43 protein-coding genes (1 of these 43 only partly in view) are annotated in these 57,671 nt (G+C 64.6%); 15 read left to right on the top strand and 28 right to left on the bottom strand.

Features of this window, described 5'->3' with window-relative positions:
• The 3 genes from P0D89_RS15420 to nirB all read right to left on the bottom strand — a co-directional run.
• Positions 1-4,022, bottom strand: partial view of a bifunctional nitrate reductase/sulfite reductase flavoprotein subunit alpha gene (locus P0D89_RS15420; protein WP_408358114.1) — the 5' portion only. It extends 157 nt beyond the left edge of the window; the window shows 4,022 of its 4,179 coding nt (coding positions 1-4,022); its start codon is at positions 4,020-4,022; its stop codon lies off the left edge, out of view.
• A gap of 43 nt (positions 4,023-4,065) precedes the next feature.
• Positions 4,066-4,416, bottom strand: coding sequence for a nitrite reductase small subunit NirD (nirD, locus tag P0D89_RS15415; RefSeq protein WP_408358115.1), 351 nt, complete (start codon positions 4,414-4,416; stop codon positions 4,066-4,068).
• Between the two features lie 67 nt (positions 4,417-4,483).
• Entirely contained in the window at positions 4,484-7,024 is a 2,541-nt protein-coding gene (gene nirB, locus P0D89_RS15410) for a nitrite reductase large subunit NirB (protein ID WP_408376893.1), read from the bottom strand.
• A gap of 659 nt (positions 7,025-7,683) precedes the next feature.
• Here nirB and cobA point away from each other — a divergent pair.
• Together cobA and P0D89_RS15400 are read left to right on the top strand one after the other, a co-directional pair.
• A complete protein-coding gene (gene cobA, locus P0D89_RS15405) occupies positions 7,684-8,499 on the top strand; it encodes a uroporphyrinogen-III C-methyltransferase (protein WP_408358117.1) in 816 nt (271 codons plus the stop codon).
• A 432-nt stretch (positions 8,500-8,931) separates the two neighbouring features.
• Positions 8,932-9,312 (top strand): response regulator, encoded by a 381-nt coding sequence (locus P0D89_RS15400; protein ID WP_408358118.1) that lies wholly within the window; start codon positions 8,932-8,934, stop codon positions 9,310-9,312.
• A gap of 96 nt (positions 9,313-9,408) precedes the next feature.
• Here the strand turns inward: P0D89_RS15400 and P0D89_RS15395 are convergent, their stop codons facing one another.
• Together P0D89_RS15395 and glcC are read right to left on the bottom strand one after the other, a co-directional pair.
• Positions 9,409-10,290: an MOSC domain-containing protein gene (locus P0D89_RS15395; protein WP_408358119.1), complete on the bottom strand. Its 882-nt coding sequence runs from the start codon at positions 10,288-10,290 to the stop codon at positions 9,409-9,411.
• A 128-nt stretch (positions 10,291-10,418) separates the two neighbouring features.
• Positions 10,419-11,186: a transcriptional regulator GlcC gene (glcC, locus tag P0D89_RS15390; RefSeq protein ID WP_408358120.1), complete on the bottom strand. Its 768-nt coding sequence runs from the start codon at positions 11,184-11,186 to the stop codon at positions 10,419-10,421.
• 245 nt (positions 11,187-11,431) lie between these two features.
• Between glcC and glcD the strand changes: the two genes are divergently transcribed.
• The 5 genes from glcD (at position 11,432) to P0D89_RS15365 (ending at position 18,027) form a co-directional block, all read left to right on the top strand.
• Positions 11,432-12,931 carry a glycolate oxidase subunit GlcD gene (gene glcD, locus P0D89_RS15385; protein ID WP_408358121.1) on the top strand — a complete coding sequence of 500 codons (1,500 nt, stop codon included), beginning with the start codon at positions 11,432-11,434 and terminating at the stop codon, positions 12,929-12,931.
• The gene (gene glcE / locus P0D89_RS15380) at positions 12,931-14,016 is read left to right on the top strand and encodes a glycolate oxidase subunit GlcE (protein ID WP_408376892.1); all 1,086 of its coding nucleotides are present in this window, start codon (positions 12,931-12,933) and stop codon (positions 14,014-14,016) included. Before glcD ends, glcE begins: the two co-directional genes overlap by 1 nt.
• A gap of 35 nt (positions 14,017-14,051) precedes the next feature.
• Positions 14,052-15,317 carry a glycolate oxidase subunit GlcF gene (gene glcF, locus P0D89_RS15375; RefSeq protein ID WP_408358123.1) on the top strand — a complete coding sequence of 422 codons (1,266 nt, stop codon included), beginning with the start codon at positions 14,052-14,054 and terminating at the stop codon, positions 15,315-15,317.
• A 19-nt stretch (positions 15,318-15,336) separates the two neighbouring features.
• Entirely contained in the window at positions 15,337-15,741 is a 405-nt protein-coding gene (locus P0D89_RS15370) for a heme-binding protein (RefSeq protein ID WP_408358124.1), read from the top strand.
• 108 nt (positions 15,742-15,849) lie between these two features.
• Positions 15,850-18,027, top strand: coding sequence for a malate synthase G (locus P0D89_RS15365; protein ID WP_408358125.1), 2,178 nt, complete (start codon positions 15,850-15,852; stop codon positions 18,025-18,027).
• Between the two features lie 170 nt (positions 18,028-18,197).
• Here the strand turns inward: P0D89_RS15365 and galU are convergent, their stop codons facing one another.
• Positions 18,198-19,103, bottom strand: coding sequence for a UTP--glucose-1-phosphate uridylyltransferase GalU (gene galU, locus P0D89_RS15360; protein ID WP_408358126.1), 906 nt, complete (start codon positions 19,101-19,103; stop codon positions 18,198-18,200).
• A 328-nt stretch (positions 19,104-19,431) separates the two neighbouring features.
• Entirely contained in the window at positions 19,432-19,575 is a 144-nt protein-coding gene (locus P0D89_RS15355; protein WP_408376891.1) for a hypothetical protein, read from the bottom strand.
• A 243-nt stretch (positions 19,576-19,818) separates the two neighbouring features.
• On the opposite strand from P0D89_RS15355, the gene P0D89_RS15350 reads away from it, so the two are divergent.
• On the top strand, positions 19,819-21,039 hold the full coding sequence (locus P0D89_RS15350) for an acyltransferase family protein (RefSeq protein WP_408358128.1): 1,221 nt from the start codon (positions 19,819-19,821) through the stop codon (positions 21,037-21,039).
• 168 nt (positions 21,040-21,207) lie between these two features.
• Here the strand turns inward: P0D89_RS15350 and P0D89_RS15345 are convergent, their stop codons facing one another.
• The 4 genes from P0D89_RS15345 to P0D89_RS15330 all read right to left on the bottom strand — a co-directional run bounded on the left by P0D89_RS15345 (position 21,208) and on the right by P0D89_RS15330 (position 27,801).
• Positions 21,208-23,655, bottom strand: coding sequence for a glycosyltransferase family 4 protein (locus tag P0D89_RS15345; protein WP_408358129.1), 2,448 nt, complete (start codon positions 23,653-23,655; stop codon positions 21,208-21,210).
• Positions 23,652-25,118: a flippase gene (locus tag P0D89_RS15340; protein WP_408358130.1), complete on the bottom strand. Its 1,467-nt coding sequence runs from the start codon at positions 25,116-25,118 to the stop codon at positions 23,652-23,654. The genes P0D89_RS15345 and P0D89_RS15340 overlap by 4 nt, the downstream gene beginning before the upstream one ends.
• Positions 25,119-25,238: 120 nt before the next feature.
• Positions 25,239-27,440, bottom strand: coding sequence for an NHL repeat-containing protein (locus P0D89_RS15335; protein WP_408376890.1), 2,202 nt, complete (start codon positions 27,438-27,440; stop codon positions 25,239-25,241).
• Between the two features lie 172 nt (positions 27,441-27,612).
• Positions 27,613-27,801, bottom strand: coding sequence for a hypothetical protein (locus P0D89_RS15330; RefSeq protein WP_408358132.1), 189 nt, complete (start codon positions 27,799-27,801; stop codon positions 27,613-27,615).
• 339 nt (positions 27,802-28,140) lie between these two features.
• On the opposite strand from P0D89_RS15330, the gene P0D89_RS15325 reads away from it, so the two are divergent.
• From P0D89_RS15325 to gmd, 3 genes are all read left to right on the top strand, one after another.
• On the top strand, positions 28,141-29,262 hold the full coding sequence (locus tag P0D89_RS15325) for an acyltransferase family protein (RefSeq protein WP_408358133.1): 1,122 nt from the start codon (positions 28,141-28,143) through the stop codon (positions 29,260-29,262).
• A 95-nt stretch (positions 29,263-29,357) separates the two neighbouring features.
• Positions 29,358-30,095 carry an SGNH/GDSL hydrolase family protein gene (locus P0D89_RS15320; RefSeq protein ID WP_408358198.1) on the top strand — a complete coding sequence of 246 codons (738 nt, stop codon included), beginning with the start codon at positions 29,358-29,360 and terminating at the stop codon, positions 30,093-30,095.
• Positions 30,096-30,258: 163 nt separating this feature from the next.
• Complete coding sequence (gmd, locus tag P0D89_RS15315) at positions 30,259-31,302, top strand: GDP-mannose 4,6-dehydratase (RefSeq protein WP_149670384.1); 1,044 nt, start codon at positions 30,259-30,261, stop codon at positions 31,300-31,302.
• Between the two features lie 92 nt (positions 31,303-31,394).
• Here gmd and P0D89_RS15310 read toward each other — a convergent pair whose 3' ends face one another.
• The 11 genes from P0D89_RS15310 to P0D89_RS15260 form a co-directional block, all read right to left on the bottom strand.
• Positions 31,395-32,561, bottom strand: coding sequence for a glycosyltransferase family 4 protein (locus P0D89_RS15310; RefSeq protein WP_408358134.1), 1,167 nt, complete (start codon positions 32,559-32,561; stop codon positions 31,395-31,397).
• A gap of 100 nt (positions 32,562-32,661) precedes the next feature.
• Positions 32,662-33,891: a glycosyltransferase family 4 protein gene (locus tag P0D89_RS15305; protein WP_408358135.1), complete on the bottom strand. Its 1,230-nt coding sequence runs from the start codon at positions 33,889-33,891 to the stop codon at positions 32,662-32,664.
• On the bottom strand, positions 33,888-35,369 hold the full coding sequence (locus tag P0D89_RS15300) for a glucose-6-phosphate isomerase (RefSeq protein ID WP_408358136.1): 1,482 nt from the start codon (positions 35,367-35,369) through the stop codon (positions 33,888-33,890). Before P0D89_RS15300 ends, P0D89_RS15305 begins: the two co-directional genes overlap by 4 nt.
• A 3-nt stretch (positions 35,370-35,372) precedes the next feature.
• A complete protein-coding gene (locus tag P0D89_RS15295; protein WP_408358137.1) occupies positions 35,373-36,602 on the bottom strand; it encodes a glycosyltransferase in 1,230 nt (409 codons plus the stop codon).
• A 91-nt stretch (positions 36,603-36,693) separates the two neighbouring features.
• Entirely contained in the window at positions 36,694-37,635 is a 942-nt protein-coding gene (locus P0D89_RS15290; RefSeq protein ID WP_408358138.1) for a glycosyltransferase family 2 protein, read from the bottom strand.
• A 61-nt stretch (positions 37,636-37,696) separates the two neighbouring features.
• On the bottom strand, positions 37,697-39,895 hold the full coding sequence (locus tag P0D89_RS15285; protein WP_408376897.1) for a polysaccharide biosynthesis tyrosine autokinase: 2,199 nt from the start codon (positions 39,893-39,895) through the stop codon (positions 37,697-37,699).
• A 137-nt stretch (positions 39,896-40,032) separates the two neighbouring features.
• The gene (locus P0D89_RS15280) at positions 40,033-41,241 is read right to left on the bottom strand and encodes a polysaccharide biosynthesis/export family protein (protein ID WP_408358139.1); all 1,209 of its coding nucleotides are present in this window, start codon (positions 41,239-41,241) and stop codon (positions 40,033-40,035) included.
• Positions 41,235-41,696, bottom strand: a complete 462-nt coding sequence (locus P0D89_RS15275; RefSeq protein WP_408358140.1) for an arsenate reductase/protein-tyrosine-phosphatase family protein — start codon at positions 41,694-41,696, stop codon at positions 41,235-41,237. The genes P0D89_RS15280 and P0D89_RS15275 overlap by 7 nt, the downstream gene beginning before the upstream one ends.
• A gap of 52 nt (positions 41,697-41,748) precedes the next feature.
• Positions 41,749-43,206 carry a UDP-glucose dehydrogenase family protein gene (locus tag P0D89_RS15270; RefSeq protein WP_408358141.1) on the bottom strand — a complete coding sequence of 486 codons (1,458 nt, stop codon included), beginning with the start codon at positions 43,204-43,206 and terminating at the stop codon, positions 41,749-41,751.
• 84 nt (positions 43,207-43,290) lie between these two features.
• Positions 43,291-44,688: an undecaprenyl-phosphate glucose phosphotransferase gene (locus tag P0D89_RS15265; protein WP_408358142.1), complete on the bottom strand. Its 1,398-nt coding sequence runs from the start codon at positions 44,686-44,688 to the stop codon at positions 43,291-43,293.
• A gap of 456 nt (positions 44,689-45,144) precedes the next feature.
• Complete coding sequence (locus P0D89_RS15260) at positions 45,145-45,312, bottom strand: hypothetical protein (protein ID WP_408358143.1); 168 nt, start codon at positions 45,310-45,312, stop codon at positions 45,145-45,147.
• A gap of 41 nt (positions 45,313-45,353) precedes the next feature.
• Here P0D89_RS15260 and P0D89_RS15255 point away from each other — a divergent pair, with 41 nt between their 5' ends.
• Positions 45,354-46,922 carry a mannose-1-phosphate guanylyltransferase/mannose-6-phosphate isomerase gene (locus tag P0D89_RS15255; RefSeq protein ID WP_408358144.1) on the top strand — a complete coding sequence of 523 codons (1,569 nt, stop codon included), beginning with the start codon at positions 45,354-45,356 and terminating at the stop codon, positions 46,920-46,922.
• A gap of 172 nt (positions 46,923-47,094) precedes the next feature.
• Here P0D89_RS15255 and P0D89_RS15250 read toward each other — a convergent pair whose 3' ends face one another.
• Entirely contained in the window at positions 47,095-48,291 is a 1,197-nt protein-coding gene (locus P0D89_RS15250; protein WP_408358145.1) for a DUF6566 family protein, read from the bottom strand.
• A gap of 584 nt (positions 48,292-48,875) precedes the next feature.
• Complete coding sequence (locus P0D89_RS15245; protein ID WP_408358146.1) at positions 48,876-49,172, bottom strand: YciI-like protein; 297 nt, start codon at positions 49,170-49,172, stop codon at positions 48,876-48,878.
• Positions 49,173-49,623: 451 nt separating this feature from the next.
• Here P0D89_RS15245 and P0D89_RS15240 point away from each other — a divergent pair, with 451 nt between their 5' ends.
• The 3 genes from P0D89_RS15240 to P0D89_RS15230 all read left to right on the top strand — a co-directional run bounded on the left by P0D89_RS15240 (position 49,624) and on the right by P0D89_RS15230 (position 51,675).
• On the top strand, positions 49,624-49,917 hold the full coding sequence (locus tag P0D89_RS15240) for a PsiF family protein (protein WP_408358147.1): 294 nt from the start codon (positions 49,624-49,626) through the stop codon (positions 49,915-49,917).
• A 280-nt stretch (positions 49,918-50,197) separates the two neighbouring features.
• Positions 50,198-50,647 carry a hypothetical protein gene (locus P0D89_RS15235; RefSeq protein ID WP_408358148.1) on the top strand — a complete coding sequence of 150 codons (450 nt, stop codon included), beginning with the start codon at positions 50,198-50,200 and terminating at the stop codon, positions 50,645-50,647.
• A gap of 434 nt (positions 50,648-51,081) precedes the next feature.
• Positions 51,082-51,675, top strand: a complete 594-nt coding sequence (locus P0D89_RS15230) for a BPSL1445 family SYLF domain-containing lipoprotein (protein WP_408358149.1) — start codon at positions 51,082-51,084, stop codon at positions 51,673-51,675.
• A gap of 391 nt (positions 51,676-52,066) precedes the next feature.
• Here P0D89_RS15230 and P0D89_RS15225 read toward each other — a convergent pair whose 3' ends face one another.
• The 4 genes from P0D89_RS15225 to P0D89_RS15210 all read right to left on the bottom strand — a co-directional run bounded on the left by P0D89_RS15225 (position 52,067) and on the right by P0D89_RS15210 (position 57,532).
• Positions 52,067-53,137, bottom strand: a complete 1,071-nt coding sequence (locus P0D89_RS15225) for a glycosyltransferase family 4 protein (protein WP_408358150.1) — start codon at positions 53,135-53,137, stop codon at positions 52,067-52,069.
• A 234-nt stretch (positions 53,138-53,371) separates the two neighbouring features.
• Entirely contained in the window at positions 53,372-54,535 is a 1,164-nt protein-coding gene (locus P0D89_RS15220) for an AAA family ATPase (RefSeq protein ID WP_408358151.1), read from the bottom strand.
• Between the two features lie 49 nt (positions 54,536-54,584).
• Positions 54,585-55,997 carry an alpha,alpha-trehalose-phosphate synthase (UDP-forming) gene (gene otsA, locus P0D89_RS15215; protein ID WP_408358152.1) on the bottom strand — a complete coding sequence of 471 codons (1,413 nt, stop codon included), beginning with the start codon at positions 55,995-55,997 and terminating at the stop codon, positions 54,585-54,587.
• Between the two features lie 311 nt (positions 55,998-56,308).
• Positions 56,309-57,532, bottom strand: a complete 1,224-nt coding sequence (locus tag P0D89_RS15210; protein WP_408376889.1) for a mechanosensitive ion channel family protein — start codon at positions 57,530-57,532, stop codon at positions 56,309-56,311.
• Positions 57,533-57,671 lie beyond the last annotated feature (139 nt).

Below are 57,671 nucleotides of genomic sequence, written 5' to 3'. Positions count from 1 at the left end.
TGCGCACCGTCTTCGAGCCATGACCACAGTTGCGCACCTTGTTCGCGCATGCGGTCCTGCACATAAATCTTGTCGGCCTGGTCACGCGAGAACGCAACGTCGAGCCGGGTCAGGAAGCCGCTGTCGCGCATCGCTTCGAGTTCGTCGCGATAGTAGAAATCGGTGGCCGCATGTTGTTCGCCGAAGAACAGCCAGTTGCGTCCGCGGTCGCCGCGCGCCTGGCGCTCGTGCATGAAGCCGCGAAACGGTGCGATGCCGGTGCCGGGGCCGACCATGATGATCGGCGTGTCGGCATGATGAGGAGGACGAAAGTGTGCGGATTTCTGCACGAACACAGGCACGTCGGCCTCGCTCGCACGGTCGGCGAGAAACGTCGACGACACGCCTTTGCGATGACGCCGGCCATTGCTGTATCGCACCGCCGACACCGTCAGATGCACTTCGCCGGGATGCGCTTTCGGGCTCGACGCGATCGAGTACAGGCGCGGTTGCAGACGCTTGAGCATGCCGGTCAATTCGGCGGCCGTCAGACGCACCGGAAATTCGTGTAGCACGTCGGCGAGCTGCTGGCCCCATAGCCATTGCTTGAGGTCGCCTTTGCGCTCGGGCGTCAGCAGATCGCGCAGCGCGCCGTTGCTGCTGCGCGCGGCGATGAACGCGAGCGCGTCCGGGCCCGGCCGCGCGATCTCGTAGTGTTTGCCGAGGGCATCGGCAAGACGCATGTCGCCCGCGCCCGCCACATGCACCGGCTCGTCCGCGGAGAGGCCGCTCAAACCGATCAGTTCATCGACCAGTTCGGGACAGTTGCTCGGCCACACACCGAGCGCGTCACCCGGTTCATATTCGAGGCCCGAATCGCCGGTGTTCAGCGAGAAGTAACGCGTGTCCTTCGCCGCGCCCCGCCGGTTCAAACGCAGATTGCTGACGAGCCGCGAAGCGGCCGGGCGCGCCTTGGTCGGCACCGTGCCCGGCACCACCGCGTTGATCATGCCGCCCGGCGGCACCGCATGCAGCGCCGCATCTTCTTCGTTGATGCGCAGGATGACGCGTTCGAGCCACGCGTCGGCGCTCTCCTGGTACTCGCCGTCGCAATCGACACGATCCATCAGACGCAGCGCGCCTTGCGCGGCGAGCCGCTCGTCGAGGTGGCGGCCGTGGCCGCAGAACTGATCGTAGTTACGGTCGCCGAGCGCGAGCACCGCGAAGCGCACGCCTTCGAGACGCGGCGCATCGTCGGCGCTCAGTTGCGTCCAGAAGCCTTGCGCGTTGTCGGGCGGATCGCCGTCGCCGAACGTGCTCGTCATCAGCAATACGTATTGCGATTTCGCGAGCGACGAGACCTGATAGTCTTCCATGCACGACGCGCGAATTTCGAAGCGCGACTCCATCAGACGCGTGGCGTAACGCTCGATGAGCGATTCGGTGTTGCCGGTTTGCGAGGCCCACAGCAGCGTCACTTTCGGGCGCACACGCACGATGCGTACGCCGGATGCGGGCGTCGTATCGTCGTGCTCAGACGGAAGTGCCGCGACGACAGCGGGCACGCCCACGACAGTCGTGCTGCGGCTATAAAGCCCGGCGAGCAGACCATCAACGTGAAGGCGGCTCGCCGTATCGAACGGTGCGCTGCGCGGCAGAACCGGCACGCTGTCGATCCCCTGCGCTTCGGCCGAACGCAAGCCACTGACGAACCCGGCCAGGTACGCGCGCTCGGCGTCGGTAAGCGACGGCGCGGGCGCAGGCGGCAATTGCAACAGGCTGGTGAGTGCTTCGATACGGGGCATGTCCTGATCCTTGAAGCTTGGGGTAACGGCAACCTCGTCGGCGGGCACTTCGTCATGACCTTGCAGAACCGGCTCGGCGGCGTCGACCGTCACCGGACTCAGCGCGACCGCGCAGAACTTCAGTTCGGGCTGCTGGGAAACCGGGTCGATCGCGTCGCTCGTCACCGCGTTGATGCACAGGTCGTCGCCGAACACATCGTTCCAGTGCATCGGTGCGAAGCAGTTGCCGGCGCTCACGCGTTCGGTGACGACCGCGGGCAGCACCGCGCGGCCACGGCGCGAACGGATCTCGACCGGGTCCTTCGCCTTGATGCCGAGCGTGGCGGCATCTTCGGGATGAATCTCGACGAAAGGCCCAGGGTTCAGCTTGTTGAGCATCGCGACCTTGCCGGTCTTCGTCATCGTGTGCCATTGATGTTGCAAGCGGCCGGTGTTCAGCACGATCGGGAATTCGCGATCGGGCAACTCGGCCGGGGCTGCATAAGCGCGGGCGAAAAACATCGCCTTGCCGCTCGCGGTGGGAAACACGAGGCGCGGACGGCTGCCGTCGGGCAGCTGCTTCAGCGTCTGGCTCACGCCGTCGTTCAGGTAGCGAACCGGATTGCGGTCGGCTGAATCGGCTCCCGCGAGCGGCCATTGCAGCGGCGTTTCCTTCAGCCGCCGATGGCTCGCGCCGCGCAGGTCATAGCCGGTTTTCGGATTCGACGCGCGAGTGATTTCGGCGAACACTTCTTCCGCGCTCGCATAGCTGAACGCATGAGCGAAGCCCATTTCGCAAGCGACGCGCGCGATGATCTGCCAGTCCGGCAATGCGGCGCCCGGCGGCTCGATGCCCTTTTGCATCAGCGTGAGATTGCGTTCGGAGTTGATCATCACGCCTTCCGCTTCGGCCCACAGCGCGCCGGGCAACAGCACGTCGGCGTAGCGGTTGGTCTCGGTGTCGAGGAACGCGTCCTGCGCGATCACGAGTTCCGCCGCGCGCAATCCGGCAATCGCGTTCTGGCGGTTCGCGACGCTCGCCACCGGGTTCGTGCAGATGATCCAGCACGCCTTGATCTCACCCGCGGCCATGCGCGAGAACATGTCGACCGTGCCGTTGCTGACTTCGGTTTTCAACGTGCCCGGCGCAATGCCCCACAGGTCTTCGATAAACGCACGGTCCGCGTCGACCAGCACCGAGCGCTGACCCGGCAAGCCCGGACCCATGTAGCCCATTTCGCGGCCACCCATCGCATTCGGCTGGCCCGTCAGCGAAAACGGTCCGCTGCCGCGCCGGCAGATCTTGCCGGTCGCCAGATGCAGATTGCAGATCGCGTTGGTGTGCCACGTGCCGTGCGTGCTTTGATTCAGGCCCATGGTCCAGCAGCTGATCCACTCCTTCGCGGTGCCGATCATCTGTGCGGCGCGGCGGATGTCGGCAGCGGCGAGGCCCGTGATTTCGGCAACGCGCTCCGGTGTGTAGTCCGCGAGAAACGCGGGGATCGCATCCCACCCCTCGGTGGCCTCGGCGATAAAGGCGGCATCCGTGTGGCCGTTTTCGAGCAGCAGATGCAGTAGGCCGTTGAGCAGTGCGAGATCGGTGCCCGGCTTGATCTGCATGAACAGGTCGGCCTTTTCCGCGGTCGCATTGCGGCGCGGATCGACGACGATCAGTTTCGCGCCTGCCTTCACGCGGTCCATCATCCGCAGGTACAGAATCGGATGACAGTCGGCCATGTTCGCGCCGATCACGAAGAAGAGGTCGGCGTGGTCGATGTCCTCGTACGACCCCGGCGGGCCGTCCGCGCCGAGCGAGAGCTTGTAGCCGCTGCCCGCGCTCGCCATGCACAGACGCGAATTCGACTCGATGTTGTTGGTGCCGACGAAACCCTTCGCGAGCTTGTTGACGAGGTACTGCGCCTCGATCGACATCTGGCCGGACACGTAGAACGACAACGCGTCCGGTCCATGTTCATCGAGCAGGCCGCGCAGACGCGCGGCGGTGGTGCTGATCGCCTGCGTCATTGGCAGCGGCACCGGGTCTTCGTCGCGTGCATGGCGCACGAACGCGCTTTCCAGGCGACCGGACTTGCGCAACGCGACATGCGCCGACTGCCCTTTCGTGCACAGCCGTCCGAAGTTGGACGGATGTTCCTTGTCGCCGGCGATCTTCACGACCTGGCCGTCCTCGACGTGCAGCACCATTCCGCAGCCAACGCCGCAGTAGGGACACACGGTTTTTACGCTAGTGGAGGACATGAGGGGCGTCGTGGTTTGCAAGAGGTTTCAGGAATTCAACGGCTCACACCGCGACCCACACGTGGCCGTCTTCGACTCGCGTCTCGAACACTCCTACCGAATACGACGGGGTCTCCAGACATTCGCCGGTGCGCAGATCGAAGTGATGCTTGTAGATAGGCGACGCAACCACGACGCGTTCGCCGAGGCTGCCGATCAGCCCGCGCGACAGCACGGCCGCCTGCGAGCCCGGATCGAAGTTTTCGATCGCGTACACGATGTTGGCGCTGCCGTTGTCCACGTGGAAAACCGCCACCTGTTCGCCGTTCACTAGTGCGCAGACGCCCGTGTTCGGCGCGATGTCGTCGAGCGGGCAGATGGCCGTCCAGGGGCGTGGCAGGCGATCGTTGTTCATGGCGGTAGTCCTCGCAAGGTGGGCAATGAATGGGGCAATGGGTGATGCAAGCAGATGACGCAAAAAATCAGACCGTCTCGACGACGACAGGAATCGCCGCGATCCTCGAATGCCGCTCCGCGGGCGTCGCCGGCCGGATCTGCCCGCGTTCCTCGACGAAGCGGACGTTGCTGTCGGGCTCGCCGCTGTTGACGAAATGACGGAAGCGCTTGCGCGTTTCGGGATCGGTGACGGCCTTCTTCCACTCGCACTCGTAGGTGTCGATCACGTGCTGCATTTCCGCTTCGAGTTCGGCGGCCACGTTCAGGTGATCGTTGACCACCACGTCGATCAGGTACTCCAGACCGCCTTCGAGGTTGTCGCGCCACACGCTGGTGCGTTGCAGACGGTCGGCGGTGCGCACGTAAAACATCAGGAAGCGGTCGATGTAGCGGATCAGCGTGTCCTTATCGAGGTCCGAGGCAAGCAGTTCGGCATGGCGCGGCTTCATGCCGCCGTTGCCGCACACGTAGAGATTCCAGCCCTTCTCGGTGGCGATCACGCCGACGTCCTTGCCCTGCGCTTCCGCGCATTCGCGCGTGCAGCCCGACACGCCGAACTTGATCTTGTGCGGCGTGCGCAAGCCCTTGTAACGGTTCTCGAGTTCGACCGCGAGGCCCACCGAATCGCCGACGCCGTAGCGGCACCACGTCGAGCCGACGCACGACTTCACGGTGCGCAGCGACTTGCCGTACGCATGGCCGGATTCGAAGCCGGCTGCGATCAGTTCTTCCCAGATCGACGGCAGTTGCTCGACGCGCGCGCCGAACAGATCGACCCGCTGACCGCCGGTGATCTTCGTATAGAGGCCGTATTTCTTCGCGATCTGGCCGACCGCGATCAGGCCGTCGGGCGTCACTTCGCCGCCCGCCATGCGCGGCACGACCGAATAGGTGCCGTCGCGCTGGATGTTGGCGAGGTAGTAGTCGTTGGTGTCCTGCAATGACGCATGCTCTTTCTTCAGCACGAACTCGTTCCAGCACGACGCGAGAATGCTCGCGACCGCCGGCTTGCAGATTTCGCAGCCGAGTCCGTGGCCGTGCTTCGCAAGCAGTTCGCCGAAGCTGCGCACGCCCTCGACGCGCACGATGTGATACAGCTCCTGGCGCGAATACGAAAAGTGCTCGCAGACATGGTTGTTGACCGCGAGGCCCTGCTTCCTCATCTCGGCCTTCATGACCTGCGTGACGAGCGGCACGCAACCGCCGCACGAAGTGCCTGCACCGGTCGCGCATTTGAGAGCGCCGATGTCGGCGGCGCCCGCGCACACGGCCGCGCACAGATCGCCCTTCGACACGTTGTTGCACGAGCAGATCTGCGCGGCGGCGGGCAGCGCTTCGACGCCGAGCGCAGGCTTCGCGTTGCCGTCCGCTTGCGGCAGGATCAGAAATTCCGGCGCTTCCGGCAATTCGATGCGGTTCAGCATCATCTGCAACAGCGTGCCGTATTCGCTCGCGTCGCCGACCATCACGCCGCCGAGCAGATATTTGCCGCACTCGGACACCACCAGCTTCTTGTAGACCCGCTTGCGTTCGTCGCTGAACTGATACGCGCGGCTGCCTGGCGTGTTGCCGTGCGCGTCGCCGATGCTCGCCACGTCGACGCCCATCAGCTTGAGCTTCGTGCTCATGTCGGCGCCGGCGAATTCGGCGACGTCGCCGAGCAGTTGCCTGGCCACGGCACGCGCCATGTCGTAACCCGGCGCGACGAGCCCGAACAGTTGACCGTTCCACAGCGCACATTCGCCGATCGCGTAGATGTGCGGATCGCTGGTGCGGCACGCGTTGTCGACCACGATGCCGCCGCGCACGCCTAGCGTCAGACCGCATGCGCGCGCGAGATCGTCGCGCGGACGGATGCCGGCCGAGAACACGATCATGTCGGTGTCGAGGTGGCTGCCGTCCGCGAACTGCATGCGGTGCGTGCCCGCTTCGCCGTCGACGATCGCCGTGGTGTTCTTCTGCGTGTGCACCGTCACGCCCAGTTCTTCGATCTTCGTGCGCAGCACGCGGCCACCGCCGTCGTCGACCTGCACGGCCATCAGGCGCGGGGCGAATTCGACCACGTGCGTTTGCAGGCCCAGGTCGCGCAACGCCTTCGCGCATTCGAGACCGAGCAGCCCGCCGCCCACCACCGTGCCCGTCTTCGAGCGCGCGCCGCATTCCTGCATCGCCTGGAGATCGTCGATGGTTCGGTACACGAAGCAATCGGCACGCTCGCGCCCCGGCACCGGCGGCACGAACGGGTAGGAACCGGTCGCGAACACCAGCTTGTCGTAGGGCAACGTTTCGCCGCTCGACACCGTCACGGTGCGCGCGTCGCGGTCGACCGCGACGGCCTTCGTGTTCAGCTTCAGTTGCACATTCCGACTCTCGAAGAAGCCCGGCGCGACGAGCGACAGATCGTCCGCCGTCTTGCCCGCGAAGAATTCGGACAGATGCACGCGATCGTAGGCCGGCCGCGATTCCTCGCACAGCACCGTGATGTCCAGGCCGTGCGCGGCATCAAGCGCCAGGGTCTCGACCAGTTTGTGGCCGACCATCCCGTGACCGATAACGATGATTTTCATGAGCGCGGTGTCCTCAGTGTTCTTGGGCTTCGAGCGTCGCCGCCTGGTGTCTGGCGAAGCGGTTCCGGAAATAAAAACGGCGTCCCGCGAACCCAGTCGATGACTGAATTCGGGGGACGCCATTGTCCTGACCTTGGTACTGCGGCGAGCACTTTGTGTTGCACTCGCGGCGGATCCACGTTGATCCGATGGCAAGGCTTAATGCAAAGCCTGTGCCATGCAGCACGAAATGCCCACTACCAGGCCGTCGCGCGGGGCTTTGCGGGCAATCGCCGAGGTTTGCGGCACGCGCCGCGCGCGATGCGTTTTGATGCGGCGAAGCACATGGATGGTGCGACGCAGCACCTTGCACGTGCGAGACTGGGGCGCGCAGGCGGTGCGCCGGCAGCGTTCATTTCGCGTGGATCGCCAGGTTTGGCGCGGGACCGCGCGCGCATGGCGAACGCCTGGCGCGGTACTTGCGATGACCGGCTCGAAGTCATCGAGGCAACGTCGCTGCGATGACAGGACGACGCACCTGGTCGTGCTTCGTCCCGCTTGAACAGAGTTTGAAAACAGATCGCAGCAAGGACAACGGCGTCCGCTCGTGAGCTTCACGAGCGGACGCTTTTTTATTTGGCGCAATGCAAGCAGCCAGCAACACCGACAAGGACACCGTGATGAACAAGAACCTCGGCAAGGTCACGTTACTCAGCGCCGGCCCGGGCGACCTCGACCTGCTCACGCTCAAAGCCGCCAAAGCGCTCGCGGCCGCGGATGTCGTGCTGCTCGACGACCTTGCGAATCCCGACATCGTGACGCTCGCACCGCAAGCCCGCGCGATCCGCGTCGGCAAGCGCGGCGGTTGCCGCTCGACGCCGCAAGCGTTCATCGAACGTCTGATGCGCCGTTATGCGCTCAAGGGCTTGCACGTGGTGCGTGTGAAAGGCGGCGAGGCGCTGCTGTTCGGCCGCGCCGGCGAAGAACTCGCGGTGTTGCGCGAGGCCGGCATCACGGTGGAGATCGTCAACGGCATCACCTCGGGTTTCGCGGCGGCCGCGGGGCTCGGCATTTCGCTGACGCATCGGCGTCATTGTCATGGGGTGAGCTTCGTCACCGCGCACACCGAGGATCACGGCGAGCCGGACTGGGCCGCGCTCGCCGCGACCCGCACCACGCTGGCGATCTATATGGGAATGCGGCGTATCGCTAGTATTGCCGGCGCGTTGCTCGAAAGCCTGCCGGGCGACACGCCGGCCGCGGTCGTGCAATGGGCGGGCGGAATTAACGAGCGGCGGTTGCTGACACGTCTCGATCGGCTTGCCGACGACGCGACCAACGCGGGCTTCGACAGTCCCGCGGTGATTCTGGTGGGCAGCGCGATCGGCGAGAGTGTCGAGCGCATGTGTGGCGAGCATGACGGCCAGCTTGCTGCGGCCGCTGCCATGAATGCGGACGATGCGCTCGCCCGCGAAACGATTGCTTATGCCGCGTGAAGCGACTCGCGCGCTTCGACGCTGAACAGCATCATGTTTTGCCAGGCAAGCGGCGCGGACAAATACGAGCCCTTCTCCGCGAATGATGCCCCGCGTCGCGCAGAGATTACCGATACGCTAGCCGTCGGGAAAAATGATCGGTACGGGAATAAAGCGGCGCAACGTGTAGATTCGCGCGACGACACGGCTGAGACAGCTCGGGAAATTTGCATGATGACGGATCGCGCGCTTTGCGCACCATCGGTACCCCTGCGGAGCCGCGCTATATCCGCTCAGCTATGACGCGCGGGGCCCACCGCAAGGCCAACGCGTGAAGAAAAAACCGTGCCTGGGCTGCCAGAACACGGCAATCTCGCTGCGCGAACCCGGCAGAAGGTCCAGCGGGACTTCAAATTGCTCAACCAATAGCAAACCCCACCCCGGAGACCCCGGATGCTCACCCGCCCTGCCGCCCGCCTGCTGATCGCCGACGACGACGCGGACCTGCTCGCCGCCTACGCGCTCTACTTCAGCGCGCACGGCTTCGACATCCGCACCGCGCGCGACGGACTCGCCGCGCTCGCCGAGTACTGCGCGTGGCACCCGTCGGCCGCGTTGCTCGATGTGGAGATGCCACGTCTGGACGGCCGCGCGGTCGCCCGGCGCATCCGCTACGTGGCCGACACGCCCGCGCCGACGTTGGTCGCGGTAAGCGGCCTCGAACGCGCGGAAGAGGAAAGCGAGTCGTTGCGCTCGGGCTTCAACCATCATTTCGTCAAGCCGGTGCCGATGCCGGTGATTCTCGCGGCGCTGACCGGACGCGTCCGGCATTAGACGGTGGCCGCGCTCAATGCGCTTGTATCCGCTCGTCCAACGTGAAGCCAACTCGGCGTCCAACTTCCCTGTTGCAAACACCAGGCGCCGGTCGAATCAATCCCCGAAAGCCAGTTCGGCTTCAACCGCCTGCCCCACTCGCAGCCATGCCCCAGCGCCGCTCGCGACCAGCGCATTCGTGCCAAACGCGAGCGCGCCATCGAGTTGCTGCTTGGCCCGATAAACGCTCATCGTGTCGGTCGGTTCATTCGGCCACTCGGGATTGGGCGCGCCCTTCGCCTGATCGATGGTCGGCATCGGACAACGCGCGCATAGCTTGACGAGCCGTAGCTGCACGCGCGGCTGCGCGTGCGCGTCGCCGTCGATGCTGAGCGTTTCCACATAGTCCTCTTCGAAGGCATCGAGGCCGTTCAGCACGACATTGGGACGAAACCGGTCGATCGGAATCGACGGCGCGCCTTTGCTATTCAGGCGCGCGTTCAGATCGTCGAGCGAAGCCTGGCCGGCCACCAGCAGCGGGAAGCCGTCGGCGAACAGCGTGGTGGCGCCGCCGGTGCTGCTGGTGTAATCCGGATCGACGATCCGCTCGTGCTCCGGGTTGAAACGCAGGAGCCGCGCCGGCAGGCCGAGAAACGTCGAGAACCAGGCGGCGGTTTCTTCGCCGGTGTCGATGCCGTAGGCCGCGTCGCGCCACACTGAGGTCTGCACCCTGCGTGCGTCGTCGAGTCGCGCGGCGTCGAGCGGCGTGCGCAACTCGCTCATGCCGGGCGCGCGCAGCACCAGATCTTCCGCGCCAAGCTCGACCTTGATCAACGCCATGCGCGGATACGCGCGTTGCGTGAACATCGCGCCGTCGGGATCGGTGACCATCCAGCTGCGATCGTATTCGAGGCCGGTTGCGAGCAGCCGCGCTTCGCGCAGCGCGATGCCCGCACAGGATTTGACCGGATAGACGAACAGTTCGCTGATGGTAGGCATGGTGTGTGAGCGCGGGAATGTGGGCACGAGGCTCGATTGTAAAGCGGACTAATAACCGCCACTAGTCACGCCCCGCTACTCAAAGCTCCCGTTCAAGCCCGCTGGTCAAGCCCGTTGTTCAAGCCACACTACTCCCACCCTTCCAGCCTCAGCGTGGCGCGCACGAGCCGCTGCTCTTCCTGTTCGATTTCCCGTAGATTCGCGCACACGCTCGCGATGTGATCGGCCGCCGCCTTGCGCGCCTGCTCGGGCAGCTTGCCGGTGACGGCGTTATAGAGCCGCGCATGCTGACGATCGATCACCCGCTTTTGCGGCTCGCGGTGATACAGATTGTTGACCGACGCGAACACGGAACTGAGCAGCAGATCGGTCAGCGAACTCAGCGTATGCACCAGCACGGGGTTATGCGAGGCCTCGCAGATCGCCAGATGAAACGCGTGATCGAGCCGCGCGTGCGTCGACGCGCTCGTCTCCTTGCCGTGCGCCGCGAGCATTTCCTCGTAGCGGCGCGTGATCAGCACGAAGTCGGCGGCCGTGCCGCGCAGCGCAGCGAGCCGCGCGGACTCGGCCTCCAGCAGCGCGCGCACTTCGAACAGGTCGTAGAGCGTGCGCGGCTGCGAACCGAGCAGATGCATCAGCGGCGAGAGCGCGGGTGGCGCGGTGAGGCTCGCCACGAACGAGCCCCTGCCATGCGAAGTCTCGATGATGCCGCGCGCGCGTAACAGTTTCAGTCCTTCACGCAGCGCGGTGCGCGATACGCCGAGCTTGTCGGTGAGGCGCCGCTCGGACGGCAGCGCCTGCCCGGTTTTCAGCACGCCGTCGACGATCAGCCGCTCGATCCGCTCGGCGACCACGTCCGCGACCTGCCGGGGGTTGTCCAGATCCGTTGTCTGCATCGTTCAATCCAACTGGTGTGACCAGTTGAGAATGCTAGCACGCAGCGTCGAGAGATGCGCCGTGTAAGCTCAGCACGACAAGCCGCTGGCCGTAACCCAGCACAAGACCTCCACTCAAAAACTGGTACGACCACTAGTCGCAGCCATCGACAGCCACGGCCGCAGCCGCAACAATCCCGCCGGAGACATATTCGCGCGCGCGTGCCCACGGGCATTGCCGCCCGCGCCACGCCAGGAGACTTCCCATGAGCTATCTCTACGACGAGACCATCGACGGCCCGCTCGCGACGCACGACCAGGCCAATGTCGTCGCGCAGTTGCAGGCATTGATCCCCGGCTTGCAGTTGCTGCACGAGCAGGAAGATCTGCGGCCGTTCGAATGCGACGGCCTCGCCGCCTATCGCGCGACGCCGCTGCTGGTCGCGCTGCCCGATACCGTCGACCAGGTCGAGTCGCTGCTGAAATACGCGAACGCGCAAAAGATTCCGGTGGTCGCGCGTGGCGCGGGCACCGGTTTGTCGGGCGGCGCGCTGCCGCTCGACAAAGGCATCCTGCTGGTGATGGCGCGCTTCAACCGGATTCTCGACGTCGACCCCGAAGCCTGCACCGCGCGCGTGCAACCCGGCGTGCGCAACCTCGCGATCTCGCAGGCCGCCGCGCCGCACGGACTGTACTACGCGCCGGACCCGTCGTCGCAGATCGCCTGTTCGATCGGCGGCAACGTCGCGGAGAACGCGGGCGGCGTGCATTGCCTGAAGTACGGGCTGACCGTCAACAACATTCTCAAGCTCGAGATCCTCACCATCGATGGCGAGCGCATCACGCTCGGCTCGGAAGCGCTCGACGCCCCCGGCTTCGACTATCTCGCGCTCTTCACCGGCTCCGAAGGTATGCTCGGCATCGTCACCGAAGTCACCGTGAAGCTGCTCACGCGCCCGCCGAGCGCGAAGGTGCTGCTCGCCAGTTTCGACGACATCGAGCAGGCCGGCGCGGCGGTTGCGCGGATCATCGGCGCGGGCGTGATTCCGGGCGGCCTCGAAATGATGGACAACCTCGCGATCCGCGCGGCGGAAGACTTCATCCACGCGGGCTATCCGGTCGATGCCGCGGCGATCCTGCTGTGCGAAGTCGACGGCGTGGAGAGCGACGTGCAGGAAGATCTCGCGTGTGTCGAAGCGCTGCTGCGCGCGGCGGGCGCGACCGACATCCGCGTCGCGAAGGACGAAGCCGAACGCCTGCGCTTGTGGGCCGGCCGCAAGAACGCGTTCCCGGCGGTGGGCCGCATCTCGCCCGACTACTACTGCATGGACGGCACGATTCCGCGCCGCGAATTGCCGCGCGTGCTCAAGGGCATCGAAGCGCTGTCGAACGAATACGGGCTGAAGGTCGCCAACGTGTTTCATGCCGGCGACGGCAACATGCATCCGCTGATCCTGTTCGATGCGAACGCGCCCGGCGAAACGGGGCGCGCCGAAGCGCTCGGCGCGCGCATCCTCGAACTGTGCGTGGCGGTGGGCGGCAGCATCACCGGCGAGCACGGCGTGGGCCGCGAAAAGATCAACCAGATGTGCGCGCAATTCAACAGCGACGAACTGACGTTCTTCCACGCGCTGAAAGCCGCGTTCGACCCCAACGGGCTTCTCAATCCCGGCAAGAACGTGCCGACCTTGCACCGTTGCGCCGAATTCGGCTCGATGCACGTTCACCACGGCGCGTTGCCCTTTCCCGAACTGGAGCGTTTCTGATGCGCATCGAACCTGTCTCGATGGACGACAGCGAGCGCCTCGTCGCCGAAGTCTCTCAAGCGCTCGCGAGCGGCACGCCGCTGGCGATTCGCGGTGGTAACAGCAAGGCGTTTCTAGGCCGCGCGGTACAAGGCGTGGTGCTCGACACGCGCTCGCATCGCGGCGTGGTCAGCTACGATCCGACCGAACTCGTGATTACCGCGCGCGCCGGCACGCCGCTCGCCGAACTGAACGCCACGCTCGACGCCGCCGGGCAAATGCTGCCGTGCGAGCCGCCGGCCTTTGGCGGCGCTGCTACCGTCGGCGGCATGGTGGCGGCTGGGCTCGCCGGACCCCGCCGGCCGTGGTCCGGCTCGGTGCGCGACTTCGTGCTCGGCTGCCGCGTGATCACGGGCCACGCGAAGCATCTGCGCTTCGGCGGCGAGGTGATGAAGAACGTGGCCGGCTATGACGTGTCGCGTCTGCTCGCGGGCAGCTTCGGCTGCCTCGGGGTGATCACGGAAGTGTCGCTGAAGGTGCTGCCCAAACCGCGCGCGACCACCTGCCTGTCGCTCGAACTCGACGCGGGCGAGGCGCTGCGCGAACTGTCGGCATGGCGTCGCGCGGTGCTGCCGGTGAGCGCCGCGTGTCACGTCGACGGCCGTCTGCATGTGCGGCTCGAAGGCGGCGCGGGATCAGTGGCGTCGGCGCTGGACCGGATCGGCGGCAAACAGTTGGAGGCGGGGTTCTGGGACGATTTGCGCGAACACCGTCTGGGGTTTTTCGACGACCCGCGTCCGCTGTGGCGTCTATCGCTGCCGAACGCGTCGCCGCTGCTCGACCTGCCGGGCGACACGCTGCTCGACTGGGGTGGCGCGCAACGCTGGCTGAAAAGCGATGCGCCAGCCGCGACGCTGCGCCGGATCGCGCACGCGGCGGGCGGCCACGCGACCTGCTTCACACCGAACGCGGATGGGGACGTGGACGCGGACGCCGAACCGTTCACGCCGCTGGCGCCCGCATTGCTGCGCTTTCACCGGCAATTGAAACAGAAGCTCGATCCGCGCGGCCTCTTCAATCCCGGCCGCCTGTATGCCGGGCTATGAAAACCTGTAGGCGATCCACCGAAGGGAACACCAGCATGCAAACCAATCTCAGCGCTGTCGCCAAAACCCTGTCGCGCGCGGACGAAGCGGAACAGATCCTGCGCTCATGCGTGCACTGCGGCTTCTGCAACGCAACCTGCCCGACCTATCAACTGCTCGGCAATGAACTCGACGGGCCGCGCGGGCGCATCTATCTGATCAAGCAGATGCTCGAAGGCGAGCCAGTCACGCAGAAAACCCAACTGCACCTCGACCGCTGCCTCACCTGCCGCAACTGCGAAACCACCTGCCCGTCCGGCGTCACCTATCACGCGCTGCTCGACATCGGCCGCGCGGAACTGGAGCGGCGGGTTCAACGCCCCGCCGCCGAACGCCTGCTGCGCGAGGCTTTGCGCCGCACGATCCCGCATCCCGCGGTGTTCGACGCGCTGCTGAAAACCGGCCGCGCGCTGCGACCGTTTCTTCCGGCCGCGCTTGGACGTAAAATCCCCAAGCGTGGCGCCCGCCCGAAAGCGCGGCCGGTGTCGCGGCATCCGCGCACCATGCTGATGCTGGAAGGTTGCGTGCAACCCGCGCTGTCGCCGAACACCAACGCGGCCGCTGCGCGCGTGCTCGACCGGCTCGGCATCAGCATCGTGAATGCCGCGCAGGCCGGCTGCTGCGGAGCGACCGATTATCATCTGAACGCGCAGGAGGCAGGCCTCGCGCGCGCGCGGCGCAATATCGACGCGTGGTGGCCCGCAATCGAGGCCGGCGCCGAAGCGATCGTGCAAACGGCGAGCGGCTGTGGCGCGTTTGTCAAGGAATACGGGCATCTGTTGCGCGACGACCCGCGCTATGCGGCGAAAGCGCAGCGGGTCAGCGAACTGGCGCGGGACCTCGTCGAGGTGCTGGCTCGCGAGCCGCTCGACGGTTTGCTTACGAATTCAAAACTGGATTCACAAGCGGCGTTGCCGGCAGAACCGCCAACGCAGAAGCAGCGGCGAATCGCGTTTCACTGCCCATGCACGTTGCAACATGCGCAGAAGCTGGGCGGCGCGGTCGAGTCGGTCCTGCAACGGCTCGGCTTCGATCTGACTACGGTGCCCGATGCCCATCTGTGCTGCGGATCGGCGGGCACGTATTCGATCACCCAGCCCGAGCTTGCGCAGAGGTTGCGCAACAACCGGCTCGATGCACTGGAGAGCGGCAACCCGGAGTTGATCGTCACGGCCAACATCGGCTGCCAGACGCATCTGGACAGCGCCGGCCGCACGCCGGTGCGCCACTGGATAGAACTTGTAGAAGCATCCTTACCATAACCGAGACAGGACATTCATCATGCTGAGCAAACCCGTGTTGACCATTGCCGAAACGACCCGCATCCTCGAAGCCGCCCGCGCGGAAGCCGGCAAGCATCAGTGGGCCGTTGCGATCGTCGTGGCCGACGACGGCGGCCACCCACTCGGCATGCTGCGCCTCGACGGCAGCGCGCCGGCCAGCGCGTACATCGCGACCGAAAAGGCGCGCACCGCGGCGATCGGCCGCCGCGAGACCAAAGTCTACGAAGATATGATCAACAACGGCCGCACCGCATTCCTGAGCGCGCCGCTGCAAGGCACGCTGGAAGGCGGCGTGCCGGTGATCGTCGACGGCCAGGTGGTCGGCGCGGTCGGCGTGTCGGGGGTCAAGTCGGATCAGGACGCGCAGATCGCCAAGGCCGGTATCGCGGCGCTGGCCGCGTAAGACCGGCCGCCGTTCGCAACGACGCTCCCGCACCAATTCAAGTAACCTGTTGCAACCCCACGGACCGATGCCCCCTCATCGGTCCCATTCAGACAGATGGAGCAGTCGATGACTCAGATGAACCCGCGCGGCGGACTTAAGGTTGCCGCCAATCTCGACCAGTTCGTCGAAACCGAAGCCTTGCCCGGCACCGGAATCGACAGCGCCGCATTCTGGTCGGGTTTCGACGCCCTCGTGCACGAGCTGGCGCCCAAAAATCGCGCGCTGCTCGCCGAGCGCGACCGGCTGCAAACCGAACTGGACAACTGGCATCGCGCCAATCCAGGGCCGGTGCGCGACCTGCGCGCGTACCGTGCGTTTCTCGAAGGCATCGGCTATATCGTGCCGGTGCCGGCCCGCGTCAAAGCCACGACCGACCAGGTGGACACCGAAATCGCCGAACAGGCCGGCCCGCAACTGGTGGTGCCGCTGTCGAATCAGCGCTATGCGCTGAACGCGGCGAACGCGCGCTGGGGCAGCCTGTACGACGCGCTGTACGGCACCGACGCGATTCCCGAAACTAACGGCGCGGAAAAGCAGAAGGCGTTCAACCCGGTGCGCGGCGCGGCGGTGATCGCTTACGCACGCAAATTTCTCGATCAGGCCGCGCCGCTCGCGAACGGCTCGCACGCCGATGCGACGCGCTACAGCGTCGAAGGCAGAAAGCTGGTCGTCGCACTGAAGAACGGCACGAGCGCGCTGCAAACGCCCGCGCAATTCATCGGCTATCAGGGTGAAGAGAGCGCGCCGTCCGCGGTGCTGTTCAAGCACAACGGCCTGCACTTCGAAATCCAGATCGACGCGAACGATCCGATCGGCAAGACCGATGCGGCGCACGTGAAGGACGTGGTGGTCGAAGCGGCCGTGAGCACGATCATCGATTGCGAGGACTCGGTCGCGGCCGTGGATGCCGACGACAAGGTGCAGCTCTATCGCAACTGGCTCGGCCTGATGAACGGCGATCTGACCGAAGAGGTCACGAAGAACGGCAAGACCTTCACGCGCCGGCTGAACGAGGACCGCGTGTACGTCGCCGCGAACGGCACGGCGCCCGTCGTGCTGCATGGCCGCTCGCTGCTGTTCATCCGTAACGTTGGCCACCTGATGACGAATCCGGCGGTGCAGACCAAAGACGGCCACGAGATTCCGGAAGGCATTCTCGACGCGGTGATCACCACACTGTGCGCACTGCACGACCGCAAGAACCAGTTGAATTCGCGCACCGGCTCGATCTACATCGTCAAGCCGAAGATGCATGGGCCAGCCGAAGTCGCGTTCGCGAGCGAGCTGTTCGCGCGCGTCGAAGACCTGCTGAAGCTGCCGCGCAACACGATCAAGATGGGCATCATGGACGAGGAGCGCCGCACCAGCGTGAACCTGCTCGCCTGTATCGCCGAAGCGTCGGAGCGGGTGGCGTTCATCAACACGGGCTTCCTCGACCGCACCGGCGACGAGATGCACTCGACGATGGAAGCCGGCCCGATGATGCGCAAGGGCGACATGAAGTCGAGCACATGGATTGCCGCGTACGAGCGCAGCAACGTGCTGGTCGGATTGAGCGCGGGTTTGCGCGGCCGCTCGCAGATCGGCAAGGGTATGTGGGCGATGCCCGACCTGATGCACGCGATGCTCGAACAGAAGATCGCGCATCCGAAGGCCGGTGCGAACACCGCATGGGTGCCCTCGCCGACCGCCGCGGCGCTGCACGCGCTGCACTATCATCAGATCGACGTGCAGGCGGTCCAGCAGGAACTGGAGCGCACCGACTATGCGAAGGTGCGCGACGAACTGCTCGACGGCCTGCTGACGATTCCGGTGGTCGAATCGGCGAAGTGGAGCGACGACGAGATCCGCAGCGAAGTCGACAACAACGCGCAAGGCATTCTCGGCTACGTGGTGCGCTGGATCGACCAGGGCGTAGGCTGCTCGAAGGTGCCGGACATTCACAACGTCGGCCTGATGGAAGACCGCGCGACGCTGCGTATTTCGAGCCAGCACATCGCCAACTGGCTGCATCACGGCGTGGTGACGCGCGAACTCGTCGAAGAGACGTTCAAGCGGATGGCGAAGGTGGTCGACGAACAGAACGCGGGCGACCCGAACTACACGCCGATGGCGCCGGGGTTCGACACGATTGCGTTCAAGGCCGCGCATGCGCTGGTGTTCGAAGGACGCCAGCAGCCCAGCGGTTATACGGAACCGTTGCTGCACAAGTTCCGCCTTGAAGTGAAAAAGCAGCAGGGTTGACGGTGTTTTCGCTGGGCCGCTTCGCGTGTGATGACGCGTGAAGTGGTTTGAAATAAAAAACGGGCGCCGCGTGATGCGGCGCCCGTTTTTACTTATGCGAGCCTTTCGAGCCTTTCGAGCCTTTCGTGCGGTGATTCTTCCAGGCGTGGCTGAGCGCTGCGCTCAAACCCTTACGCCGCTTCCGCCGTGTACTGAGCCTGCGCGTTGCTCTGCATGTACGCGTGCAGATACGCTTCGAAATCCGCCTTCACTTCCGGATGGCGCAGCGCGAATTCCACCGTCGCCTTCAGATAGCCGAGCTTGCTGCCGCAATCGAAACGTGTGCCGAAGTAGCGATACGCGAGCACCTGCTCTTCGGTCAGCAGCGATTGCACCGCGTCGGTCAGTTGCAGTTCGCCGCCCGCGCCCGGCTTCAATGCGCGGATGTGCTTGAAGATGGTCGGCATCAGCACGTAGCGGCCCACCACGCCGAGGTTCGACGGCGCATTGTCCGGCGCCGGCTTCTCGACGATGCCCGACAGCTTGATCACGTTGTCTTCCCACTCGCGGCCGTCGACCACGCCGTACGAACGGCTGTCCTCGCGTGCGATGGTCTCGACGCCGATCACCGAGCTGTGATAGTGGTTGAAGGTATCGACGAGCTGGCTCATCACCGGCTTCGAACTGTGCAGCAGGTCGTCGGCGAGAATCACGGCGAACGGGCTGTCGCCCACCAGTTTCTCGGCGCACAGCACCGCATGGCCGAGACCCAGCGCTTCGGCCTGGCGCACATAGAAGCAGTCCACGTTGGCCGGCTTGATGCTGCGCACCAGATCGAGCAGCTTCTGCTTGTTGCGCGCTTCGAGTTCGGCTTCGATCTCATAGGACTTGTCGAAATGATCTTCGATCGCGCGCTTGCTGCGGCCCGTCACGAAGATCATCTCGGTGATGCCGGCGGCGATCGCTTCTTCGACCGCGTACTGGATCAGCGGCTTGTCGACGATCGGCAGCATTTCCTTGGGACTTGCTTTGGTAGCCGGCAGGAATCGTGTCCCGAGGCCCGCTACGGGAAACACGGCTTTGGTGACTTTCAGCATGGTAGGCATTCCCACATCGGTTAGAAATTAGTGTGTCCGCGGACCTGGCGGCCAATTGGTGACCATTAGATATCGCTGCAAAGACTAGCAAAAAAACCAGTCCGTTTCACGCGCGAATTTTTCTCGGTCGAATTAAAAAAATGATTCGATTTGTCCATGCCAGATAGTGGAAACCAACAGGCAAAAATGACATATTCCAATCGAATTATTTTTCAGCAATTCCGAAAATTTTACGGACCCGGCTGCCGGTCCGCGGGGGGCGAGCGACGCCGCAATTATAAATTGCCAGCGCGAATCGCGGCTCAGCACGGGCAACGCCGCGCGCGTGTCAGTCGTTTTCGTCGACGGGCGGCAGCTTGCCCGGATTCATCCGGTAACGGCGGATAGGCTCGTTGCGCAGCGCCTCCCGGTACGCGGAGGCGGCGGCAAGGATCAGCAGCACGGCAACGCCGGCGAGTATATGCAGGTTCATGACTTCACCTCTGGTCAGGAAAATCCGTGCTTTAAAATTAGCACGACAAAAGCGGCAAATAATTCAATGCCGCATCTGCTTATGCTAAATTACAATTCGTCACAAAATCATTATTCAATTCAAATGCGGCGGGCATTTTTTTAGCGTTTTTTTACGGCCTTCGTGCTCTAGCATGTGATGCAGCGCGGGCGCGCACGGCGCCCGGCAATCCGCTTCTTTCCGTTCAGAATATAAGGACCGCGCATGAGCGACTCAGCATTGGATGCCGCCGGCTCATCCCTGCCCCTCTCCCCGCCACGAACTGCCGCAACGTCACGCGCGCCGGGCGAAGCGCGCGTCGACAGCGCCGGCAAGGAGCACGTGATCGACGCGATGCGCGGCTTTGCCGCGCTGCTGGTCGCGTATTTTCATTGCCGCCAGGTCGCCTGGGTCGGCATGCAGGCATTTCACCAGAGCGTCGGCCATGCGTTCAGTCTGAGCGCGATCGCGGCTTATCTGACGTTCCCGATTGCGTGGGGCTCGGCGGGCGTGCCGATTTTCTTCGTCATCAGCGGCTATTGCATTCATCGCGGCGGCGCGTTGCGCCTCGCCAGCAATCCCGCTTACCGGCTCGACACCTTGAATTTCTGGGTGCGCCGCTTCGCGCGCATTTATCCGGTGCTGCTCGCGGCGCTGCTGCTGACTTTCGCGCTCGACTGGTACAGCCTGCAATTGCCGCCGGTCAGCCACAAGATCCGCGAGATCGGTTTGCACGCGTTCCTCGTCAACCTGTTGTCGCTGCAAGGGGTGGCCGGCAAGACGTATGGCTCGAACGGCGCGCTGTGGACGCTTTCGCTCGAAGTGCAGTTCTACGCGATCTATCCGCTGCTGTTCGCGCTGCGCCGGCGCATTGGCATGACGTCCGTGCTCGCGATCGTCGCGGTGGTCAACGTGGTGTCCGCTTATGTACTCGAACGCCACGACATCCAGTTCTTCACGTCGTACTGGTTTTCGTGGACGCTCGGCGCGTGGATCGCGGACGCGCGAGCCAGCAGCACTAGTGGCCCTTCGCAAACGCGCTCGTCACTGTGGCTGTATGTGCTGGCCGCGGGCTTCATCGTGCTCGGCTGCGTGGCGTTTCATTTCGGCCAGTACGGCGCGTTCCAGTTGTGGGCGCTCGGCTTCGCGTTCTATCTGTACAAGGCGTTGGAGCGTCCCAACGGCGCGCGGCGCGCAACGTTCGGGATGCGCTTGCTGTCCCGTTTCGGCGACTTCAGCTTCTCGCTGTACCTGATCCATCTGCCGATCTTCGTGCTGCTGTCGTCGCTGCTGTTCCGCTCGTCGTTGCAGATGTCGATCTGGCCGTCGTTCGGCTACATGCTGGTGGCCGTGCCGGTTGCCTATGTGTTCTACCGGCTGGTCGAACTGCCCGCGATGAAGTGGTCGGCCAGCTTCAAACCGAAGACCGCGCGGGTTTCGAAATAAAAAGCTCGCGATAAAAAGACGGAGCGGAGGTCCGTGGACCTTCGCTCCGCTGCGCCAACGACAAGGACGGCCGAGTCCTTGCCTAACCCCGCGTCAAACCTGTACCTATCCAACCGCGCCGGCCTGAGCCCAAGGAGACTCATATCTCCCCAGGCTCTCCGGCGCTTTTTAACGCCCCGCCACGCGCTTCAGAATCCGCGCGACACCGTCCACGTAGGTCGCCGTGCCGAACCGGCTCAGCGCCGTCCGATAGCCGTTGCTGACCAGCTTGTTGCGCAGGTCGTCGTTCGAACGCAATTCCGCGAGCGTGTCGGCCAGACCGTGCGCATCGCCCGGCGTGCACAGCACGCCGTTTTCGTGGTCGTCGATGATCTCCAGCACGCCACCCGCGCGCGCGGCCACCACCGGCCGCTGCGCCAGCATCCCTTCGACGATCACGCGGCCGAACGGCTCCGGCGTGATCGACGTATGGACGACCGCGTCGACCGCGCACATGCAGGCCGGAATGTCATGCTGGAAGCCGAGGAAATGCACCCGGTCGGCCAGATCGTGCGCGGCGACGAACGCGTGCAACTCGCTCTCGTACTGATCCTCGCCGAACAGCGGCGCACCCACCAGCACCGCGTGCATCTGCGGATTGAGTACCATCGCTTCGAGCAGCACGTGCTGCCCTTTCCAGCGCGCGAGGCGGCTGAACGAGCCGACCAGGAACGCGTCGCGCGGCAGGTTCAGGCGCTCGCGCAGCGTCGCTTGGGGCACCGTGCGCAACGCGTCGAACGGCTCGGCGGAAATGCCGTTGAACACCACGTCGACGCGCTTGTCGTCGAACTTCGTGAGTTCGGTGAACGCGCGCGCCGACGCGGCCGAATTGGCGATCACGTGCGTGAGGCCAAGGCGCGCGCACCACTTGATGATTGCGAGTTGCTTGCCGCCGAAATGCTCGCGGCTCACGATGTCGCGCAGATGCCAGACCACCGGGCGCCGCGCCAGCTTGCCGGCGAGCGCGCCGATCACCATCGCGCGCTGGGTGTTCGCGTAGATCACGTCGGCTGCGCGTGCGCGTTTCGCAGTGGCGCGCACGAGCGACAGTAGTCCTTTCAACGCCTGGCCCTTCGGCAGCGATCCGCCTTGCTTGCGCACATGGCGCAACGCGCCGGCATCCAGCACGTCGACAGTGACGCCTGCTTCGGCGAGCGCGGTGCGGAACGGGCCGTCGTCGAACAGCACGACTTCGATGCGCGAGCGCAGCGCCTTGACGATTTCCAGCAGCGACAACTCGGCGCCGCCCAGCACGCCGCTTTGATCGACGGCGAGAATGCGCGGCGCGCTGGCTGCCGCCTCGGCTTTGTACGGCACGTACGGCGCCAGCTTCGCCCCGCGCAACGCCGGCACCGCCGCACGCACATGCGAGAAGAAGCGCTCGCGGAAATGCGCGGCGGAAAACTGCTCGGCGTTGGCCCGGCAATCCGTCGGCGACACGCGCGCGATGTGCTCGTCGAAACGGCGCACCGCCGAGATGATCGATTCGGCATCCTGCTCGTCGAAGAACATCCCGGTGGGCCGCGACTCCGACAGATCGCGCACCGTTTCGAGCGCCCCGCCCTTGCCGTACGCGATCACCGGCGTGCCGCAAGCCTGCGCCTCGACCACTGAGATGCCGAAGTCTTCCTCGGCGGCGAACACGAAGGCCTTCGCGCGGCTCATCCGGTCCTTGAGCACCTTGAACGGCTGGTAGCCCATGATCTCCACGTTCGGCCCCGCCTTCGCGCGGATCTTCTCCATGTCGGGGCCGTCGCCGATCACGACCAGCTTGCGCTCGGGCATGCGCGCGAAGGCTTCGACGATCAGATCGATCTTCTTGTACGGCACCATCCGCGACGCGGTCAGATAGAAGTCGTCCTTTTCCGTGCACAGCGAAAACGCTTCGACATCGACCGGCGGAAAGATCACCTTCGCGTCGCGCTGATAGACCTTCTTGATGCGCCGCGCGATGAAGTCCGAGTTCGCGACGAAGCCGTCCACCGAGTTCGACGTGCGGATATCCCAGTTGCGGATGTAATGCAGAATCAGCCGCGCGAGCGCCGACTTCGGGCCGTTGGTCAGCTTCGACTGCTGCAGGTACTGGTGTTGCAGATCCCACGCGTAGCGGATCGGCGAATGCACGTAGCTGATATGCACCTGGTCGGGGCCGGTCAGAATGCCCTTGGCGACCGCGTGGCTGCTGGAGATCACCACGTCGTACGCGGACACGTCGAGCTGCTCGATCGCGAGCGGCATCAGCGGCAGATACGAGCGGTACTTGCTGCGCGCGAGCGGCAGCTTCTGGATGAACGACGTCGTCACGGACTTGCCGCGCAGGAAGCTGCGGTCGTCGAGAAAGTCGACGAGACTGAACAGGTCCGCGTCCGGAAAACACGCGACGATCTGCTCGAGCACTTTCTCCGCGCCCGCATAGGTGACGAGCCAGTCATGCACGATCGCGATGCGCACGGTCTTGCCGGCGCGAAACGCGGTGCGGCGTGGCGTGGCTGGCACGCCGGGCACGCTCGTGAGTTCGGCGAGAGCGCTGCGCGTCGCGGGTCGCAGCGCGGCTTCTTCAAGGACTTCCTGGTTCATGCGCTTTTCCTCGGATTCAGTCGCAACAGCAGTGAGCGCGCAAGATTGCGCAAGGCGGGAGTCATCGTGATCGACCAGGCGATGTTCGCGCCGACCATCAGCACGCCGGCGGCGATCGCCAGCGCGAGACTTGGCACCAGGCCCGCAAGCCACAGGCTTGCAAGCAGAAAGGCGAGATGGGCGAGCATGTCGAGCGCGATCTGGCGCGCGCGGATCGCCGAGAAGTGCAGCAGCACCGCGTAGTCGAACAGCGCGCGGCCGGCGACGGCCACCGCCGCGCCGGTCAAACCGAAGTGCGTGATGCCGAGCCACAATGCCCCTGCAAACAGCGGCAATTCGACGAGACCGACGCGCGCGGCAGTGGCCGGATTGACCTGCGACTGGATCAGAATCCGCGTGACGTTCGCCTGACCGACCAGCCATACGGCGATGATCATGATGCGGCCCACGGGTGCGGCCACCGTGGCGATCTCATTGCCGACCCACAAATGCAGGAACGGTTCGAGCACCAGCATCGCGACCAGCGCGACCGGCGTGAACACGCCGTTCAGAAATTCGAGCGACTGCTGCGTGATGGTGTCGGCGTCCGCGCGGCCAACCGCGGACAAGCGCGGAAACAGCGTGCGCACCAGCGCGGTCGGCACGATGTTCAAACGCGTGACGAGGTTTTGCGGCACCGTGTAGTACGTGACGAAACGCGCGCCGAGACTCGTGCCGAGCATCACGCGGTCGAGCGAGTCGGCGACCATCGTGGTGACGCTGGCAATCAGCATCCAGCCGCCGAAGTTGAAGAGCCCCTTCGCGACACCGAACTGCGGCGGCAACACGCGGCGAATGTCCAGCACCTTCAACGCGGAGCGGCCGAGCAGCAGCGCGGCCAGAATCCGCGCGAACACCGCCGCGGCGAGCACGTTCTGCAACGTCGCGCCGAGCCACAACGCAGCACCCAGCGGCAGCAACTGAAACAGAAACGTGCCGAGCGTCTGATTGGTGTTGTAGACGCCGAAGCGTTCCGCGCCGTTGATCGCGCCGGCGAACACCCACGACACGTTGGCGATCGGAATCGCCACCGCGAGCCACGGCAGCGCCATATACACCTCGTGCTGAAGCTCGGGCGACACCTTGGTGAAGTACGCGGTGTACAGAAACGCGCCGAAGTAGATGATCAGGCCGCCGATCACGCCGGTCGCGAGGTTGAGCCACGTCGCGCTCCAGAACACGCGCGCGCTTTCGTCCTTGTCGCCGGATGCGCGCGCCTTCGAGATGTGGTTCTGCGCGGCCATGCTCATGCCGAGATCGAGAATCCCGAAGTAGCCGATCAAAGTCCACACGAGACTGATCACGCCGTAGCGCTCGACGCCGAGCAGCTTGATATACGACGGCACGGTCACGAGCGAGACGAAGGTCGGCAGCACCAGCCCGAAGAAATTGATCGCTACGTTCCTGAGAATGCCTTTGTCCATCGGATGCCTTGGGTTTGACTGCGATTGCGTTTGCGGTTGCTCATGCTTTTGCGTTGGGGTCGCGCGGGCCTGGCTTCGGGCGGCGATGATGCAAAGGAAGCCTTCACACCACCCGCTTTATCAAGGTGTCCAGCGATACATCAGCACCTTGCCGCGCGCGTCTTCCTCGACGAACACCAGGTACTCGCCGTTCGCGCGCTTCGCCGCGCTGATGCCGTTGGGCACATCGACCCAGCCCGACGCGCGCCCCACTTCCGGGCCCGGACGGATCACGCCCAGTTCCTTGCCGCTGTCCTTGTCCCACACGTGCACCGCGCCGACCGGTTCGACGCCGAAGATGTATTGCCCTTCGACGGTCAGGCCGATGATCGTCGCGATGGGTTTGCTCTGCGTCTGCCACGGCAGCGTGATCGCGTAGCGCTGAACCGGATTGCCGCTCGACCATTTGTCGTAGCGCACCAGCACGCGTCCCACTTCTTTCCAGAAGCCGCGATCGACTGGCGTGTCGGGCGTATAGCCGCTCACGTACAGCGAATCGGTGGCGGGGTCGTAGATCGCGCGATGCAGTTCCGTGAACGGTTGCGGCACCGGGTACTGCGTCAGGTCCGAGTACGAATAGACCGGATTGCCCTTCGCATCCAGCCCGCCGAAACGGAAGCGATAGATGCCCTTGGTGTCGCGCGTGCGCCAGATGTCGCCGTTGGTATCGACCCACCAGCCCCAGCCGCCCGCGAGCTTCGTGCCGCTCGTGTTGAGCGTGAATTCGGTGCTGTCGAAGCGGCCGTCGCCGTTCGTATCGCGCCAGATCCAGTCGCCGCCCGGCGGCGCATTCGGCACCTTCGCGACCCCGCGCTCGCGGCCCGCGATGAAGCCCGACGGAATCGCCGTTTCGCCGTCATGCTGCGGATCGAAGCGATAGATCTTCAGATGGTCCGCATACATGTCCGTCAGGTACAGGAACGTGCGGCCCTTCAGCTTGCGGGCGATCGGCAGGCCCGGATACTGGTCGGTGTGAAAGACCGGATCGTCCGGATATCTGAAGCGATTCGACAGGAATCCTGCGTATTTCCAGTCCTGTCCGGCGGGCTTCGACAGATCGAGTTCGAAGCGCTTGTTGCCGGTATAGACGCTGTCCGGCCGCGACGGATCGATCCACGCGCCGTCGACGAACAGCAGCCCCTGCACCTGCCAGTTCTGTCTGCCGTCGGGCGCATAGCTCTCCAGCGTCGCGCCGAGTCCCGCGCCGATTGGCTCGTAGCGCGGACCGATACCGTTGGTCGATACATAGACGTTGCCGCGCCCATCCACGCCGACGCTGGTCAGTCCGTTAAAGCGCCGCGGTCCCGGCTTGCCCGCGATGCCGCTGAAGATGCCGCCTTTCTCGCCAAGCGTGCCGGACTCCGTATAGCGGCCATCGTTCTTCGTGAAGAACAGCACCTGCTGGCGCGGACCGTTGTCGGCGATCAGGATGCGGCCTTGCGCGTCGACGGTGAGATCGACCGCCACCGTGTCGGCCGGCAGCGCGAAGTTTTCTTCGATGCGCTGGCCGGTTGCGGTGTAGTGCTCGACGTGCGGCGCGCGGTCGTTGCGCGTGCCGCTCAGCACCCACAGCGTGCCGTCGGGCGCGAGCGCGATGCGGCCTGGCTCGTGCACGGTCCATGCGGCCTTCTTCTGCATCGACTCGGCGTCGTACACCTCGATGCGATCGCGCGCAGTGTTCGACGCGAACAGCGTGGTCTCGTTGGCCGCCAGGCCGCCGATTTCCGCGCTCGTGCCGGTTGGCACTTCGTTCATCATCAGGAAGCCCGCCGCGAGTTGCGCATGCGGGTCCGCGCTTTTCGCGGCGGGCTGGAACGGCGCGGCACGTTTCGGATCGGCGATCTGGCGGCGCGAAATACCGAACCATTGCTTGCCCTTCTCCGGCCACACGCCCTGCTCGACCAGCCGCCCCTTTTCGTTGCCGACCGCGATCGCCACGAACGCATACTTGCGATTGACCGCGATCGCACTGCCGCCGCTATTGCCCCAGCCATGCGTGCCGCCCGCGAAGCCGAGCATCTTGCCCTTCTGATAGACGCTGGCCTCCGCGCCGCTCTCGTCCCAGGGCGCGTTGGTGTAGACCTTGCCGTCGGGCGCCACCGCGATCGCGGTGATGTTGATCTGCGCCCATGTGCCGTCACCGAAACCGAAGCTGTTGCCGATCCATGAGGTCTTCGCGTTCAACGCTGTTTCCGCGCAAGCCGTGAAACTGACCGATCCCGCAGCCAGTCCGGCGGCGCACGCCAATACGGCGAGCCAGCTTTTGAACGTGAAACGGAGCAAGGTAGATCCTCCAGTCAGCGCCGCGCTCGGGCACGAGCCCGCGCGGATAAAAAATCAATTGATGTGGCGGGCCACGCAGCCGGAAGCCACGCAAGAAAACCGTGCGGCCGATTCGTGCAGGAAGGACGGATGCGCTGCCGCACGGCGAGGCGATGTTCGTGGCCGGCGGCCGTCATGTCATGACCGCCACCACCCATCCGGATGCCTGACGACGCGTGCCGTGTGCGGCCCGCGCGCGGTCCCGGACATGCCAATCCGCACGGCTCACATTACGCGGAAAAAACGCCGCGACGAAAATCGAAAATAATTCAAAAATATTCGATGCTTTAAGCGTGACGAAAGAAAGTGATTTAAAAATCAATTAAATTGAAATGCGTTACGGCGCGTAATGTACCGGACCTGCAATGAACCCGCGCTGTGCGCTTTATCCCCATCTTTACCGATGCGCCGGCCCACTCCTGGCAGTTATTACGCATCACGCGAAGGTCTGCGCGCAAGCATATAAATCCATTTCTAATGGATAACGAAACACCCTGTTGCAATCTGATTCACTTCTCTTATTCATTACCGTTTTTTCGCGATTTTCTTTTCCCTAGAATCGACTGCACTTCCGTTGCGACGCGAAGCGAGTACGCGTGTTCCGTGTGGAATCACGTGTGACGCTTCGCCCGGCCCATCCGCTTCACACCATGGACGGTTCATGACAGCCAGCGCATTGCCCCTCGCGCCTACCCACTCCCGCATCGTGCAGCTCGACGGCCTGCGCGCCATCGCCGTGCTCGCGGTCTTCGCGCAGCACGCGCTGAAGGCGCCGCTGTGGATGGGTGTCGATCTGTTTTTTGTTTTGAGCGGCTTTCTGATCAGCGGCATCCTGCTCGATCGCAAGGAACGCCAGTTGCCGTATTTCCGCTACTTTTACGCGCGCCGCGCGCGGCGCATCCTGCCGCCGTACGTGCTGCTGATGGTGGTGTCGTCGTTGCTGTTCGGCCTCGCGTGGGCGCAGCACTGGTACTGGTACGCGTTCTTCGCGACCAATATCGGCGACGCGCTCAATCAGAGCGGTCACGACAGCCTGAATGTGCTGTGGTCGCTCGCGGTCGAGGAGCAGTTCTATATTTTCTGGCCGTTCGTGATCCTGCTGGTGCCCGAGCGTCTGCTCGGCTATGTGGCGGCCGCGCTGGTCGTGCTGGTGCCGGTGCTGCGCGCAGTCGCCACGCCGTGGTTCGATTCGTTCTGGCCGATCTATTACCTGACGCCGTTCCGCATGGACCTGCTCGCGGCCGGCGCGCTGCTGGCGGTCGCGGTGCGGCGCGATCGCGACGCGCTGGAGCCGTTCAAGGGTCTCGCGGTGCTCGGCTTCTTCGCCGCGCTCGCCGTGCTCGCGTGGCTGCATCTGCACTTCCCGCGTTTTCGCGCGGCCAATACGCCGCTCTCGAATGCGGGGCTCTATAGCATTTCGTTGGTGCTTTGTACTTCGGTCGTGGTCATCGCTCTGCAAAGCAAGGGCATCGTCAAACGGCTGCTGTGCAATCCGGTGCTGGTCTATATCGGCACCATCAGCTACACAATTTACCTGATTCATCTGAGCGTGCTGTACGTGCTGTGGCCGCTGCATCTGAACCGCTATGTGACCGCCGCGCTCGCACTCGCGATCACGCTCGTCTATTCGAGCATCACCTGGTTCGCGTTCGAGAAGCGGTTGATCTTCTGCGCGCGTGGCAAGGCGCATTCGCAAATGCAGGCGCAGACCCACGCGCATGCGCCGGGCGGCGGGGTCGCCGGGGCTCGCGCTGCGCGGCAAGCACCGCAAAGCCGCGCATGAGCCGCCGTGAATGGGTTCGCGCGAGCGTGAGCGCTGGGGCGTCGGCGTCAGGTTCGCTTGTGCGGGCGCGTGTGAATCCGCTCGTGGGTGCATTGATGAGCGCGCTTGTGTTCGCACTCGCACTAGCACCTGCGGCCTTCTCCGTCCGTGCCAACGCGGCGCAAAAGCCGCAAGCACCGCAGCCGCAGGCACAAACGCAAATCCGGATCGACGCATACGGCGATTCGACCACGCTCGGCATCACCTGCAGCGAAGGCCACTGCGGGCCGCAGCCGCAAAACGCCGTGTCTTATCTGCAACAGGACTTGCACACGCATTACGGCGATCGCGTGCGCGTCGAGAACTTCGGCGTAGGCGGCACGATGGCCACGCAACTGCGCGACGGCACCGGCAACCGGCGCGCCGGCCCGAGCGCCGGTCTGCCTTGGCAAGAACGCCTCGCGGCGTCGCCTGCGCAGATCGTGTTGATCAACTACGGCATCAACGAAGTGATGCAGAACCAGACGCCCGAGCAGTTCTACGCAGCCGAAACAGCGCTCGTGAAAACCGCTCGCGCGCTCGGCAAGCAGCCGGTTCTGCAGACCTCGAATCCGATGCCCGACAACCAGCTCAACGCGCGGCTCGCCGCGATGGTCGCGATGACGCGCCGCGTGGCCGCCGAACAGCAAGTGCCGCTCGTCGACCAGTTCGCCTACGTCAGCCGTCTGCCGGACTGGCAGACGCTGATGTCCGACGGCGCGCATCCGAAGCCGGACCTGTACCGGCTCAAGGCCGAACAGGATTATCAGGTCGTCGAACCTCTGGTGCGGCGACTGCTGGACGCCGCGCTCTGAAGCTCTTTTTCAAGCGCGCTTCGCGAGGCCCCGCTGGTGACTCCCACTGGCGACGTTCGCGGATCGTGCTTCTGAAATGCGCTTCCGAGTGTGCCGATGAAATGCGCCCTGACCGGCGCGAATGCTTCTTCCTTTTTTCTTTTAACAATCTCGAAGGCAAGCTATGAGCCAACCACGCAAAGCGATCATCACCGGCGTATCCGGACAGGACGGCGCCTATCTGACCAAACTGCTGCTCGAAAAGGGCTATCACGTGACCGGCACTTACCGGCGCACCAGCTCGGTCAATTTCTGGCGCATGCGTGAGCTCGGCGTGCTCGACCATCCGAATCTGCGGCTGGTCGAACACGACCTGACCGACCTCGGCTCCACGCTGCGCCTGCTCGAAGGCGCACAGGCCGACGAGCTGTACAACCTCGCCGCGCAGAGCTTCGTCGGCGTCTCGTTCGACCAGCCCGTGACCACTGCGGAAGTGACCGGCGTCGGCGCGCTGAATCTGCTGGAAGGCCTGCGCATTCTGAGCCCGAAGACGCGCTTCTACCAGGCGTCGACGTCGGAGATGTTCGGCCTCGTGCAGGCGGTTCCGCAACGCGAGAGCACGCCCTTCTATCCGCGCAGCCCGTACGGCGTCGCCAAGCTGTTCGCGCACTGGTCGACCATCAACTATCGCGAGTCGTACAACCTGTTCGCGAGCAGCGGGATTCTGTTCAACCACGAATCGCCGCTGCGTGGCCGCGAATTCGTCACCCGCAAGATCACCGACACGGTCGCGAAGATCAAGCTCGGCAAGCAGGACGTGCTGGAGTTGGGCAACCTGAGCGCGCAGCGCGACTGGGGCTTCGCGCTCGAATACGTCGAAGGGATGTGGCGCATGCTGCAAGCCGACACGCCCGACACCTTCGTGCTCGCCACCGGCCGCACCGAGACGGTTCGTGATTTCGTGCGCATGGCGTTCGCCGCCGCGGGTTATCAGATCGAATGGTCGGGCAAGGACGAGCGCGAAACCGGCATCGACGTCGCGACCGGCAAGACGTTGGTGCGCGTGAATCCGAAGTTCTATCGACCGGCCGAAGTGGACCTGCTGATCGGCTGCGCGGACAAGGCCCGCGACACGCTCGGCTGGCAGCCGCAAACCACGCTCGAACAGCTGTGCCACATGATGGTTCACGCGGACATCGGCCGCAACGAGCATCACGAGACGTTCTGATTTCGAACCTCTGTGAAAAAAAAAGCGCGGCCGGTTGGCCGCGTTTTTTTGCGCCGTGGGTTGCCGCCACACGCTGACGGCAACCGGCAAACTCAGTGCACCCCACCCGCCGCGATCGCCTCGCTATACACCGACGCTACCCGCTTCGCGATCACCGCGTTATCGAAGTTCTCACGCGCGTAACGGCGGCACGCATCCGCATCCGGCAGCTTCAGCGAGCCGTTCAGCGCCCCCGCCAGCCCGTCCGCGATCGCCTTCGCGCCCGTTTCCGGCAACACCAGATTCGGCGACAAGCCTGCCACCGCTTCCGGCAACCCGCCCACCGGCGTCACCAGCACGGGCGTACCCGACGCGAGCGATTCGACCGTGATGAGCCCAAAGCCTTCGAGCGCGACCGTCGGCACCACGCTGATATTCGCCGCGCGATACAGCGCCGCCAGATGCTGATCGGGCACGAAGCCCAGCAGCTTCACGTTGTCTTCCAGCCCCGCTGCGCTGATGCGCGCCTGCAACTCGCCTTCGAGCCGCCCCTTGCCCGCGATCAGCAACAGTACGTCGGGCGCGCTGCGCTTGAGCAGCTTCACCGCGTCGATCAGATCTTCGAGACCCATGCGGCGAACGAGACGCCGCACCGCCAGCACGATCGGCCGGTCTTGCGGCAATTGCAGCTTCAGACGGGCCTCGGCGGGCGTGATCGGCAGATTGAACTGCTCGACATCGACACAACCGGGCACCACGCGCACGCGCTCCGGCGCGATCCGGTAGCGCGACGTCAAAATCTTGCCGAACGCGTCCGACAGCACGATCAGCCGCGACGAGCGCGCATACACCGACTGCTCCAGATAGCGCTTGGCGCGCTGGCCGAGCGAATCCGCGCCTTCGACGTGGCTCTCGTCGGCCCACGGCCCCTGAAAATGCGAGACCTGCGGAATGCCGCGCGTCACGTCCAGTCCCGGAAACGTGTACAGCGCGAAGTGCGACGAAATCACATCCGGCCGCGACATGCTGATTTCCTGGCGCAGCGCGCGGCGTGCCGCCATCAGCCGCAACGGCAGCGATTGCGCGGCCGAACCGAAGCCATTGATGGCGCCGCCGGTGTCCGCGGCCACTTTCGGCGAGCCGGCCACCACGCCGCGCACCGCGACGCCCGCGCCCGGCAGCGCGCCGACCAGCGAGTAGTACATGCGGTCGAGGCCGCCCGCGCGTTCGGGAAACCAGTGCATCCCGATCTGCAGCGATTTGATTGAGCTCGTCGTCATGGTTTTGCCCCTGTGCGTTCTGAGAGTTGTGTTGATGAAGCGCCGAGTGAATGCGCGGCACAGCACGTCGCAGCGAGCTGGCGCACCGATACGCGTTGCGTCATTCCGCGCTCTTCTGTCCGGCCAGCGTGTTGAGCGTCAACGCGTCGGTCTTGGCGGCCGCCGACGCTTCCGCCTCGCTGCGCCGGCGGTTTTCCTGTTGCCCGGCCAACTGCCGGTACAGCGCGATGTACTGCGCGGCCATGCGCGCCCAGCCGAAGCCGGTGGCGAGCTGATTGGCGGCGATGCCCATCGCGCGGCGCGCGTCGTCGTCGCCCGCGAGGCGCGCGACCGCGCCGGCCAATGCCTTAGGGTCGTCCGGATCGTCGAGCACGATGCCGCACTCCGGCGTGATGATCTCGGCGCCGCCCGCGGTGCGCGCGGTGACCACCGGCAAGCCGGCCGCCATCGCTTCGAGCAGGGACAGGCTCATCGCCTCATAGCGCGACGGGAACACGAACGCGTCGACCGAATGCATCAGCACCGGCATCTCCTTGACCAGCCCGAGAAAATGCACACGATGCGCGATGCCGAGCGCCTTCGCTTCGTCCGGATACGGGCTGCCCGGCAGGAAGCCCGCCACCGCGATCTGCACGTGCTCCGGCAGATGCTTGAGCGCGGCCAGCACAGTGCCGAGATTCTTGCGCGGCGTGCGCAGGTCGCCGACGAACAGCAGCAGGAACGCGTCCTTCGGCAGGCCGAATTTCTCGCGGTTGCCGGTGGCCGCCGCGAAGCCCTGCGTGTCGACGCCGTTGTAGATCACGTCCACGCGGTTGTGGGGCGTCAGCCCGATCGCGCGGATTTCGTCGGCGACCTTCTGCGACACCGCCGTGATGACTTTCGAGCGCCGGTAGGCCCAGCGTTCGAGCAACGCGTTGCAGCGCGTATACACCGACTGATACGCGGACCACACGCCCTTGGTCAGCCCGAACGGGTAGTACTTGCTGCCGAACCAGCCGCTGTGCACGAAGTGCGACGTGTTGACGTCGGCGGGCATCCACGTGATGAAGCCGTTCACGTGCAGCACGTCGAATTCGAGGCGATGCGCGCGCAGCCACAGCGCGCTCTTGAACGCGAACACCTGCTGGCGCAGCAGATTGGTGGGCCACCAGCGGCCGATTTTCACCGGCGCCCAGCGGACGTTCGGATGCGCGAGCAACTCAGGCGCGACGTGCGACGCGACCAGCGTGACGCCGATGTTCTCGTCGAGGGCGGCGCGCGCGATCTCGTGGTTGACGCGCCCCTGGCCGTCGTTATGGCGCACTACGTGCGTGACAATGGCGACTCTCAATCAGTGCCTCCGTGGAGAAATGGCGTGCGGCGGCGATTCATCTTGTCGTGATGGACCGCGGAAAGAATCGAAAAAACACTCATGAAAAGCAGAAGTCCGCCGGTGCCGACCAGCGAGTTGGTGAACACCAGCATCGCGAAGGTCGCGAGACTCAGGCTCAGGCACGCTGACACGAATTTGTCGTCGCGCAATTTGAACGACGCGAGCACCGCGCGCGTGAGCAGCCAGACGATGCCCGACATGTACAGCAGCGTGCCGGGCCAGCCGAGCACGAACGGGATGTTCATCACGCCGCTGTCGAAGTTGCCGTACTGGCCGAGCTGGCCGCCGTCGTTCGACAGCTTGGTCGAGGTGCCGGTCGCGCCCATGCCCTCGCCGGCCACGTCGGTGAACGCGGTCTTCGCGAAGGTCGCGTAGAACTCGTTGCGGGCGGCGTAGCTCTGGTCGTCGTTCAGGTTGACGATGGTGTCAAGGCGCGCCTGCATCCGCTCGGCCACCGGGCCGACCGCCAGCAGCGGCACGCACAGGCCTGCGAGCAGCACCGCACTGCCGACGATGCGCACGCGCACCTTGTTGTTCGCCTTCACGAGCTGGATCAAGAGCGCGATGACCCAGCCGCCCCACGTCGAGCGCACGAGGCTCAGCGCGAACGCGAAGAAGCCGAGCGCCGCGGCGACCCAGCGCACGCGGTGGGTCGCCGCCATCACGAAGACCATCGCGCCCATCATCGCGAACGCGAACGGTCCCGACGAATTCATCGTGCTGAACACGCGCACGCCCATCGGCACAGGGTCGCCTTGCGAGTTCATCTGCGAGCCGAGCATCCACAGCACGTCCCACTGCGGCATGATGAAGAACTGGATCAGCCCGTAGCCGCCCATCGCCAGCATGCCCCAGATGAACGTGTTGACGATGGTGTCGCGGTACTGCGGATACTGGCGCGTGTGCGCCATGATGTGAAAGCCGATCAGGATCGGATAGAGCCAGTTGGCTAGGTCGTAGGTGGCCGCGAGCGGGCCGCTCGACATCACGCCGACCATGAACGCGTAGACGAGGCCGAGCAGGATCAGCAGCACCGGCAGGCCGCGCCGCTGCGCGAGCAGTTTGTAGTAGCGCAGCAGCGACAGCGCGCTGATCATCGTGACCGCGAGCGGCGCGACCTGGATCAGGCTGGTCGGCGTGAACGAGCCTTTGGACCAGTCGGCCAGACGCCGCACTTCGGGGCTCAGAAACCACAGCCACCACATGAAGCCGATGTAGCGCGCCGGGCTTTTGAAGTAGAGCCACAGGCCCGTGAGGATCGCGAGCACCGGAAACGCGAGCGTGAGCACCGTGCCCTGATGCGCGACGATCAACACCGCCGTGACCAGCCACAGCAACAGCGCCGGCAGCCAGTCGCGCCGGCTGCCGGACAGCAGCCGCGCGGGGCCGCTTGCTGCCGAAGCGTCGGGAACGCCGGCTCGCGGAATCGTCGACATCGTTCAGAGGCCTCCGCGTGATTCGCGCGCGGGCGCGCGTGGGGTTTGCGCGGGCTTCGGTGCGTGGGTCTGGGCGGCGGTCGGGGTACGCCCTTGCGCGTGCGTGCGTGCCTGTGTTTGCGTTTGTGTCTGCGTGTTCGCCTCGCCCTGCGCACGCGCGCGCAGCATCTCCCGCGTAATCCGCACGTGCTGCATCGCGTAGTGCTGCGTGGTCAGATCGCGCGACAGCAAACCGGCAGCCGCCGCCTGCGCCTGGCGCAACGCGTCGGCTGGCGATGCGGCGAGTTTGTCGGCCGCGTCGCGCAACGCCTGCGGATCGAACGGCGGAATATAGGCCACCTCGTCCGCCGGAAAATAATCCTGCAACGCGCCGACGTTCGTCACCACCATCGGCTTGCCGACCGCCGCCGCTTCGAGCATCACGGTGATGCCCGAAGCGTGCGAATTCGGCCGCAACGGCACGACGATCACATCGGCCCAGTCGTACAGTTCGTGCTGCTTCTTGATGCCCGAGAATAGCGCGATCTCCACGTTCGGCGCGCGCAGCGACGCGGGTATGCGCCGCCGCGTCGCGAGCTTCACCGTGTAGCGCGGATCGTTGCCGAATGCCTTGATGAGCGTCTCCCAGTCGCGGTCGCGGTCGTTGCCGATCGCGGCGATGCGCAGCGGCGTATGCGGCGTCCATTGCGCCGGCGCGTTGACGGGGAAGTCGCGTGTGTTCAGGCCGTACAGCAGCGGCTGCGCGTCACGGCCGAAATAGCGCTGGCACAGCCCGGCGTTTTCGCTGGCGAGCGTGGTCAGCTGATCGGCGCGGCGCATCAGCTTGCGATACAGCCAGCTGCGCAAAATCCCATACGTAGGCCACTTATCGAGCAGCCAGACGCTTTGCGCGAGCAGCAGCGGCGACGCGCCCGCGCCCGCCTTGCGGCCGCTCAAAAGCAGCATCAGCGCGGCGGACAGCCATTCCTGTTCGGTGTGCGTCCAGATCACGTCCGAGCGCAGCATCTCGGCGCGGTTGCGCCACGTGTGGATGAAGTCGAACCCCAGCGCCGCCTTCAGCGCGCGGCGCAGCAGCCGCACCGGTTTGCCTTCGCGCGCGTCCTGCGAATAGGTCAGCTTGAACTCATCGGACTCGGCGTGGTGATAGCCGTACAGACAGCCGATGTTGTCGCCCGGCCGGTAAAAACGCGGGTCGGCGCCGTAAAACAGATGAACGTGAACTTTCGTACTCATGCAGACACTCCGCTCTGCCGGTGGAAAGAGGCATCGGCGGCCCTGGCGGGGGCCCCAGGCCGATGCGCGAACGTGGGGGTTGCGGCGTGGCTCACGCGGCTCGGGTCACTCGCGACAGCGCGCGGCGCGCCTCGTGCGCGCCGTTGCGCACCGCGCGCCAGCGCGACAGCTTCAGCCCCGCCTGCTTCGAAACCAGCGCGAGCGCCGCATGCGTGAGCCCCGGATAGAGCCGCGTGCCAACCAGCGTCCACCACCACCACGCGGTTTCGCGGCGCAGCGGCGGCAACTGGTCGCGCAGGATCAGATGGAAGTTGAACGCGGCATTGCGCAATGCCGTCATGGTTTGCGCGTCGCGGCGGTCGTCGTCGAAACGCTCGGCCGGGAAGTGATCGACCGCCACGCGCGGGTCGTACATCAGCTTCCAGCCGGCGTTCTTCACCGCGAGGCTGAACGCCATGTCGTTGTGGACCTGCGCGCCCGCGCCGCGCAGGCGTGCGTCGAAGCGGATCGTGCGTACCGCGTCGCGCCGGTAGCTCATGTTGGCGCCCTTCAGGATGTCGACTTCGCGCGCGCTGCCCACCCCGAGATGATGATTGCCGATGATCTTGCCGTGCGCGGTCACCTTGCCCACCAGCGGCCGCTCGCCGTCCAGCACGCGGCCCTTCTCGTGCACCCAGTCACGCCCGCCGAGCGCGCCCAGACGCGCGTCGCTCGCGAACGCGGCGGCGATCCGCTCGACCCAGTCGGCGTGCGGCGCGGCGTCGTCGTCGGTGATCGCGATCACGTCGCCGCTCGCGGCATCGAGCCCGCGATTGAGCGCGGCGACCTGGCCGGGCACGCCGACCGGCGCGATCACGAGCGGCAGCTTGCCCGGCACGGCCGGGTCGCGCAGACACGCATGCGTCGCGTCGTCGTCGGCGCGCGCCACCACCACCACTTCGTCCGGCACGCGCGACTGTCGTTGCAGCGCCGCGAGGCAGCGCACCAGATCGGCCGGGCGGCGGTAGGTCGGAATCAGTACCGTCACTTTCATCGTGATGTCCTTTTTTATCGTCGTTGCGCTGGAGTCAGAGCGTTCGGAGCGCGCGCGGCGCTCAGGTGCTCAGGTATTCCTGAACCGCCGCATAGCCGCGGTCGTAGCCGCCGCGCGAGCGCGCCGGCATGCCGTTGAAGATGCCGCCCTGCACGTGCACGCCCGCCGCGCGCAGACGCTTGAGCGCGCCGGCGATCTCGCCTTCGGAGTGCATTCCCGAGCGCATCACGAAGAAGGTCGAGCCGGCATACGCGCCGAGGATCGACGCATCGGTCACGGCCAGCACCGGCGGCGTGTCGATCAGGATCACGTCGTAGCGTTTGGCGAGCCCGTCGAGGTATTGCGGCAGACGCGGCGACATCAGCAGCTCCGACGGATTGGGCGGACGGCGGCCACACGAGATGAAGCTGAGGCCTTCGATGTTCGAGATGCGAATCGCCTCTTCCAGCGAGATCTGGCCGCTCAGCAGTTCGGACAGGCCGTTGTCCTGCGGGCCGCCGAGGTAGCGTTCGAGCACGCCGCGCCGCATGTCGCCGTCGATCAGCAGCACGCGCTTGCCCGAATTGGCGAGCAGCACCGCGAGATTGGCCGTCAGGAAGCTCTTGCCGACGCCGGCCATCGGGCCGGTCAGCATGACGATGCAGTTGCGCGCATCCATCATCGTGAACTGCATCGAGGTGCGCAGGCTGCGCAGGCTTTCGATCGTCACGTCCTTCGGACGCGCGTTCGCCAGCACCGAGCGCAGCCGTTCGCCGCCGCGCTGGAACGCGCTTTCGAGTTGCGCCTGCTCGGCGCTTTGCGGCACGAGGCCGAACACCGGCAGATGGAACGCGCGCTCGATGTGATCGGGGTCGTCGATGCCCTTGAACATATTGCGGCGCATGAACACGAAACCCGTGCCCGCGATCAGCCCGAGAATCACCGCCGCCGACAGGATCAGCATCTTTTTCGGCTTGACCGGCGCGCCGGGACGCAGCGCGGCGTCGACGATATGCACGTTGCCGCCCGTGCCCGCCTTCTGCACCGACAGCTCCTGCACGCGGTTGAGCAGCAGTACGTAGATGTCTTCGGCGACCTTCGCGTCGCGCTGCAACTGCACCGCCTTCACTTCGGTGGCGGGCAGATCGCGGAAGCGGTCCGCGTATTTGGCGCGCTGCGCCTGCAACTCGGTCATCTGTTCACGCGCGGCCTTGAGCAGCGGGTGGTCGTCGCCGTAACGCTCGGTCAGTTGCGCCATCTGCAGGCGCAGGCCGGCGATCTGCTGCTCGTACTGCACGCTGCCTTCAAGGTACACCTTCGCTTCGTCGCTCGCGTTGATCGAGCCGGACTGGCGCTGATACGCGGTCAACGCGGCTTCGGCGCGTTCGAGATCGGACTTCAGGCGCGGCTCTTCGCTCTTCAGGAAGTCGAGCATCCTGATCGCGTCTTCCTGCTTGTTCGACACGTGCTGGCGCACATACGACTGCGCGAGCGCATTGGCGACCAGCGCCGCGTGCTCGGCGCTCTTGTCCTCCAGCGAGATCTGGATCACGCCGGTCTGCTTGCCCTGCTCCTGTACGCTGATGGCCGACTGGAACGCGGTGATCGCGTCGAGGTCGTTGGAGCGCACCACCGTGAATTCCTGGCCAGCACGCGCGACCAGCGTTTTGACGAGCATCGTCACGCCGCCGCCTTGCGCCTGCTGGCCGACCTGGCCGCGCAGCAACAGCGCGCCGTTGGGCGCATACAACAGGTAGTGCTGGTCGTCGATCACGCGCAGCGTCAGCTTCTGGCCTTCGAGCGCGGGCGTCACGTCGATCGAATCGACTTCGACGTTCTCTCCGCCCCATGCATACGAGCTCAGTCCCAGCCACGCACGCGCCGGCTGGCCAGGCGTCGCCATGCGCGCAGCGATGCTGCCGAGCAGCGGAATCGTCTTCGGCGTGACGCTGAAGTTCAGCTTCAACTGCTGCACCACCGGGCCGACCACGCCGCGGCTCTTGATGATTTCGATTTCGGCGTCGGTCGGCAGCGAGCTGGAGCCGGTGGTGATCGCGGCGCCGGTCTGCGTCTGCGTGAGCGCTTGCGACGTGTTGTCGGACTGCTCGACCCGCACGTGCGCGTCGGCCGAATAGATCGGCTTGGCGAGGTAGCAGTACGCGGCGGCCATCGCGATGATCACGCCGGCGATCGCGAGCAGCCACCAGATGTCGTCGAGGATCACCTGCACCAGTTGTCCGAGGACGACGTCCTCTTCTTCGGTCTTGATCGGACCAGCCATGTGTGGAGAGATTTGATTGCTCACAATTCGATCCCGTATCGGTTGCTTCGGCGTTTGCTCTTGCATTGCTTCTGCGTTTTGCTTCGGTCCCGCGCCGCGCCCACTTAGGGGCGGCGCGGGCCTGTCTACTCAGAGGTTCAACGCGTCAGCTGCTTCAGGTAGAACAGCGTCTGCACGCTCGGCAGGACCTGCTGCAACACACGGTTGAAGGTGGTCGAAGCAGCGGTGCCGACATACACGACATCAAGCGGCTGCAACTGGAACTGCGAGGACAGCATGATCGAGTCCGGTTGCGTCATGTCGAGGCGGAATACTTCCGGCGTGGTCGGATGGTCGCGCATGCCGCGCATCACGAAGATCTGACGCGGATTGGCGTCGGTGTCGAGGATGCCGCCACCCTGCGTCAGCGCGTCGGCGATCGTCATCCGGCCTCGGATAATCGGCAGCTGGATCGGCGTCTTCACTTCACCCATCACGAAGATGCGGGCGTCGGTACGGTCCGGCACATTGATCATGTCGCCGTTTTGCAGCATCACGTTCTGCGTGGTGTCGCCGCGATCGAGCATGCGGTCGGCGTCGAGCACGTAGAGCTTGTTGTTGCGCGTGAGGCGCACGCGCTGGATATCGGCGTCCGGGTTCGTACCGCCCGAGCGCGTGATCGCGTCGACCAGCGTGAGCGGCACGTCGCTGATAGCAAGCGGTCCCGGGGTCTTCACTTCGCCGGTCACCTGGACTTTCTGGCCGCGATACGAGAGCACGCGTACGTCGACCTGCGGATTGCGGATATAGCGCACCAGCCCGGTTGCGAGCTGATCGCGCAGCTCGCTCGTGGTTTTGCCGGCAGCCTTGATGCGGCCGACAAACGGGAAAAAGATCGTGCCGTCGGCGGCGATGGTCTGGCCGTACGGATCGGCCTGGCCAGGGAGCGCCGCCGTATACGGCTGCTGCAACGCACCGCCGATCGACTGCGTGGTGTTGCCGCCCGCCGACAGCGTGCTGCCTTGCGGGGTGGTCAGTTCAGGGTGATCCCACACGGTGATGCCGAGAATGTCCTGCGGCGAAAGCCGGTACACGTACTGCGACGGGTCGGTCAGATTCGAGGTCGGCAGCACCTGGGTCTTCGCGGCGGCGGCTTGCGCCTGCGAGACGATCAGGCTGGCGTCGATCAGATGGACCGGATACGTTTCGGTGGGCGCGCTCTGACCGTCTTCCTTCAGGCGCGACGTGTCGAGAAAGTTGCCCGGTGCGGTGGCGCAGGCCGACAGAAAGGACGTCAGCAAAAGCGAGGCGGCGAATTTCGCGCGGAAACTCGCGAGTGAGTTTGCAGTGAGTTTTTTCATCAGCATATTTTTTTCAGCCATCCCATGACCAGATGTTCGATGAGCACGAGACTCTCCCTGTATGCAGTTTCGGCGCCGCCGTGCGGATCGGCGACGTCGGAATCGTCTTCCCACTTGCCGAGCGCATAGACCTTGCCGCGCGAGGCCGGATCGAGCGCTTCGACGCCGCTCACCTGCGCGCGCTCGGTGACGAGCACCAGATCAGCGGCGCGCACGAGCTGGCGGTCAAGACGCCGCGAGTAATGAATGCCGGACGCGACGCCGCGCTCTGCAAGCAGGCGCTGCATCACCGGGTCCATGCCGTGGCCGTTCATCGCCCGCAGGCCCGCCGAATGAAACGCGATCGGCGCCGCCGCGCGCCCCGCCTGGACCGCCGCGCTCTGCTTTGCCTTGAACAGCATTTCCGCGGCGGGTGAACGGCACACGTTGGCATGACAGACAATCAGAACGTTGGCGAACATGGCGGGCTCCTGGGAGGCGTGCGGTGACCGGGTGGCTCGGTGGCCTCGCGGCCTAGTGATTCGCGGCGGCGGTTGCATTCACCGCATCCGCGTCGGCTTCGCCGTGCGGCAGCGCGTGCGCGCCGACTCTCGCCGGCGCATTGCGCAACGCATGCTGCCGGCCAATCGCGTGATACTCGATGCCGAGTTCGAGCAGCGCATCCGGCTCGTACAGATTGCGGCCGTCGAAAATCAGCGGCTTCTTCAGCATCTTCTTGAGCGAATCGAAGTCCGGGCTCTTGAAGACTTTCCATTCGGTGAGGATCACCAGCGCATCGACGCCCTCGGCCGCTTCCATCTCTTCCTTCACGAACGACAGCCGCGCGTGCTGCTGCGGCACGTCCTGCAGATCGAGCGCGAACACGCGCTTCGATTCGTCGATCGCGACCGGGTCGTAGGCCTTCACGCGCGCGCCACGGCGCAGCAGTTCGGCGATCAGCGCACGGCTCGGCGCTTCGCGCATGTCGTCGGTGTTCGGCTTGAACGCAAGGCCCCACACGCCGAACGTGCGGTCCGACAGGTCCTCGCCCAGACGCGCGACGATCTTCTGCGCGAGGATGCGCTTCTGCGTCTCATTGACCGCTTCCACCGCTTCGAGAATGCGCAGGTTCGCTTTGTGGTCCGCGGCGGTGCGGATCAGCGCCTGCACGTCCTTCGGGAAGCACGAGCCGCCGTAGCCGCAGCCGGCATACAGGAAGTCGTAGCCGATACGCGGATCGGAGCCGATGCCGCGACGCACCGCTTCGATGTCCGCGCCGACGCGGTCAGCCAGATTGGCCAGCTCGTTCATGTACGAGATGCGCGTGGCGAGCATCGCGTTGGCCGCGTACTTGGTGAATTCGGCCGAGCGCACGTCCATGTACAGCGTGCGTTCGCGATTGCGGTTGAACGGCGCGTAAAGGCGCTTCATCAGTTCGCGCGCCTTTTCGCCCGGCACGTCCTCGTCGCAGCCGAGCACGATGCGATCGGGCCGCGTGAAGTCATCGACCGCCGCGCCCTCTTTCAGAAACTCCGGATTCGACACCACCGAGAACATGTGATCGAGGTTGCGCGCGGCCAGCTCGGCGGCAACCACCTCGCGCACGCGCGAGGCCGTGCCGACCGGCACCGTCGACTTGTCGACGATCACCTTGAAGCCCGTCATATGCCGGCCAATATTTCGCGCGGCGGCCAGCACGTATTGCAGGTCGGCGGAACCGTCCTCGTCGGACGGAGTGCCGACCGCGATGAACTGGATGTCGCCGTGCGCGACCGCGGCCTCGATGTCGGTCGAGAACTTCAGGCGCCCTGCGCGGCGATTGCGCGCGATGATTTCCTGCAGACCCGGTTCATGGATCGGCACGCCGCCGTTGTTGAGCATGTCGATCTTGCGCTGATCGACGTCGAGACAGAACACGTCGTGGCCGATGTCGGCCAGACATGCGCCCGTCACGAGGCCTACGTAGCCACTACCGATGATCGTCAGGTTCATGTATTACACCTCGGAAAATGGAGTTGATTCAGGAGTGGGTCACGCGGCGTGGCGCGTCGCATGACCGGGGCTCAGTAGCCGGACTCAGTAAGCATTGCTGCCCGCGAAGCCCTTCCACAGCGTCAGCACGACGATCTTGATGTCGAGCCAGAAGGTCCAGTGCTGCATGTAGTACAGATCGAGCTTGACGCGGCCCATCATCTTTTCGATGCGGTCGGTTTCGCCGCGATAGCCGTTGATCTGCGCCCATCCGGTGATGCCCGGCTTGATCCGGTAGCGGTGCATGTAGCCCTTCACCAGATCCTTGTAGATGTCGTCGTGTTCGAGCGCATGCGGACGCGGGCCGACCACCGACATCTCGCCGCGCAGCACGTTGATGAATTGCGGCAGCTCGTCGAGGCTGGTGCGCCGCAGGAACGCGCCGACCGCGGTGATGCGCGGGTCGCGCCGCGTGGCCTGGGTGATCTTGCCGGTCTCTTCCTTGTGCAGCTTCATCGAGCGGAACTTGTAGATCTCGAACTGGTTGCCGTCGATGCCCTTGCGCTTCTGGCGGAAGAACACCGGACCCGGCGAACTCAACTTCACCATCGCGGCGATCGCCAGCATCAGCGGCGCCAGCGCGGTCAATGCGGCCAGCGCGAACAGGCGGTCGAACACGCGCTTGGGCAGCACGCGCAGATCGGTGATCGGCGACGCGGCCAGGTTGATCGCCGGCACGCCTAGCAATTCGACCATCGGTTGATTGAACAGCGTCAGGCTGCGCACGTCCGGTATGAAGCGGATGTTCACGAAGTCGTTGCGCAGGTCAATCACGAAGCGATGGATCGCCTTCTCCTTCGAGATCGGCAGCGCCAGCCACAACTCGCGGATCGCGCGCTGGCGCACGAGCTGGATCATCCGCTGATAGTCGCGCTCGACCGGCACGCCTTCGATCGCGTCGGCCGCGTCGGGGTCTTCGTAGGGGTTGATCGTGCCGTCCTCGTCGAACACTACGACGGGGCTAAAGCCCGCTTCCGGACGGCTGCGCATCTGCTCGATCAGAAAGCGCCCATACGGCGCACCGCCGACGATCGCCACCGCGCGCTGATTGAAACCTTCGCGGCGCAGCCCGCGCAGGATCGAATACACGATCACCTTGGTGATGATCAGCAGCACGATGGTCGCCACCGCCCAATACACGAGCCACAGCCGCGACAGGTTGTCCGAGCGGTGCAGGCTGAAGCTGATCAGCACGCCGGTGATTTCCACCATCACCCAGCCGCCCGCTACGCGCGACAGCAGATCGTAGAGCGGCTTGCCGCGCCATGACTGATAGATGCCCAGCGCCGGAAAGAACACCACCACCAGCAGGCAGCCGAACGCGAGCGAGACGCTTTGCATATCGTCCAGCCACACCACTTTCCCGCTGCGCACGGCCGCCGCGATGGCGGCGCCGAGCGCGACCATGGCGATGTCGATGATTCTCGATAGAACGCTCAGCATGAGCTGCCCCTCAGTTCGTCAGTCAAGTGCCATCCGTTGGTTGATCAGGTCCGTCGCATTCCGCTGTAACCGGCAGGCACGCCACGCCGGTAACCGCGTCCGCCAAACCCCGCGCGACGCGAAACTGATTGAAGCGGTGCGATTGCCCTTCTATTTCCCGATCCGTGATTCGGCTAAATCGCGCCCGAATCCCGCCTGAATGGCCGGATTGAAAAATCTGTGTCGGAATGAGTGAATACCCTTGTACAGGTATAGATAAGGCGGTATTAAAATTCGTACTGCAAGACCGCAAAATATCTCAAATTGTATCGGTCAATTTTCGGCATTTTTTCTGGATTTTATTCGGTAATTGTTACCGAGTTGGGGTGCGCTTCAGGCGCTGCACTGGCCTATCTGTAAGGCAGTTCTGGTCTCGTTCCGCTGTGATCGGCGAAGCTTGCGTCTCACCTTTCGGCACTATTCTCGCGCAGAACCGGCGATAAAAAAATTGCCGCCGATTTTTTTCGGGTAATTTTTCTTTTTGATAAATCGACCGGACATTTTTCCTTCATCAAATGGATTATTTTTATTCGGCCGGTTTATACCGTTTGCATTTAACGCGCTTTTATTGATTCCCGACTTCATGATAAAACTCCACGCATTCACCCAGCCTCGAGGAGTTCACCATGACAGCTCCGGTCACGGCCACGCCCGCCGACACCCGGTCCACGCAAGCTACGCCCCTGAACGTCAAGCTCAAGGTTCATCCTGTGATTCTCGCGGGGGGCTCCGGTACAAGGCTGTGGCCGATGTCGCGCGAGCAGCATCCGAAACAGCTGATCGGCCTGCTCGGCGAAGACTCGCTGCTGCAATCCACCACGCGCCGTCTCGACGGACTCGAATCCGGTTATCCACTCACCGAACAACTCGTCGTGGTGGCCAATGAAGAACAGCGCTTCACCACCGCCGAGCAATTGCGCACGAGCGGCAAGCCGACCCGGCTGATTCTCGAACCGACCGGCCGCGACACGGCGCCGGCATTGACGGCCGCCGCGCTGTCGATCGCCGCGCAGGACGAGGACGGCATCATGGTCGTGATGCCCGCCGACCACGCGGTCACCGACAGCGACGGTTTTCATGCGGCAGTGGCCGCCGGCGTGCAGCAAGCGGCGGCCGGCCGCATCGTCACGATGGGCATCGTGCCGACCCGTGCAGAAACCGGCTACGGCTACATTCGCATCGGAGCGGCGCTGGGTTCGTCGGCGGCTCATGCGGCCGATCATACGGATGCTACGGATAACGAAGCATCAAGCAAGATCGTCGCTCGCCAGCTCGACCGCTTCGTCGAAAAGCCGCATCTCGAACTGGCGCAGCGCTACGTTCAATCGCAGGAGTACTGGTGGAATAGCGGCATCTTCATCATGCGCGCGTCGACCTGGCTGAGAGCCATCCGCCACTTCCAGCCGGCCATTTACGAAGCGTGCGCCGCGGCTTTCGCGGGCGGCAAGGCGGACGGCGACTTCTTCCGTCTGCAACGCGACGCGTTCAGCGCGTCGCCGTCCAACTCGATCGACTACGCGGTGATGGAGAAGCTCGGCGCGGATCAAAGCGTCGCGTCCGGCGTGGTCGTGCCGTTGCACGCGGGCTGGTCGGACGTGGGTTCGTGGGACGCGATCTGGGACATCTCGGAGAAGGACGCCGATCACAACGTGAGCCGCGGCCGCGTGATGTTCGAAGGCGCATCGTCGACCTTCGCGCATTCGGAAGGACGCCTGATCGCCTGCGTGGGCACACAGGATCTCGTGGTGGTCGAAACGGCCGACGCGATTCTCGTCGCCGACAAGTCGCGCGTGCAGGACGTCAAGAAGATCGTCGGACGGATTCGCGCCGAGGGCGGTGTCGAAGCGGCCAACCATCGCAAGGTGCATCGTCCTTGGGGCAACTACGATTCCGTCGACACCGGCGAGCGCTTCCAGGTCAAACGCATCGTCGTCAAACCCGGTGCGCGGCTCTCGCTGCAAATGCATCATCACCGCGCTGAACATTGGATCGTCGTGCGCGGCACGGCGCTCGTCACGCGAGGCGAAGAGCGCTTTATCGTCTCCGAAAACGAGTCGGCTTATATTCCGCTCGGCGTCACGCACCGCCTGGAGAATCCGGGCAAGATGCCGCTCGAAATGATCGAGGTCCAGTCCGGCTCGTATCTCGGCGAAGACGATATCGTGCGCTTCGACGACACGTATGGACGCCAGTGACCGGGCAAACCAGGTGACACAGCTGAACCACAACGAATGAAGCGGGAACCTGCGGCGGTTGCTCCTACCAGCCGCGGGGAACTGCTGTGCCGACGACGATGTTTTCAGTGTTTTCGGTCGTGCCGACAGTCATGCTGACAGCTTGTGCTTGCAGCCGCGCTTACAGCCGTGCTCATCCCGCGTGGGAGATCAGTTCTGTGTACGACGATGGAAAACGATCCGCTGCGCTGTTGCTGTCGGGCGAGGCTGTTGCGGCGGCCGCGTCACCGGGATATCGGCGCAGCGGTCCACGAAATGCATTGAGCGGACCATGCAACGGCGCACCATGATTCACCGCGACGGGCTCCGGCAGGTGACGCAACGCGGGCAACGGACGAGCCGGCTGCCTCGGCGCATACGCCGACGGCGCATGCGTGCTGTCGACGCACTCGCCGGCGGCCTGCGTCAGGCGTTCACGGTCGATCCACTGCCGCGCCCATTCGAGCGCGTATTGCTCAGCCGCGTGCGCGTCCGCGAAGCGTGGGCCGACGAGGCCGGAACGCTCGACGCGTTTGCCGTCCTTCATGATTTCCGTCCACCCGCGATACATCGCGTTGGGCACCTGCTCCGCCACGACGTAGATCAGATAGCCGTACGGGCCGGCGATCTGCGTGCCGCGCGGCGCGAGACTCATCGACAGCGGCTTGCGTCGATCGTCCGGAGCTTCCGAGTGGCGTGCCGATGCGATCGCCGCATCGAGACGCTCCATCGCAGCGCCGACCGCGAGCGCTTCGCTGCTGCTGTTGTCGGCGGGCACGGCGGCGCGCATCACGGGCCATGTGCTGGATGCAGCGGATGTTGCCGGCGTGCGCGTGACCGGAGCCGCATCCGCGACACCGGACAACTGCCGCGTGATGTCGGCGATCGGATCGGCCGAACGCCAGTGGCTCAGCGTGCTCGACACGCCTGGCGTCTGCCACGACTCGGGACTTTTCCACGACACGCCACGCAGACCTTCGTCGCGCATGCTGGGTGCTTCCGCCGCAACCGGAGCGGGTTTGGCCGCCGGCTTGGCCCCGACCGGAGGCGCCGGCTGAGGAATATAGGCGAACGTGCGCCGCCCCGTTTGCGACAACAGCCGGACCATCTCCAGCAGCGTGCCGTTCAGTTGCCATTCTTCAAACCGACGCCGGCACGTGGGGCCGGACGGATAGCGGCCCGGCAGCTTCGACCAGGGTTCGCCGGTGGTCAGAATCCACAGCACGGCATTGGCCACGATACGCGGTTCCGCGCGGGGCCGGCCGCGTCGGTTCAGACGGACGGCCGGCTCATCGGAGACAAGCGCTGCCAGCAGCGCCCATTCGTCATTGCTTAGCTCATCGAAAAACATTGGGTTTTCTCCACGCGGCTCGGCCTGGCCGCGGCTTTGGACCTGCCACGGATTCAGCTTTCACGATCCGTGTGCGGTCCTCGGTTGCACAAATATGTTTTGTACGTTCTGTCGGCTGGTCAATACCGCCCCGGTATAGTGCGGTTTGTCCCTATAGCGAAGCACAGAACGTGGTCTCACTCGTGCATGGGAGAAATTGTGCACGAAGCATACCATCCCAGGGTTTGCATGAATACCATTGAGACAAGTGTTACGGATAGAAACAATCTTGTCCTTTTCGCTGCGTCATTTCACGCATTGCCGTCACAGAAGTCGTGTGCGGTGCGCGCGGTACGGCGCGTGATTGTTCGGCACTACGATACACGATCGCGACGAATTGGATTTACGAATAGCTCACCTGATCGAAACGGTATTTCAATGCATTTTGATAGTTTGAAGGTCGTTCAGACAGCACCCGAAGCGACGCAAGAATGGCACGTTGAGATGATCGGAACCGTGCGCCGATAGAGCCGGATACAGTGCCGGCGCATGCGCGCTCCCGGCCACTTCATGCGCTTCTCGACGCAGCTGCGTTGGTCCCGCTGTTAGCGCACCGGTTTCGCCGCGCGCTCGCCTACCACCGTCATCCATTCACGCACGCGCCAACCCGCCACGAGTCCGGAAAGTACATATGGATCCGCTCTGGCAAAGGCTTCGGCGGCAGCGGGAGAATCGCCCTCGAACAGCAATACGGCGCCGTCGGTCGGCTCGGTCAATGCGCCGGCGAGCAGCAATTCGCCGCGTTCCGCCGCCGCCCACGCGAGTTTCAGATGCGCGTCGCGATACTCGGCGCGGCGTTCCAGATAGTCGGACACAAGGTCATACATCAACAGATAGTGCATGGCGAGCCTCCTATGGCTTGCGTCAGAGACGGGGCGAAGAGAGACGAAGATTCGCCCGCGTTGAAGTCAATATTACCACTTTGAACCACCGCGGAATTTTGTGCCGATTATTTATTGATTTTTATTCTAATCAATGCATATGGCATTTCAATTTTTATTCGGCCAACCAAATAACGATTAATTCAATTCACATGAAGCAGTCCGATTAATTGATCCGGATTGCATAACATTTTTCGACATCACGGTCATTCGCCTGTTTCAAGCGGGCGCCCGCGGCCCTCGCCCCTTCACCAGGGGAAAACGAGCGGGGGTGTCTGTCAACCGATTTGTGTTTGTGTCCGTTCTGGCATACAGCATTTGCCATAATGATCGTGCAAAGGGGCCCCTGGATGGCGTTGACGCCCGCGCGCATGAACGACCAAAAACGTTTTCACCACCGATGGAGTGTCACATGAAAATCCAATCCGCAATCGCTACGCTGGTGCTCGGCGCTGTTCTCGTTTCGCCGGTGTTCGCCGCGAATAGCCAGCAGACAAAAATGGCCGACTGCAACAAGCAGGCAGGTGACAAGAAAGGCGATGACCGCAAGGCGTTCATGCAAACCTGCCTGTCCGCGAAGCCGGCCGCCGCGCCGATGACCCAGCAGGAGAAGATGAAGGTGTGCAACACGCAAGCCGCCGACAAGAAGGGCGACGATCGCAAGGCGTTCATGAAGACCTGCCTGTCGTCCGCGCCCGCTAACTGAACACCGGCCCTGCTCTGCTCACGCGACGTGCCGCGGACACGGCACCTGAGCGCTCATCGCTCGATCAGGGCCGCGCGGTTTTCCGGCGTGGCCCTTCACCCTCTGCTTCCCCATCCGCCGCATCTTCCGCTTCACCTTCCTCGTCTCGCCCTTCGTAGTCCGCCCGACGGCGCGCGCCGTTTTCTTCTATGATGGCTGCGGAGACGGCCCACCCCATATACAACATTAGACGGGCCGCCATCTTGTCGTTGGTGCTGCTGAGCATCGATTGGAGGCAAGGATGGTATCGAAGCATAAAAACCGCTGGTTGAGGCGGTGGCTGGTCGTCATCATATTCTGGGCCGTGCCCGTGGCGATCGTTGCGGTCAACGAGATCCGCGAGGAAATGGCGTACAACGCCGTCGACCTCGACCGCGCGTTGACCACCTGGAATTTCACCGATGCACAACGCGCCGCCGGCGCGCCTGCGCGCTGCCACGGCAAGCCCGACGAGGCGCAAGCCGCCGGCTGTCCGGCCGACGTGCTGGCCGCCAATGCGCCGCGCCAGCAGGACGCGCGCAATGAATACAGCGTGCGCCGCTCCATCTTGATGGCTTATCTGTGGCACGCGTTCGTCGGCTATTGGGTCGTACCGGCGGTCGTGCTGTTTCTGATCGGCGTGCTGATCGGCATGGTGCGCCGCGCGCTGCGGCGCCCGCCGCCCGTGAAGAGCCCGGCGAATCACGGATGAGGCGGCACCTGGCTGTCACGAAGCGCGGCGGCGTAATCGAATCAATACAGCTCGCCTCGATACACAGTCGACAACACGCCGGACTGCGGCATCCGGGCAACACTTTCAGCTAGATTTCAACGCTGAGTAGAGACCCGAAAAATCGGTAAAAACGCGCCTTTCGCACGGCCCGAGGACCGCGAGCGCAAGGCAGCTTCGCTCGAGGTAAAGATCTGCAGAACCGCCATCGAACACGCGGCGCGCGCTGCTCCCGCCGTCCCGCCGAGCCGGTCAAATTTACAGCGCGACTTCTTACGATTAGCCGCAAAGCCCCGCCGCACAAGGCTTTTCGCGAAACGGCGAAGCACGCCTTTTATGCTTGCGTGTGATATAACTCAAAGGCACCGCGGCGATATCGCCCCAGGTTGCGCCTCGGAACCATACGGAGAAAAACGATGCAACGACGAAACTTCATGTTGAAGACGACCACTGCGCTCGCTTTCGGAGGCCTTGCACTCGCTGGCTGCACAACGACGTCCCGCAGCAGCAACAACGCTACGCCTACCACCGATGCATCCAAGCGCCAGTCGATTGACGCCGCGGTCGACGGCACGCTGTCGCGGCTTTTCACGACGGTGAACGGTTCGCGTGAACTGGTCTCGAAGGCGCGCGGTGTGCTCGTGTTCCCCTCGGTTCTGCAAGCGGGCTTTGTCGTCGGCGGCCAGTACGGTGAAGGCGCGCTGCGCGTGGCCGGCACCTCGGTCGGCTATTACAGCACGGTTTCCGGCTCTTTCGGCCTGCAGGCGGGCGCGCAGTCCAAGGCCATCATCTTCCTGTTCATGACGCAGGACTCGCTGGACAAATTCCGCAACGCGGACGGCTGGTCGGTCGGCGGCGATGCCTCCGTCGCGCTGGTGAAGGTTGGCGCGAACGGCACAATCGATACGACCACCGCCACCGCACCGGTCCAGGTGTTCGTGCTGACCAACGCCGGCCTGATGGGTGACCTATCGCTGCAAGGCACCAAGGTCTCGCGGCTGAAGATCTGAGCGGCTTATCTGCTTGCTGGTCTGCGGGGTGTGCGTCTGATCCGCCCGGTTTCGTGAGCCGCCGTTGCCGGGTCAGACGCAAGCCTGCGCAGGCTGCGGTTGTTTCGTCGGATTTGCATCCGTTTGGATCGTGGCGGACGCCGCGGCGAAAGGCCTGTTGAACTGCCGGTCGCGCCGCGCCGCAAGCCACCCTTCGCTGCCTTTACCGCCCTTCACCACCCTCTATAGCTTCGCCGCCGCAATCCGACGGCAGCACAATCCACCCAATGTGAAGCGACGATAAAAAACGGCGGTGCGCATCGCACACCGCCGTTCTTTTTCACCATGCCACGCTTTGCAAAACGCTGCCTGCTTCAGCGCATGAACGGGCAACGCACCCTCAAGCGCACCCTCAGCTCCCCGCCGACGTATCAATCACCTTGAAGCGCGACCGCTTCTGCGCCCGAATCACCGACTGATACACGTCCACGTACTGCTGCGCCATCCGGTGCGACGTGAAGCGCTCCTCGAAGCGCTGCCGCACGCCCGCACGCGGCATCTTGTGCAGACGGTTGACCGCCGCCACCGCGCCGATCTCGTCCTCGACGATAAACCCTGTCACGCCGTCTTCCAGCACCTCCGGCACCGAGCCGCGGTTGAATGCGATCACCGGCGTGCCGCACGCCATCGCTTCGATCATCACCAGACCGAACGGCTCCGGCCAGTCGATCGGGAACAGCAATGCGTGCGCGCCCGACAGGAATTCGGCTTTCTGGTTATCGGCGATCTCGCCGATGAACTCGACGTGCGGCAAGTCCAGCAACGGCCGGATGTCGCGGTCGAAATACTCGCGATCGGCGGCGTCCACTTTCGCGGCGATGCGAATCTGCATGCCGCAGCGGCCGGCGATCCGGATCGCCGTATCGACGCGCTTTTCCGGCGAGATGCGGCCGAGAAACGCGAGGTACTTCTGCTCGACCGGTTGCGGCGTGTAGAGCTGCTCGGGCAAGCCGTGGTAGACGGTGGCGAGCCAGCGCGCCTGTGGCAGCGGATGACGCTGCGCGTTCGAGATCGAGATCACCGGCGCGGTGTTGAAGGTGTCGAATACCGGCTGCTGCTCGGGCAAATCGAGACGGCCGTGCATCGTCGTGACGAACGGCGTCTCCTGGCGTTTGAAGACCGAGAACGAGTAGTAGTCGAGGTGAAAATGCAGCACGTCGAACTCTTCGGCCTGGCGGCGCACCAATTCCATCAGCAGCATATGCGGCGCAATGCGGTCGCGAATACCCGGGTCCAGGCGCAGCGCGCGTGGCCACACCGGTTCGAGCTTCGCGCTGGTGACGGAGTCGCCGCTTGCGAATAGCGTCACGTCGTGGCCAAGCTCGACCAGCGCCTCGGTGATGTAGGACACGACGCGTTCCGTGCCGCCATACAGCTTGGGCGGCACCGATTCGGTCAGGGGGGCGATCTGCGCAATTTTCATATTGTGTGTCTCCATGTACTGATGGCTTGCGCCTCGTGGCGGTGCGCATCAGCGACGCCGAGTATGACAGCGCCGTTACCTCCGATCAATGCGGGCGGTACCGCACGCTCGCGTGCACCACTGGCATCGGAGCATTATTCCCTGGTGTCCGGCAAAAAGCCCCCTGGTCTTGCATTTGCTCTGCGTTGTTACAATCGGCTTACATCCAGCCATGCGCGCCGGCTCGCGCCGTAGCTAACGCGATGGCCACTTCCACGCGGGCAGTTCGCGCTCGTCGGCAGCGGCGATACGCGTGGCGCCGAAATGCTTCTCCAGCACGATCGACTGGCTCGCCTCCTCCCGTTCGAGCGCCGCAATCAGCCGCGCCGCGTGCGACACCACCAGTACCTGTGAGTGCGCGGACGCCCGCGCGATCAACCGCGCGAGCGCCGGCAGCAGGTCCGGGTGCAGGCTCGTCTCCGGTTCGTTCAATACCAGCAGCGCGGACGGACGCGGCGTCAGCAATGCGGCGACCAGCAGCAGATAGCGCAACGTCCCGTCCGACAGTTCCGCGCCCTTCAGCGGCCGCAGCAGGCCGTGCTGGCGCATCTCGACTTCGAAACGGCCGTCGCGGGTCGTGACGTCCAATTGCGAGCCGGGAAACGCGTCGTCGATCGCAGCGTCGAGCGCGGCCGGGTCGCCGATCTCGCGGATGGTTTGCAAGGCCGCGGCAAGATCCGCGCCGTCGTTCGACAGCACCGGCGTATGCGTGCCGATCTGCGGCAGACGCGCGGCCGCTTCGGCGTCGGTGCGGAAATGGTCGTAGAAGCGCCACGAACGGATCTGCTCGCGCACCGTGATCATTTCGGGCGCGCTGCGCGGGTCGGAGAACTCCGTCATCATGCTGTCGAAACTCGCGACCGGTTGTGGCACGGTCTGCCAGTCACCGTTCTCGTCGCGCGTGCGCAAGGCGACACCGTGACGGTCGACCAGCAAGGCCGAAGGCCGCAGCACCGGCCCGCTCCAGATGCACTCGCGCTTGATCACCGGGTCGAGCAGGAATTTGCTCGGCATCGGCGGCGGCAAACCCAGGTCGATCGCATAGCCGAATTCATCGCCGGAAAAGCCGAGCCGGAGACTGACCGGGTCCTTGCGGCGCGTGCCCTCGACCGGCGCGTCACCCGTCAGCATGGCCCGCGAAAAGCGCTCGGGACCGGCCCAGAGCGTCGACGGCAAGCCGCCTTCGCGGGCGAGCGACGTTATCACCCCGCCGCGCGCCGTTTCCGCCAGCAGGCGCAACGAGCGATACACGCTCGACTTGCCGCTGCCGTTCGCGCCGGTGATCACGTTCAGGCGTCCGAGCGGCACGATCAACTCGCGTAGCGACCGGTATCCCGCGACAGCCAACGTGGTCAGCATGCGGCCGCCGATCGTTCGAACGCTACCCGCACCTCAAGCGCGCGTTCCATCACTTGTGGCCGCCATCCTCGCCCGGCTTCTGCAGGGGCACGCTGCGCAAATCGTTGAGGAAAGTGTCGCGCCACACGCCGAGATCGTTCTTGCGCAATGCCGCCATGTTGATCTCGTGACGCCGTTGCCGTGCGTCGAGTGGCATCTGCAACGCGCGTTGCAGCGCCTCGCACATGCCGATCGCGTCATGCGGATTGACCAGCAGCGCGCCGGTCAGCTCCGCCGCCGCGCCCGCGAAGATCGACAGCACCAGCACGCCGGGGTCGTCGGGATTCTGTGCGGCGACATACTCCTTCGCGACCAGGTTCATGCCGTCGTGCAACGGCGTGACGAAGCCGATCTGCGATTCGCGAAACAGCGACATCAGCTTCCAGCGGTCGTACTGCTGGTTCAGATAGCGGATCGGCGTGTAGTCGAGGCCCGAATAGCGGCCATTGATTCGTCCTGCTTCGTATTCCAGGTCCTGGCGGATCTTCTGGTAAGTGGCGACGTCCGAACGCGTCGGCGGCGCGATCTGCACCAGCGTGACGTTGCCGCGCCATTCAGGCGAGCGCTCCAGCAGATGTTCGAACGCGCGGAAGCGCTCGACCAGCCCCTTCGAATAATCGAGCCGGTCGACGCTCATGATCAGCTTGCGCCCTTCGAGACTCTGTTTCAGGTCGAGCACATGCTGGCGGCTTTCGTAGCGCTTGGCCTGTTCGGCGATTTCGTCGGGAAACACGCCGATCCGGTAGACCCCGGTGCGCAGCTTGCGCCCGAACGCTTCGACAACGCCGTCCGCGCGCACCGTGCCGCGCGCGTGACGCGTCACGTAATCCTGGAACGCCTGTTCGTCGGTGGCGGTCTGGAAGCCCAGCAGGTCGTAGCACGACAGCGACTTCACCAGTTCTTCGTGCGGCGGAATGTTGAGCAGGATTTGCGGCGCGGGAAACGGGATGTGCAGGAAAAAGCCAATGCGGTTCGTGACCCCCTCGTTGCGCAGCGCCTCGGCGAACGGGATCAGATGGTAGTCGTGAATCCAGATCACGTCATCGGGTTCGAGCAGCTTGATCAGCTTGTGCGCGAGCCACGCATTGACGCGCCGGTAGCCGGCGTACTCCTCGCGCTCGTAGCGGGCGAGGTCGTTGCGGTAGTGGAACACCGGCCAGAGCGTCGCGTTGGAAAAGCCGCGATAGTACTGGTCGTAGTCCTTGCGCGTGAGGCCGACGGTTGCGAAGGTCACCGCGCCGTCCTGCTCGAGCGTCGGACCGGCATTGGCGACGGTCTCGCTGACCACGTCGCCGCTCCAGCCGAACCACACGCCTCCCGCATCCTTCAGCGCGCCGAACACGCCGACCGCGAGGCCGCCCGCCGATCCCTTGGTTTCCGTCGGCGTTGCGACGCGATTCGACACGACGATCAGTCGGCCCATGTTGGATGTCCTCCTTGGTTCGCACGGCGCGGGCTAGTGTGCGTCGGGGGCCTGCGGCGTTGGGCTAGGTGAGCTTCCCGCGAGCGAGCGCTGCGACGCCGAAGCACGATGATGCGGATTGCGCCGCGCCAGGTTCGTGAGTGAGTGGACGGTTCGACCGCGCGGATACAGGATCGGTTCGATGCGTTGTGTCATGCGGCGCTGATTGTGCGGCGCTCGGGTTCGCATGGTGAGCCGCTCACGCACGGAGCGACCAACGAAACCCATGCACTCGCATGCTCACGCACTCACGCCAGTATGCACCCCACCCGCTATACCCTCTCCTTCGCTTTCTGCGCAGCGTCCGCCGCGCCCGGCCGACCGATCCGGCTTGCCACCGGATCCGCCTCGGTATGCGCGGCAGTGCTGCCGGCAGGCGCCTGCGCGCTGCGCGGCACCCAGTCGAGCGGCTCGCTGACGGTGGTTTCCAGTTCCGCCGACACTTCGGCGCGCGTGCGCGGCAAATACTGCGGATAGTGCTGCTGGATGAAGCCGAGCAGTCCTTCGCGCACGCGGCAACGCAAGTCCCAGTTCAGGCCGGAGTCGGGCGAACTGACGAGCGCGCGCAATTGCATCGAGCGCTCGGTGCCGTCGGTGACCTGCAGCACCTGCACGCGGCGGTCCCACTCGGGCGCGCTCTCGACGATGCGCGCGAGTTCTTCGCGCAGCGGCGCGAGCGGCATCCGGTAATCGACGAACAGAAACACCGTGCCGATGATCTGCGAACTGCTGCGGGTCCAGTTGGTGAACGGATTCTCGACGAACCATTGCAGCGGCACGATCAGCCGGCGCTGGTCCCACAGACGCACCGACACATACGTGCCGGTGATTTCCTCGATACGCCCCCACTCGCCCTGGATCACGACGACATCGTCGAGGCGGATCGGCTGGGACAACGCGATCTGCAAGCCGGCGATCAGATTGCCGAGCACCGGCCGCGCCGCGATACCGGCGACCAGACCGGCCACACCGGCTGACGCCAGCAGGCTCGCGCCGACCTGCCTGACATTCGGAAAGGTCATCAGCGCGCCGCCCGTGCCGACGATCACGATCAGAATCATCACCGAGCGCGCCAGCACCCGCGCCTGCGTGTGGATGCGGCGCGCCTGCAGGTTGTCGGCGCTATCGAGTGGATGGGCGCGGATGATCGCCTCGCCGATGGCGGCCGCCGAGCGCACCGACAGCCACGTGAGCGCGGCGATCAGCGCGATCGCGGTGACGTCGCGGATCGGCTCGATGTAGTTGAGCGTGTCGGGCGCCTCGGCCAACACGCCTTCGACCATCAGAATCACGAGGACGAACAGCGACGGTTTGTCGATGTAGCGCAGCACCACGCTGGTGAGCGGATGCGGCCGCGCGATGCGCAACACGACGCGCGCACCGAACCGGTGGACGCCGACGGCCACCGCCGCCAGGATGACCGACACGACCAGAGTGCCGAACCAGGTGTGCAGCGGCGCCTCGGCGGCAAGGCTGAATTCGTCGAAAGTAGGCATGAGGGGCATTGTCCTCCTGGCTTGAGTGTAGACAGGACCGCGGTGCCTGACACGCGCGGGCCGCGCCGGGTGGCGCGGGGTGATATGCGGCGCCGTGTCGTGCCGGTCAGGAGCCGCGTGGCGCATCCACGAAACTACC

Origin of the sequence: Paraburkholderia sp. RL18-085-BIA-A (assembly GCF_046027075.1) — a bacterium.
GTDB lineage: Bacteria > Pseudomonadota > Gammaproteobacteria > Burkholderiales > Burkholderiaceae > Paraburkholderia.
This window is presented reverse-complemented; position numbering and strand designations above follow the sequence as displayed.

Coding starts and splice junctions, on each gene's coding strand:
- P0D89_RS15230 (WP_408358149.1), top strand. CDS start 51,082: ATGCAACGACGAAACTTCATGTTGAAGACGACCACTGCGCTCGCTTTC.
- P0D89_RS15400 (WP_408358118.1), top strand. CDS start 8,932: ATGCTCACCCGCCCTGCCGCCCGCCTGCTGATCGCCGACGACGACGCG.
- P0D89_RS15270 (WP_408358141.1), bottom strand. CDS start 43,206: ATGAACCTGACGATCATCGGTAGTGGCTACGTAGGCCTCGTGACGGGC.
- glcC (WP_408358120.1), bottom strand. CDS start 11,186: ATGCAGACAACGGATCTGGACAACCCCCGGCAGGTCGCGGACGTGGTC.
- P0D89_RS15220 (WP_408358151.1), bottom strand. CDS start 54,535: ATGCTGACCACGTTGGCTGTCGCGGGATACCGGTCGCTACGCGAGTTG.
- P0D89_RS15265 (WP_408358142.1), bottom strand. CDS start 44,688: ATGCTGAGCGTTCTATCGAGAATCATCGACATCGCCATGGTCGCGCTC.
- P0D89_RS15275 (WP_408358140.1), bottom strand. CDS start 41,696: ATGTTCGCCAACGTTCTGATTGTCTGTCATGCCAACGTGTGCCGTTCA.
- cobA (WP_408358117.1), top strand. CDS start 7,684: ATGAACAAGAACCTCGGCAAGGTCACGTTACTCAGCGCCGGCCCGGGC.
- P0D89_RS15325 (WP_408358133.1), top strand. CDS start 28,141: ATGACAGCCAGCGCATTGCCCCTCGCGCCTACCCACTCCCGCATCGTG.
- P0D89_RS15245 (WP_408358146.1), bottom strand. CDS start 49,172: ATGCACTATCTGTTGATGTATGACCTTGTGTCCGACTATCTGGAACGC.
- P0D89_RS15240 (WP_408358147.1), top strand. CDS start 49,624: ATGAAAATCCAATCCGCAATCGCTACGCTGGTGCTCGGCGCTGTTCTC.
- P0D89_RS15355 (WP_408376891.1), bottom strand. CDS start 19,575: ATGAACCTGCATATACTCGCCGGCGTTGCCGTGCTGCTGATCCTTGCC.
- P0D89_RS15295 (WP_408358137.1), bottom strand. CDS start 36,602: ATGAGTACGAAAGTTCACGTTCATCTGTTTTACGGCGCCGACCCGCGT.
- P0D89_RS15280 (WP_408358139.1), bottom strand. CDS start 41,241: ATGCTGATGAAAAAACTCACTGCAAACTCACTCGCGAGTTTCCGCGCG.
- P0D89_RS15235 (WP_408358148.1), top strand. CDS start 50,198: ATGGTATCGAAGCATAAAAACCGCTGGTTGAGGCGGTGGCTGGTCGTC.
- P0D89_RS15225 (WP_408358150.1), bottom strand. CDS start 53,137: ATGAAAATTGCGCAGATCGCCCCCCTGACCGAATCGGTGCCGCCCAAG.
- P0D89_RS15255 (WP_408358144.1), top strand. CDS start 45,354: ATGACAGCTCCGGTCACGGCCACGCCCGCCGACACCCGGTCCACGCAA.
- glcD (WP_408358121.1), top strand. CDS start 11,432: ATGAGCTATCTCTACGACGAGACCATCGACGGCCCGCTCGCGACGCAC.
- P0D89_RS15350 (WP_408358128.1), top strand. CDS start 19,819: ATGAGCGACTCAGCATTGGATGCCGCCGGCTCATCCCTGCCCCTCTCC.
- P0D89_RS15285 (WP_408376897.1), bottom strand. CDS start 39,895: ATGGCTGGTCCGATCAAGACCGAAGAAGAGGACGTCGTCCTCGGACAA.
- nirD (WP_408358115.1), bottom strand. CDS start 4,416: ATGAACAACGATCGCCTGCCACGCCCCTGGACGGCCATCTGCCCGCTC.
- P0D89_RS15320 (WP_408358198.1), top strand. CDS start 29,358: ATGAGCGCGCTTGTGTTCGCACTCGCACTAGCACCTGCGGCCTTCTCC.
- glcE (WP_408376892.1), top strand. CDS start 12,931: ATGCGCATCGAACCTGTCTCGATGGACGACAGCGAGCGCCTCGTCGCC.
- P0D89_RS15310 (WP_408358134.1), bottom strand. CDS start 32,561: ATGACGACGAGCTCAATCAAATCGCTGCAGATCGGGATGCACTGGTTT.
- otsA (WP_408358152.1), bottom strand. CDS start 55,997: ATGGGCCGACTGATCGTCGTGTCGAATCGCGTCGCAACGCCGACGGAA.
- P0D89_RS15395 (WP_408358119.1), bottom strand. CDS start 10,290: ATGCCTACCATCAGCGAACTGTTCGTCTATCCGGTCAAATCCTGTGCG.
- P0D89_RS15300 (WP_408358136.1), bottom strand. CDS start 35,369: ATGTCGACGATTCCGCGAGCCGGCGTTCCCGACGCTTCGGCAGCAAGC.
- P0D89_RS15260 (WP_408358143.1), bottom strand. CDS start 45,312: ATGAAGTCGGGAATCAATAAAAGCGCGTTAAATGCAAACGGTATAAAC.
- P0D89_RS15290 (WP_408358138.1), bottom strand. CDS start 37,635: ATGAAAGTGACGGTACTGATTCCGACCTACCGCCGCCCGGCCGATCTG.
- P0D89_RS15210 (WP_408376889.1), bottom strand. CDS start 57,532: ATGCCTACTTTCGACGAATTCAGCCTTGCCGCCGAGGCGCCGCTGCAC.
- P0D89_RS15370 (WP_408358124.1), top strand. CDS start 15,337: ATGCTGAGCAAACCCGTGTTGACCATTGCCGAAACGACCCGCATCCTC.
- P0D89_RS15250 (WP_408358145.1), bottom strand. CDS start 48,291: ATGTTTTTCGATGAGCTAAGCAATGACGAATGGGCGCTGCTGGCAGCG.
- galU (WP_408358126.1), bottom strand. CDS start 19,103: ATGCTGAAAGTCACCAAAGCCGTGTTTCCCGTAGCGGGCCTCGGGACA.
- P0D89_RS15345 (WP_408358129.1), bottom strand. CDS start 23,655: ATGAACCAGGAAGTCCTTGAAGAAGCCGCGCTGCGACCCGCGACGCGC.
- P0D89_RS15365 (WP_408358125.1), top strand. CDS start 15,850: ATGACTCAGATGAACCCGCGCGGCGGACTTAAGGTTGCCGCCAATCTC.
- glcF (WP_408358123.1), top strand. CDS start 14,052: ATGCAAACCAATCTCAGCGCTGTCGCCAAAACCCTGTCGCGCGCGGAC.
- nirB (WP_408376893.1), bottom strand. CDS start 7,024: ATGAAAATCATCGTTATCGGTCACGGGATGGTCGGCCACAAACTGGTC.
- P0D89_RS15340 (WP_408358130.1), bottom strand. CDS start 25,118: ATGGACAAAGGCATTCTCAGGAACGTAGCGATCAATTTCTTCGGGCTG.
- gmd (WP_149670384.1), top strand. CDS start 30,259: ATGAGCCAACCACGCAAAGCGATCATCACCGGCGTATCCGGACAGGAC.